This is a genomic window from Microbacterium phoenicis, assembly GCF_047302325.1.
Lineage (GTDB): Bacteria > Actinomycetota > Actinomycetes > Actinomycetales > Microbacteriaceae > Microbacterium.
In genome coordinates this window covers 2,371,478-2,429,148 of record NZ_CP154849.1, presented here as the reverse complement: position 1 = coordinate 2,429,148, position 57,671 = coordinate 2,371,478, and the positions used below count along the sequence as shown (strand labels likewise).

Here is a 57,671-nt window from a genome sequence, read left to right as displayed (position 1 = left end):
GCGACAGCCAGGTGCCGAGCGAAGGACCCCACGAGGGCGAGAGCAGGTGTTCGTGCGCGAGGTCGCTGATGAGGTCCTGCACCTCGTCGTCGCTGAGGGCGGTGAGGATGCCGGAGGCCATCGTCGAGGCCTCGGCCGCGACGGTCTTCGCGTGAGCGGGATCCTGCAGCCACGTGCCGGCGGTGCGGGCGATATTGGTGGACTCGAGCTTCTGGCGGACGACGCCGCCCTCGAGGAAGTTGGTCTCGACGAATTCGCCGAGCGTGCGTCCGATCTCGTCCTTGCGGCGCGGGATGATCGCGGTGTGGGGGATCGGGATGCCGAGGGGGTGCCGGAAGAGCGCCGTCACCGCGAACCAGTCCGCGAGGGCGCCGACCATGCCGCCCTCGGCCGCCGCGCGCACGTAGCCCCAGCCCGAGAGGTCCTTCTCGAGGATGAACGCGATGACGAAGACGATCGCCATGAACAGCAGGGCGCCGAGGGCGACCGCTTTCATGGTGCGGAGCCCGCGATACCGCTGCTGGTCAGCGGTGCTCAGCGAGTCGTACGGGATGCGGGCCATTCGGCCATCCTGCCACGGTGGCCCTCAGCGACCCGGGCGACTCACGGTTCGACCGGCCCCAGCCACGCGTTCGCGAGCGCACTGTGCACCGACTCCGGGTCGGAGGGGTGGAACACCCCGGCGAGCACGTCGCGGTAGAGCCTGCTCAGCTCGTTGCGGGTGAAGAAAGACGACCCGCCCGCGACGAGCATCGCCTCGTCGACGACCTGCTTCGCCGTCGTCGCGGCGCGGTGCTTGATGGCGGACAGCTTCGGGAACCACATCGCGCCGTGGTCGACGAGCCCGTCGACGTCGGCGGCGAGGGTCTCGACCTGCACCGGGAGGGCGTCGTACGCGAGCGCCATGTCGGCTACCCGCCAGCGGATGTCGGGATCCTGGCTGTAGGTGCGGCCCGTCTTCTTCGACGTGCGCGAGCGAGCGGTCTCCACGGCGAGGTCGAGCGCGCGGCGGGCGATCCCCGTGTACACGGAGGCCAGCAGGATCTCGAAGGCGCTGAAGATCCCGAAGACGAGCGGGTCGGGGCTCGGACCCACCGGCAGGCGGCGGACGATCCGGTCCGCCGGGGCGACGGCACCGTGCAGCTCGGTCGTCCGGGATTGCGTTCCGCGCATGCCGAGGGTGTCCCAGTCGTCGCGGGTGACGACGGCGTCGCTTCGGGGAACGAATGCGAACACGAGTCGTGGGTCCTCGGGGTCGGACGCGTCGAGTCCGTGGAGCCCCAGGTGCGTCCACACGGGCGCGAGCGACGTGAAGATCTTGGTGCCCGTGAAGGCGTACGAGCCGTCCGGCCGGGGCACGGCATCCGTATCACTGCCGAACAGCACGAGGTCGTTCCCCGCTTCGCTGATGCCGAAAGCGAAGACCTCGCCCGCCGCGGCACCTTCCTGCACGAAGCGGAGCGCGTCGTCGCCGCGGTCCGACATCACCTTTGCGACGCCCGTCCACACGAGGTGCATGTTGATCGCGAGGGCCGTCGCGGGAGCGGCGCCTGCGAGGCGCTGCTGCAGGACGGATGCCTCTCGGAGCCCCAGCCCCGCCCCGCCGAGCTCGGTCGGCACGAGGATCGCGAGGTAGCCGGCGTCGCGGAGCTCGCCGAGATCCTCGTCGGGGAACCGGTTCTCGGCGTCGACGGCGGCCGCACGGGAGCGGATGCGCTCCAGCAGATCGTCCGGGAGGTGCGCGGCAGCATCGAACGTCATGACGGCAATCCCCACGTCCGGATCGCGTCCAGGAGCGCCTGGGCCGCGGCATCCGGAGCGTCGCGGTGCGGTGAATGCCCCGTGCCCGGCACGACGGACATCGACACCCGGGGATTCTGCAGCACCTCGGCGGCGAGGTCGCCCGTGAAGATCGAGTAGACGGCCGGGTCGCCCGCGATGACATGGGTGGGGACGGTGAGACGGGATGCCGCCTCCCGCACGTCCCACGGCGTGTTCTGCAGTCCCGTCTGCTCGACGGCGAAGCGGCTCGCCTGCTGGGCGGCGATCGCCTTCAGCTCGACGTCGAGCTCGAGCCATTCGGGGTGCGCGGCTCGGACCGCGCCGACCGAGGTGTCGGCGAACGCCTGCTCCTGGCTGGCGCGGACGGCGTCGCGATCGGCGTCCGCGAGGTGGATCGCAGGATCGACGAGGACGAGATGGCGCGTCCAGGCGGGTGTCGACGATGCGGCGACGGTTGCCGCCGCGCCGCCGAGCGAGTGGCCGAGGACGAGGTCCCACGTCGCCTCGCCGGCGGGCAGCGTGTGGACGAGGTCGACCGCGTACGCGTCGATCGTGTAGTCCAGGCCCCGCGGAGCGGCGCCGTGGCCGCGCAGGTCGACGGCGTCGACACGCCAGCCGGCGTCGGCGAGGGCGACGGCGTAGCGCCACATGAGCGCTCCGCTCGACCCGACGCCGTGGACGAGGAGCGCCCGGCGGTCGCTGTGAGGATCTCCCCAGCTCAGGCGGGGGAGGGTGATGGGTGAGGGCATGCTCTCAGCCTAGGACGGGTCCCAGGCCCCCGAGCCGGGCCAGGATGGGGGGATGATCTCCACCGACCTGGCACGCGAGCTGCGCGCGAGCGGCTTGATCTGGCGTCCGCGCTCCGGCGATCGGTTCCAGCTCGACGAACCCGAGTTCGAGGCCGACGTCTACACCGTCAGCGACATGACTGTCGAGGCTCGCAGCTACCCGACCGGCGATCTGCTCGCCTTCAACGGGACGACCGAGTGGGCGCTCGATTCGGTCGCCCTCGAGGACGCGCTGTGGCTGCCCTCCGAGGCGCAGCTGCGTGAGATGCTCCGGGGCACGTTCCGGTCGCTCCGTCGCCTTCCCGACATCCACGAGGTGGAGATCGAAGTGGATGCCGCGCCCCACCTCTTCCGGCATCCGCAGCCTGCCGACGCGTACGCGCAGGCCGTTCTGTTCCTGCTGCGTCGCGCGGCGTGATGTGCTCGCTCAGGTGATGAGCGGGACGGGCTCCGTGTCGGGGATGGGGCTCGCGTCGCGGCCGCGCAGGTCGGGGAACCCGCGGACGAACACGGCGGCGACGAGCGCGCCGGCGACGGCGAACCCGGAGGCCGCGATGAACGCGCCGACCGAGCCCACGCCGTCGATGAGGAAGCCGGCGACCGCGGAACCGGCGGCGGCGCCGATGAGCTGGCCGGTGCCGATCCACCCGTAGGCCTCTGCCGTCTCGCTGAAGCGCACGCTCGCGCTCGTGATCGCGAACATGACGGCGAGGGCCGGAGCGATGCCGAGGCCGGCGACGAAGAGCGATGCGCCCATCCACCAGGCGTTGAGGCTGATCATGACGAGCGAGACGCCGACGGCGACGATCGTCAGGCGACGAGCCATCGCCCACCGGCCGATCGGGATGTGGCCGAAGCCCAGACCGCCGGCGAGGCTGCCGACCGCGAAGACGGCCAGGACGATCCCCGCCTCGAGCCCCTCGTGGCCGAACGACGCGACGACGCCGGCCTCGACGGCCGCGCACGCGCCGATCAGCAGGAAGCCGGTCACGGTGGACAGCAGCACGACCGGCTTGCCGAGGACCCGTCCGAATCCGCGACGGCTGCGGGGGATGCGGACGCGGCCCACCTCGGGCGAGGCGATGAACCAGGTGCACCCGCCGATGAGGATCACGGCGATGAGGAAGAGTGCCGGAACCGTGCCCACCTGTGTCGCGACGAGCGTGATGAGGACCGGGGCGAAGATCCAGATGATCTCCTGCAGGCTGGCATCGAGCGAGAAGAGCGGTGTCAGCTGACGCGACGTGACGATCTTGGGATAGATCGTCCGGACGGCGGGCTGGACCGGGGGATTGGCGATGCCGGCGATGAAGCCGAGGACGATGAACCCCGGCATCCCGAACGGATTCACCGCGAGGGCGAGGACGGCGGCCGCGCAGACGGCGGCGGTCAGGGTGAGGACGCGGCGCATGCCCCAGACGCCCATCCACCGGCTGGTGACGGGACCGGAGATGGCCTGGCCGATCGAGACGGCGGCGAGGACGATGCCCGCGTAGCCGTAGGACCCGGTCGACTGCTCGACGTGGAGGAGCACGGCGAGACTCGTCATCCCGCTCGGGAAACGCGCCGTCAGCTGTGCCGCGATGATGCGCGCGACACCCGGTGCGCGCAGGAGTTCCGAGTATCCCGCCACCCTGCCAATCTACCGTCGCCCACCGACATCCCAGATGTGGGGTGCGCTCCCGCGGCGACACGCCGACGACACGCCGGGGGGTCGGATTCGCTCCCGATCCGATGTCGGAGGTTCCTCGTATCGTCCGACCTGTGGACAACCAGCCGAGGGCTTCGCGGTTTCGGCCGGAATCCCGGCCTTTTCGAGTCCGTCCCGAACTTCGCGGATTGGGGATGAATCGGTGGACAACCTGTGTTGTATCTGTGGAGAGATGCGGAAAAACTACACAGATGTAACTACTACCCCTTGTGGTGCTTCCGGGTGTCCGTACCCATATGTAGTATTGAGCTCCCGGCGGCCTCACACCCCCGGGAACCAGGTCGACGGGCGGATCCCGCCCGCATCCTGCAGTCAGATTTCACGAACGAGAAGGACCCCGCACCGGCGGGGACCAGAGGCAGAGAGAAGGTCGACAGATGGCGATCACCGTGTACACGAAGCCGTCCTGCGTGCAGTGCAACGCGACGTACCGGGCGCTGGACTCCAAGGGCATCGACTACGAGGTCCTCGACCTCTCCGAGGACCCGGCGGCCCTCGAGCACGTCAAGTCGCTCGGGTACCTCCAGGCTCCGGTCGTCGTCACCGACGAGGACCACTGGTCGGGCTTCCGTCCCGACAAGATCGACGAGCTCGCGTCTCGCCTGGTCTGACCGATGAGCGCGGCCGTCATGACGAACGTGCCGCTGCTCGTCTACTTCTCGAGCGTGTCGGGTAACACGGCGCGATTCATCGAGAAGCTCGGGATGCCGGCCCGCCGCATCCCGCTTCACTCCTCCGAACCCGCTCTCCGCATCGAAGAGCCGTACGTCCTGGTCACCCCCACCTATGGGGGAGGCCAGGGCAGGGGAGAAGAGAAGGGCGCGGTCCCCAAGCAGGTCATCCGCTTCCTCAACGACGAGGGCAATCGGAGCCTGCTGCGCGGAGTCATCTCCGCGGGTAACAGCAATTTCGGCGAGGCGTTCTGCCTGGCCGGAGACATCATCAGCCGCAAGTGTCGTGTGCCGCACTTGTACCGGCTCGAAGTATTCGGCACGCCTGAGGACGTCGACCGCGTGAGCGGCGGATTGGAAGACTGGTGGAAGCTGCAGTGACCGACATGGCCTTCAAGACGGAGGTTCGTTTCGAGGGGATGGATTACCACGCCCTCAACGCGATGCTGAACCTGTACGGCGAGGACGGGAAGATCCAGTTCGACGCCGACAAGCGGGCCGCGCGGGAGTACTTCCTGCAGCACGTCAACCAGAACACCGTGTTCTTCCACTCCCTCAAGGAGAAGCTCGACTACCTCGTCGAGAAGGAGTACTACGAGGGTGCCGTCATCGAGGCGTACCCGTTCGAGTTCGTCCAGCAGATCCACGACCGTGCGTACGCGGCGAAGTTCCGCTTCGACACGTTCCTCGGCGCGTTCAAGTACTACACGAGCTACACGCTCAAGACCTTCGACGGCAAGCGCTACCTCGAGCGCTTCGAGGACCGCGTCGTCATGACCGCCCTGGCCCTCGCCGCCGGTGACCAGGACCTCGCGAACAAGCTCGTCGACGAGATCCTCTCGGGTCGCTTCCAGCCCGCCACCCCCACCTTCCTCAACGCCGGCAAGGCGCAGCGTGGCGAGCTCGTCTCGTGCTTCCTCCTGCGCATCGAGGACAACATGGAGTCGATCGCCCGCGGCATCAACTCCGCCCTCCAGCTCTCCAAGCGCGGCGGCGGCGTCGCCCTCCTCCTCTCGAACATCCGCGAGGCGGGCGCCCCGATCAAGCAGATCGAGAACCAGTCGTCGGGCATCATCCCCGTCATGAAGCTCCTCGAAGACAGCTTCAGCTACGCGAACCAGCTCGGTGCGCGTCAGGGCGCCGGTGCCGTGTACCTCTCGGCGCACCACCCCGACATCATGAAGTTCCTCGACACCAAGCGCGAGAACGCGGACGAGAAGATCCGCATCAAGACGCTCTCGCTGGGCGTCGTCGTCCCCGACATCACGTTCGAGCTCGCCAAGAACGACGAGGACATGTACCTGTTCTCGCCGTACGACGTCGAGAAGGTCTACGGCGTGCCCTTCGGTGACATCTCCGTCACCGAGAAGTACCGCGAGATGGTCGACGACGCGCGCATCAAGAAGACGAAGATCAAGGCGCGCGAGTTCTTCCAGACCCTCGCCGAGATCCAGTTCGAGTCGGGCTACCCGTACATCATGTTCGAGGACACGGTGAACAAGGCCAACCCGATCAAGGGCCGGATCAACATGTCCAACCTGTGCTCGGAGATCCTGCAGGTCAACACGCCGACGACGTTCAACGAGGACCTCTCGTACGACCAGATCGGCAAGGACATCTCCTGCAACCTGGGCTCGATGAACATCGCCCTGGCGATGGACGGCCGCAACCTCGCCGGCACGGTCGAGACCAGCATCCGTGCCCTCAGCGCGGTCAGCGACCAGAGCCACATCCGCTCGGTCCGCTCCATCGAGGACGGAAACGACAAGTCGCACGCCATCGGCCTCGGCCAGATGAACCTGCACGGCTACCTCGCCCGCGAGCACGTCCACTACGGCTCGGAGGAGGGTGTCGACTTCACGAACATCTACTTCTACACGGTGCTGTTCCACGCGCTGCAGGCTTCGAACCGCATCGCCATCGAGCGCGGTCAGGTCTTCGACGGCTTCTGGGACTCGAAGTATGCCTCCGGCGAGTTCTTCGACAAGTACACCGAGCAGGCCTGGAAGCCGGCGACGGCCCGCGTCGCGGAGCTCTTCGAGGGCATCCACATCCCGACGCAGGAGGACTGGCTCGAGCTGAAGGCATCCATCCAGAAGCACGGCATCTACAACCAGAACCTGCAGGCCGTCCCGCCGACCGGCTCGATCTCGTACATCAACAACTCGACGAGCTCGATTCACCCGATCGCGTCGAAGATCGAGATCCGCAAGGAAGGCAAGATCGGCCGCGTCTACTACCCGGCGCCGTTCATGACGAACGACAACCTCGAGTACTACGAAGACGCGTACGAGATCGGCTACGAGAAGGTCATCGACACCTACGCCGCTGCCACGCAGCACGTCGACCAGGGCCTGTCGCTGACGCTGTTCTTCAAGGACACCGCCACCACGCGCGACATCAACAAGGCGCAGATCTACGCCTGGCGCAAGGGCATCAAGACGATCTACTACATCCGCCTCCGTCAGATGGCGCTCGAGGGCACTGATATGACCGAGTGCGTCTCCTGCATGCTCTGACCGGCTGAGATTCGAGAGAGAAAAGATATGACCCCCGAACCCCTCAAGCTCCTCGGCTCGGTCCAGGCGATCAACTGGAACCGCATCCAGGACGACAAGGACCTCGAGGTGTGGAACCGCCTCGTCAACAACTTCTGGCTTCCCGAGAAGGTGCCGCTGTCCAACGACATCCAGTCGTGGGCGACGCTCACCCCCGAGGAGCAGCAGACGACGATGCGCGTGTTCACCGGCCTGACGCTGCTCGACACGATCCAGGGCACCGTCGGCGCCGTCTCGCTCATCCCCGATGCGATCACCCCGCACGAGGAGGCCGTCTACACGAACATCGCGTTCATGGAGTCGGTGCACGCGAAGAGCTACTCGTCGATCTTCTCGACGCTCGCCTCGACGCCCGAGATCGACGACGCGTTCCGCTGGTCGGTGGAGAACGAGAACCTTCAGAAGAAGGCCCGCATCGTCATGGACTACTACCGTGGCGACGAGCCGCTCAAGCGCAAGGTCGCCTCGACCCTGCTCGAGTCGTTCCTCTTCTACTCGGGGTTCTACCTGCCGCTGTACTGGTCGTCGAAGGCCAAGCTGACGAACACAGCCGACATCATCCGCCTCATCATCCGTGATGAGGCCGTGCACGGTTACTACATCGGCTACAAGTTCCAGCGCGGACTCGAGACGCTCGGTCAGGCCGAGCGCGACGAGCTCAAGGACTATACGTTCTCGCTGCTCTACGAGCTCTACGACAACGAGGTGCAGTACACGCAGGACCTCTACGACGGCATCGGTCAGACGGAGGACGTCAAGAAGTTCCTGCACTACAACGCCAACAAGGCGCTCATGAACCTCGGCTACGAGGCCATGTTCCCGGCGAGTGTCACCAACGTGAACCCGGCTATCCTGTCGGCGCTCTCGCCCAACGCGGATGAGAACCACGACTTCTTCAGCGGGTCGGGTTCGTCGTACGTCATCGGCAAGGCCGTCGCCACCGAGGACGACGACTGGGACTTCTGAGGCGCGGTATGGTCCGTCAAGCTAGCTGACCCTTTTCTCGTTCAACTTGAGCCGGCGTCAAGCTAGCTGATTCCATCCAGGTACTTGAGCCATGAAAATGACGGCATCACCCGCAGGGGAGCCTCCGGCCCGAGGCTTCCCTGCGGCGGATTCTTCGAAATGGCCCCACGAACGAGTCGCCTCGGAAGACGCAGAGGTGGCCCGATTGATTGTGGTCAATTTGCTCGCTGCCATGGGTGAGCGTGGAGTGAGGGGTGTTGCGCGGGATGCAGGGATCAACGAGAAGACTCTTCGCCGCTTGATCGCTGGGGCGAGCTATCCCGATGTTCGAACCGTCGCGCGGCTGGAAGATGCTCTTGGGGTTTCTCTGTACCCGCCATGGCCCCGCGCGGCAGCTGTGATCCGAGAGTAGAAGCCGACCAGGGTTCCTGCCGGGTGAGCTAGTTTGACGAAGCGATTCGAGTCCGTGTCGATCGGTGGCTGCAGAATCGGCACCAATGCCAGGGGCGCTAGGCGCCCGATCGGGGGAGATTCATGACTACTCAGGTGAGCGAGGGCGCTGGAACCGCCCGCGGAAACGCGGGAGACCCGCGCCTGATGGGGCAGGTTCGAGAGGCATTCGGGCGTGTGGTTTACAGCCACAAGACCCGCGAGAAGCAGTCGGATATCTGCTTCGCAAAGCACCGCTGGCAGCAGGGATCGCTAATCGCGCTCACCGCTATCGGTTCCGGCACCTTCCTAGTCTCGGTTATGGGAGTCCTGGGGGATCCGGCGGTGACAACCCTCGTCACCTCATCGATCGCTCTCCTGGTTACGTGGTTGAGTCTCGGCTCGAAGACGTTCCGGTTTGCAGAGGAAGCGAACGTCCATCGCGATGTCGCCTCGCAGCTGTGGGATGTGCGCGAGTCTTACATCTCACTAATCGCTGACTTGATGGCCGGAAGTATCTCTGATGAGCAGGGCCGCGCTCGTCGTGATGCGCTGCAGGAACTGACGAGGGCCGCTTACGCTGAAGCGCCGCGTACTAGTTCGAAGGCGTATCTCCGCGCTTCGGACGGGTTGAAAAAGAATGAAGAACTGACGTTCTCCGCGAGCGAGATCGACCTTCTCCTCCCCGAAGCGCTTCGTCTCGAACAGCCCGGTGCGCGTTCATGAAGACATCAGAAGTCTTCGACACGTTGCTCCAGAACCTGAAGGTTCGCGGCGCCAACGCTGCTGTCGCCGAGCGTCGGGATGAGATCGCAAAGTCGCTCAATAAGGACTTCTGGGGCAAAGAGGGCTCGATCGACCACCAGCTTATGGTCGGCTCCTACGGCCGTCACACCGCGATCAAGGGAGTCTCCGACCTCGACATGATCTTTGTGATACCCGCCACGATCAAGGCCAGCTACGACAACGAGACCGGGCCCAAGCGTATGCTCGAGCGCGTCCGAGACGACCTCCAGGCTCGCTACCCGAACACCGATATCCGTGTCGATCAGTGCGTTGTTCGCGTGCAGTTCAAGACGAACGCCTTCAAGTTCGAAGTGCAGCCGGCGTTTGAAACGGCCGAGGGGAGTTTCGAGTATCCCGACACCTCGGCGAAGAGCTGGAAGGTCACTAAGCCGCGCGATGAAATCCGGGCCACGAGAGAGCGCAACGACCGTACCTCGAAGAACATGCGACACCTTGCGCGCATGGCACGCGCTTGGAAAAACGCGAACGGGGTCAACATGGGCGGTCTGCTGATCGACACGCTCGTACACCGGTTCTTCGAACAAACCGATGAGTACGACTCGGCAGGTACCGGCTCCTTCGACATGATGGTGCGTGATTTTTTCGACTTCATGGCCAACGAGCCTGATAAGGACTTTTACCTTGCCCTCGGCAGTAATCAGCGGGTCAAAGTCAAAGCTCGGTTTCAGCCCAAGGCCAAGAAGGCGCACAAGCGGTGCCTCGACGCGATCGCTGATGAAGGGAAGGCTTCGGCGAACAAGACCTGGCGACAGGTCTTCGGCACTGCTGTGCCCCTGGAGGCGGCCGCGGCTACTACTTTCGCTCGCTCGTTCAATGACACCGAGGAGTATGTCGAAGACCAGTTTCCTGTCGACGTCCGCTATTCCGTCAGCATCGACTGCAAAGTCACCCAGCACGGCTGGCGTCCGGCGTGGCTCCGTGATTTGCTCGGATCCGGAACCTTCCTCCATGCGAATAAGGAGCTCGACTTTGCTGTGAGGGACTGCGATGTCCCCCACCCCTACGATGTTCGCTGGAAAGTGCTCAATCAGGGCGAGGAGGCTCAACGCCGGGACAAGATCCGAGGTCAGATCATCTCCTCAAACACTCCGACCGGCAGGCACGAGCGTACCGAGTTCCGCGGGGATCATCTCGTCGAGTGCTACGTCCTGAAAGACGGGATCGTTGTCGCGCGCGATCGGATCAAGGTTCCTATTCGGCTGGCATCAGCTAGCGCACCTCGATTCTAGAATCGGGCGAGAGGACGATGTGCCCAGATCTCCGACCAAGCGACTCATCGTGTCTCGGCGATCAGTCGGCACCTCCCAACGGGTCACCGTGGGGCGCCAGGGGGAGTTGCGCCCCGCCTACCATCGCCCTCAGGGAGGGGTAGCTCTCGACCGCTGGCAGAACAGCGGAGTCGAGATCGGGAGATTGTTGATCCCGTCGGGTTCCACCGTTACCTCGCGTCATGTTGATGGGGGGCTGCCATGAGCGTCTCGGTGATGTCTGCGCCCTTCCGTGTCGGATGAATACCGTCGCTGGCTAGCGCTCCCGGCACGTCGCTCAGAGCTGCATTCCAATCCGCCGCTACGACGCAAACGCCTCGATGTTGCCATTCACACCATCTATCCACTGCCTTGGGGCGTGGAGAGTCACGAGAACCAAGGTCCCCTCAGAGCCCACAGCATCCAGGATTCGTTCAAGGAGTGAGTGGCTTACAGCTCCATTCGTAGCGAGCCCGACGACCGCATATCTGCGCAGCTCGCCCCGTCGCGCCATCGAAAACAGAATCCGCGGCGCGCCGCCCACGTTGAGCGCGATACTTCTGCGTCGATCGAGATCCCCGGGAGGCTGGCGATCAGAGATGGCGAAGACGCGAGCATGACTGAGTCACCGAGCGCAGCCGGCCCGCGTGGTCTTGCGAAACCGACTATGTCGACGACGGGGCACCACGCAGATCGGTGAACCGGTGCGCCGCCCTTCGGTAGTTCACTCAAGACCCCGTACACTCTCCGCGGGAGGTTCCATTGGCTACCGCAAGCGATGTCGCGAAGCTGGCTGGCGTATCGCAGAGCACGGTGTCGTACGTCATGTCTGGCGCTCGGTCCATTTCTCCCGAGACTCGCGCGCGCGTGGAACAGGCCATGCGCGAGTTGGCTTATCACCCCAATGCCGGTGCTCGCGCCTTAGCGGGACGGCGAACGAACGTCATCGGCCTGGTTGCGCGGCTACCGTCGAACACCGACGTCGCGGCGCTGCTCCCGTTCATCGACACCATTTCGTCCTTCTGCCGTGAGCGTGACTTTGACCTAGTCCTCATCACTGAGGATGAGGGGCCCGCGGGCCTCGAGCGTCTAGCGGGAAGGTCTATCGTCGACGGAATCGTGTTGATGGACATCCGACGGAACGATGACCGGATCGCCACGGTGCGGAAGCTCGACGTACCTTGCGTGCTCATCGGTGTTCCCGACGACGCGGAAGGGATCGACTGCATCGACTTCGACGTCGAGAGCGCCGGCCGCATGGCGGTCGAACATCTGATCTCGACGGGTCACCGAAAGATTGTCCTCGTGGGGGAGCCCCCTACCGTTCGGGCAGAGGATTTCGGCTTCATATCCAAGTTCTACGACGGCGCGAGCATCGCCGCTCTCGACAATGCGGTGGACTTCGCCATTTTTACGCCCGACGCCGACGGCTGGGCAGGGTTCGCGTCGTTCGATGCGTACGCACGTGGTTTGTCGGAGCAGCGTGCAGGCATCATCGCCCGCACGCCACAGGCGGTTGACATCGTCATGCAGTCGCTGGCCTCGGCTGATCTGCAATTGGGTGTGGACGTCTCGCTGGTCGGTCTTTGCACGGATGCGACAGCGCAGGGATTTCGTACACACGTAACGAATGTGTCTCCGGAACCGAGGGACGTCTCACGGCTCGCCATGACGACGCTCTTCCGGCGACTCGGTGGGGGAGACTCCGACCATGCAACGCGGCTCGTCGCACCTCGACTGACGCGTCGTTACACGACTGCGACCTTCTGATTCCACACATCGCTTGTAGTTCTCCCGTTCCTTCTTCTAATCTTTCGATGCGCATCGAATCGATGCGCATCGAAATCCGAATCTCCAATCGCCGCCGCTGAGGTCGGCACGGAAGGAACTCCGATGACTCAACGTCGAGCCGGTTCGCGTGTGGCTGTGGCTGCGTCCACGCTCACCATTGCTGCACTCGCGCTGTCCGCATGCTCAACTTCACCCGCCGGCACGGAAGGCTCGGGATCGAGCTCGGGGACCGTCACGCTCGCGGGCTGGTACGAGGAGGGCCAGATCGGCACCACCCTCGAAGCCGCCAACAAGATTCTCGAGGCGGACGGCGTGACGCTCGAGTACACGCAGGTGCCGCTTGACCAGTACAACACCTGGCTGAGCACGCAGCTCGCGTCGGGCGAGGGGCCCGACATCATCATGGACGGCGCTAGTTTCCCAGCGCGCGTCGCCGCCGGGAACCTCGTCGACATCTCCGATGAGGAGATGGTCAGCAACTTCACGGACGAGGGTCTGGCTCTGGCCAGCGACGCAGACGGCAAGGTCTACGGGGTCCCGTCGTACGGCTGGTTCTCCGGCATCTTCTACAACAAGGACCTGTTCGAGAAGGCCGGCGTCAGCGTGCCGACAACCTTCGACGAGTTCCTCGACGTGTCCGATGAGCTCACTGCAGCCGGCATCCAGCCTCTCGCCGCCGGTCTCGCTGACAGCGATAAGGCGATTCACTCGCTCATGGGGTACCTCGAGAACGCCCACTACCACAACGGCGGGGGCAGCCCTGAGGTGGATACGGAATTCGCTTACGGGAAGACGACTCTCGAAGGCAAGTGGAACGAGGCGCTGGATTCCTGGAGCCAGCTGATCGACCACAAGGTACTGACTCCCGAGATGCTGGGAGTGCCCCTCACCCAAGCTGTCGCTGAATTCACTAACGGCGATGCAGCGATGTTCATCAGCGGTCCCTGGGACTACCAGACCTTCGCCGACGCCGGAATGAACTTCGGGATGTTCTCCCACGTGGGCGCCGACGCGTCGAACCAATGGCTGCTCGGCGGGCCGGCAGCCAGCATGGGCGTCAACGCTGACAGCAAGCATCCCGAGCAGGCGATGGCCGCGCTCAACGCACTCGCCTCGAAAGAAGCAATGCAGGCGACCGTGGATGCCAACCCTGGAGCATTCAGCTACTACAGCGGTGTTGAGGGATCGTTCCCCGCGGAGTACGACCTCGTCACTCCACTGCTCTCCGAAGGACACGTGGCTGTGGCATGGGACCGCTGGGGCGTCAACATGCCCGCCCAGACCATGCTCGACACGCTGACCAAGGGCCTGCAGAGCGTCATCAGTGGTCAGGAAACCACCGACGATCTCATCGCTCAGCTCGACAGCCAGGCTGACTCGATCCGCTACTGACGCTGCGGTGGGGTGTGCGAGCTGGACAGCTCGCACACCCCATCTTCGGAAGGAACACATGACCACCGAACAAGTACGGCCCCGCGCCGCTGGTGCACCCGCGCCAGTGCCAGCGAAACCGACCCGCAGGAAGGAGACCACCCTGCCTACCTCACGGCGGCTCCGGTGGCGCGCCAACGCACCGTTCGTGCTCATGGTGGCGCCGGCCATGCTTGTCTTCGCGGTTTTCTTCATCATCCCCGTGATCCGAACGGCGATCCTAAGCCTGACCGATCAAAGCAACTTCCGCCCAGACGTGAGCTTCGTCGGACTCGAGAACTACGCAGAGGCGCTCACGAATCCGCAGATCGTCGCCGGTATCCAGCACTCGCTGGTCTACGCCGTGGCTGTCGTGATTTTGCAGAATCTGATCGCACTGCCGATCGCCTTGCTGCTGCACTCGAAGATTCCGTTCCGCGGCGGGTTCCGAACCATCTTCTTCGGGCCAGCAGTCCTCAGCGTCCTCGTCGTTGGATACCTGTGGAGCTACATCTTCTCGTCCAACGACTATGGCCTGCTGAACCTCTTGCTTCGGAGTATCGGCCTCGAGAACGTCAACTGGCTGGGCGACCCAAGTCTCGCGCTCGGGAGCATCATCGCCACACAGGTCTGGCAGTGGTTCGGGTACCAGATGGTCATCTATCTCGCCGCCCTGCAGACCATCAACACCGATCTGTACGAGGCGGCCGCTCTAGATGGCGCCGGGCGATGGAAGTCGTTCCTCACGGTCACGTTGCCGGGGCTCATTCCCGCCTTCCAGATCACGATCGTGACTGGTCTGATCTCCGGGTTGAAAGTGTTCGACGTCGTCATCTCAATGACCAACGGCGGCCCAGGGTTCGCGACGGAAACCGTGCTGACCCTCATGTACCGCAAATTCTCGGAAGGCAACTACGGCCTGGCGGCATCCTTCGGCATCCTCTTCCTGATCGTCAGCCTCCTCATCGGCGGTTTGCTGCTACGGGTCTTCCGCAAGCTCGAAACGAGATACTCATGACCACGACCGCAACCCGACTTCCCTCCGTACGACGCACTCGACGACTCACGGCCGGGATCTCATTCGTCGTGCTCTCGGTGCTCGCGGTGATCGTGCTCATCCCGATCTACTACTTGCTCGTCACCACCTTCAAGTCGCCAGCAGAGGCCGCCGCAAACCCCATGGCGTTGCCCGCAACGTGGGACATCTCGGTCTACGTGGACGCCTTCGTGAAGATGGAGTACCCGCGGGCGTTCCTGAACACCTTCCTCATCACGGTGGGGTCGGTCGTCGGTGTCGTCGTTTTCGGCTCGATGGCTGGGTACGCCCTGAACCGGAAGAGCAACAGCCGAGTCGCATCGATCGCGTTCCTTGTGCTGCTCAGCGGTCTGATGTTCCCGTACCAGATGTCGATTTTGGGACTCTACGAAGTCGTCAAGGCGCTCGGCCTGATGAACAGCCTTCTCGCCGTCATCCTGATCAACATCGCGGTCAATCTGCCTTTCGCGACGCTCCTCTTCTACGCCTTCACGTCGACCATCCCGAAAGAACTTGAGGAGGCGGCCTCGATCGACGGCGCCGGAGTGTTCCGTAGTTTCGTGACCATCGTCTTTCCGCTGCTGCGACCAGCGGTGGTCACCGTCGCGATCCTCAACACGCTGAGTGCCTGGAATGACTTCATGGGACCGCTGTACTTCCTTCAGTCTCGGGATAAGCAGGTCATTCTCCAGGAGGTCTACAGAAACATCGGCCAGTTCTCGATCGACTGGACGTCGCTGTTCCCGATGATGGTCCTCGGCGTTCTGCCGCTCGTCGTCTTCTACCTCATCCTGCAACGCCAAGTGCTCGGTGGCGTGGCTGGCTCGATCAAAGGGTGACCACGTGACGAACATCGAAGCCTTGAGGGCACGCGAGCCCATGGAGTCTGAGTTGCAAGAGACGACTATCGCCACCACTACATCGCTTGACATTGAGCCGAGGCCGACCGCTCACTTCGCCTTTGGCGACGGCCGGGTGATCTTCGACAGTGAGACAGGCTCGCCGCTTCAGTTCGTGCACGCAGCACATCCCGAGCGTGTCTATCTGCTCGCCGATGACACGGCCTGGCACTCCATCGAACACGCGTGGGGGAGCGGCTACCTCGTCGCCGACGGGTTCGCGGCCAGATGGAATGCGCCATCCGCTCTCACTGTCGCGAACGACCGGACACATTCGGTTCATGAGCTGGGCGAGCGGGCACGTCTCGACGTCGAACGCGTCGCCGGTCCGACGTATCGCGAGAGCTATCGCTTCACGAACGTCGGCGATCGACCGATAGAAATCACGGGACTGGCGGTTCAGACGCCCTTCGCCGACCTCTATCCGGGCGCGCTCGATGCGCTCACTCGGCGGGTCCACGCGCACATCTTCACTGGCGGTGAATGGTCTTGGGTCGCGGCGCAACCGATGGACGGCAGTGGGCCCGTCCTTGGTTTGACGCTCACCGAGGGAGCCTTATGGGGCTATTCAGTCGAGACGCGTAACGCCGGCACCATCTCGAATGCCCGCGGCCACCTCGTTCTCCATGCCACCGACCGCGCGCGCGTCCCAGACGCCTTCGGAGGGCAACCAGTCATCAAACTGGCACCCGGGGCGACCTACTCGCTCGCATGGGAGCTCGCCTGGTACGAAGACATCTCCGCGTTCACCCGACAAGCGCCGACACCAGCGGAATTCAGTACGTACAGCGCGACGGTGGGAGAGATGATCACCGTCCGGACCTCCCAGGTTGTCACAGCCGATGTCGGCGTCACCGTCACGCCATCGGAGACGGACGTGCTCCTCACCGCCACGACACCCGGCATCTATGGAGTGCGCATCGGCGGGGGCAGCCGAACCGAAGTCCTTTTCCATGACACCGTGCGCGACACCGTGCGGAAGCGCGCGAGGTATGTCCTCGACTATCAGCGGAGCGCTGAACGCCCGGGTCTACTCGCTCACGCCATCCTCCCGGTCGACACGCGAACGCGTCTGACCCAGCCGACCAACGGGTGGAACGACTGGACCGACGGGTCGGAACGCATCGGCGTTGCACTCATGATCCAGCACGCCCTCATGCGGGGTTGGCTCGACGCGGACGCCGACGTTGCGCTCGATGGGTGGGCCGACTTCGCGCGGCGGTACCTCATCGACGACACCGCGGCACCGCGCCGTGGCTCCCAACAGCAGCACGCCGGGATCCGACTCTACGACTCGCCGTGGCTGTCACGATTCTTCCTACTGCGGCACCGGCAACACGGCCGACCCGCAGATCTCGAGCTCGCAGCAAGCCTCCTCGAACGCGGCTTCGAACTCGGGCTGAGTCGGATACTCACCATCGGATTCTCCGAGGTCGCGTGCGCCGTGTCCGACGCGCTCGAACACGACGGCCAACTAACGAGGGCCGCTGCAATCCGACAAGAGGTCGTTTCCAGCGCCCGACACTTCGCGGCGCGCGGATCCGATCTACCAGGGCATGAGGTCGCTTATGAGCAGGCGATCGTTGCACCCCTGCTCAACCTGCTCATCGACGCGCACCGACTCACAGGCGATGATGAATTCCAAGATGCCATCGGCGCTCGGCTCCCGTGGCTACTCGCCTTCGGCGGGCCGCAGCCGCACGCACGGCTGAACGGCGTCGCAATCCGACACTGGGACGGGTACTGGTTCGGTCAGCGGCGGCAATGGGGGGACGTCTTCCCGCACTACTGGAGCGCGCTGACCGCCTCAGTGCTACTGCGGCTTCCTCAGCCACTCCACACACCTCACACCGACGAACTCGCCGAGACGATCCTGCGCGCCAACATGGTCAACTACGGGGTCGACGGGTCGGCGACATGTGCGTTCGTGATGCCGACATCCGTTGACGGCGTTCCTGCTCATTTCGCGGACCCGCTCGCCAATGACCAGGACTTTCACCTCGCCCTATGGATGCAGCTCGAGGACGACGGGGTCGCGCGCCTGTTCTGACACACCCTCCCGGAGTGGGCCAGTTGGCAATTCCCCGCGTGCGGTTCGGGAGCAGTATCCCTTTGCCGCTTCGACTACCCGCGTGGCGCATCTGTGGCGCTTGATCAGTCCCGACGCCAAGCAGCGCCCAGCGATGACGTGCGCGGGATGAGACGCGGTTCGAGTGTCACGGTCCGGTTTGAGGTGGTCAGATTCTCGATCCGATCCAACAGGAGATCCGCGGCAGCCTGCCCCATCTCCTCGCCGGGCTGAGCCACGGTCGAGATCGGCACGGCACTCTCGGAAGCGAAATGGTTGTTGTCGTATCCGGTGACGGCGATGTCTGCCGGTACAGAGAAGCCAGGCACCTCACTGAGCACCTGCACCAGGCCGATCGCAAGCAGGTCAGAGGCGGAGATCACCGCATCGAAAGTGCTGGCGCCCAGGCCCACGAGCCGCTTTCCGACCTCGCGGCCATGGCGGATGTTCAGGCCTCGCGTTTCGATCACCTCAAGTGAGGCGCCGGGAACCTCCGCGACGGCCGCCCGGGCACCGTCCAGCCGCGCCTCAACTGCAGAGAGGAAGAGCGGACCCCCCGCGAAGACTAGCCGTCGTCGACCCAGCGCAAGAAGATGCTCGGCAGCTAGCCGGCCGCCGTGATGCTCGTCCACAATGACGCCGGAGTAGGCGAGCGATGGGGACTCGAAATTGACGAGCACGGTGGGGGTAGAACGAGTAGGCAGGACGCTCGAACGAGCGAGGGCTGTGTCGAGGGGAGCGATGATGATGCCTGCAACTCGGGAGCGATCGAGCAACTCCAGGTTGTGGACCTCGCGTGTGGGCTCGATGTCGGAGTTGACGATCAGGACGTCCATGCCGCGTCGTCGCATCACCGCTTCTACTCCGCGCGCGATGTCGACGAAGAATGAGTTCCCGAGGTCTGCGAGCACGAGGCCTACGGAGGTACTGACGCCGGCGGCGAGGGATCGCGCCGCGTCGTTCCGCACAAACCCAAGTTCCGCAATGGCCGACAAGACTCGCCGCCGCGTCGCCTCGCGCACCTTCTCGGGATTGTTGAGGGTGTTCGACACTGTGCCCAGAGCGACCCCGGCATGGGCAGCCACGTCGGCCATGCTGGGCTGCGGCTTAGGCGCCGGCGACCGCTCCATGACCATGGGATCCTTTCGCCGCTGTGCGTCGGGTGACATCCGCGGCTATTGAAATGATATCGGCCAATCCGCAACAAATGAAGCGTTTCACATTTGTTACCGGCAACGTGCTTGACAGGCCTTTCAGCCGGTGTCATCGTTCGTTGGAGCGCTTCAAAAACGAGGCGTCATGTTCAAGGAGGAATAGTGTCCACAGCATCGCGGCGCGCCCGTCGCCTCGTTCCTGCTCTCGCCGCTCTCGGCGTCGGCGCTCTCGCGCTTGCGGCCTGCGGTCCTGCGGGAGGTCCGTCGTCTTCTGGGGAGTCGACTGGCGAGTTCACCTACCTCGGTCAGACCGAGAACACCACGATCGTCGGGACCCTCGAGACGCTGGCGAAGGACCAGTGCGCGGCGGAGGAGAAGGCGGCCCCGTTGAAGGGCGACGACATCGCCGGTACCCAGTGGGACCAGCAGCTCCAACTGCTCGCCAGCCAGAACGGTCTGTCGAACATGTCGATGGCCGCCGGCACGCCGTCGCTGATGAGCCAGTTCATCGAGGCGGGGCAGGTTCTCAACCTGTCCGACACCCTCGATGAGCTCGGTGTGGCCGATCGCATCCAGCCCGCAGCCGAGTCGACGATCAAGGCTTTGTACGGTGACGGCAGCCTCTACGCTCTCCCGACCGAGTTCAACATCGAAGGCTTCTGGTACAACAAGGAGCTTCTCGCCGACAACGGCGTCGATGTTCCGGAGACGTGGGATGACCTTGTCTCTGCAGCAGAGACCCTCGATGCCGCCGGCGTGCAGCCTTTCAGCGCGGCGGGCAAGGACGGCTGGCCGGTCACCCGACTCGTCGGCGACTACATCTTCCGCGACCTCGGCGCCGACGCGCTCCAGAAGGTCGCGGATGGAGACGCGAAGCTGACTGATCCCGAGTATGTCGCCGCAGCCGACGCTGTGGCAGAGCTCGGGAAGGCCGGATACTTCGGCGACGCGGTTGGATCGGTCGATTACAACGCCGCGATGAACACTTTCCTGACGGGCAAGGCGGCCTTCTTCTACATGGGCAGCTGGGCTCTCGCGAACTTCGCCGACGAAGCCCAGAACCAGATCGGCGGTCCGGACAACATCGGCTTCGCCCGGTTCCCTGCCGTCGATGGTGGCGCCGGCAGCATCGACGAGATCCCCGCCAACGTCGGCATCCCCGTGATGTTCGCGCAGAAGAATTACGGTGACGACACCGGGGCGTGGATCAAGTGCATCGCCGAGAACTACGGCGACACGGTCCTGGCAGACAGTGGTGTCGTGTCCGGGTTCGTTGTGGACAACCCGCCAGCCGACCTCCCCTCAACCACTCAGGCAGTCCAGGCCGAGATCGAGGCGGCACCTTCGAGCGTCCTCTGGTTCGAGGCGCTGTTCAGCTCGGAAGGTACCAGCGTCAGCCAGACCAACGGCGGCGGCCTCGCGACCGGCTCGGTCTCCGGTCAGCAGTTCATGGAACTGGTCCAGGCGGCCAACGACAAGGGCTGAGCCCACCACGGTCGGGGCGGGCCTCGGCTCGCCCCGACCCCCGCTCATCCACACCCGAAAGACCCTCATGAACAAAGTTCTGGGCGACAAGCGCGCCATCTTCGTCCTCGTAGGCCCAGCGCTGCTGGTCTACTCCCTAATCATGCTCATCCCGATTGTGTGGTCGCTGTTCTACACGGTGCAGGACGGTAACCCGATCACGGGATTCGAGTTCAACGGCGCCGACAACTTTGTGACGTTCTTCCAGGACCCCGCCGCGTGGAACGCGATCGGGTTCACCCTCATGTACGCCGCGATCCTCACGGTCCTGCAAGTCGGCGTTGGGTACCTGCTCGCACTGATGTACGTCTTCTGGCTGAGGAAGGCGTCGGGCCTCATCCGGACGATCGTCTTCTTCCCGGTCGTGCTTCCCACCGTCGCTGTCGCTCTGCTGTTCCAGCGGCTCTTCGAGGCGGCACCCACCACGGGCCCTGTGAACTCCCTGCTCAACGCTTTCGGGCTGGAGTCGGTGGACTGGTTCGGAACGCCTGGGGCAGCCTTCTGGATCATCATCCTGATGGACCTGTGGCGGTCGATGGGCTTCTACGCGGTGCTCCTGTACGCAGGCCTCGTCGACATTCCGGACGAGCTGCTCGAATCTGCACGCATCGACGGCGCCGCCGGATGGAAGCTCGTCCGGACCATCGTCTTGCCGCTATCGCTTCCCGTGCTGCTCTCGTCGCTCATCTTCAGCATCAACGGCACTCTGAAAGTCTTCGACACCGTCGTCGCACTCACCAACGGCGGCCCGGGTAGCGCCACCACGCCGCTCACCCTCTACATGTTCCGCACGTCGTTCACCTACGGCCAGTACGGGTACGGCAGCACCATCGCGCTCATGCTCACGATCCTCTGCCTCTTGTTCACCGTGTTCATCTTCCGGTCAACGCGCCGCGACCTCACGAAGGAGAGCTGACCCATGACGACCACCAGCCTGCTCGTCTCCGGCAAGCGCCTCGAGACCGCTACGCGACCCCCCAATCGGCGCCGGAGGGGCCCGAAGGACTTCTTCGGACGGCTCCCGCTGCGACTCGGCATCGCCATCCTGCTGATCATCGAGATCTACCCGATGATCTGGATGCTGCTCGGTTCCTTCAAAACGCAGAACGAGTTCCTCAACGAACCGTTTTGGGCTCTCCCGAGCTCGTTCGGATTCGAGAACTACGTCGAGGTGTTCACCACCGGGGAGTTCGGCAAGTACGTCCTCAACAGCGTGATCGCCGTCTTCCCATCCCTCGCAATCATTCTCGTCTTCGGCGCGGCAGCCGGCTTCGCCCTCGAAGTGATGGTCTGGAAGGGCCGAGGCACAGTGCTCCTTCTCTTCCTCGCCGGGATCATGGTGCCGGCTCAGATGATCCTCCTGCCGCTGTTCACGATCTACTTCCGGACCGGCCTGAACGGCTCGTTGTGGCCGCTGATCCTGACCTACACGGCCATCGGCATGCCGCTGACCGTCTTCATGATGGCCACGTTCTTCCGTGCTGTGCCTCGCGAGATTTTCGAAGCGTCCACGCTCGACGGTGCCAACATCTTCCGGTCCTTCTGGTCCGTGGGTTTGCCGCTGGTGCGGAACGCGCTGTTCACCGTGGGTCTCGTTCAATTCTTCTTCCTCTGGAACGACCTGCTCATTGCGCTGACGTTCACCAACAGCAGCGACCTCCGCACGATCCAGGTCGGACTGCTCAACTTCACCGGCCAGTACGGAGCCGTCCAGTACGGGCCGACCTTCGCCGCGATCGCCGTGAACGTTTTCGGCACCCTCCTCATCTACCTCTTCCTCAACCAGCAGGTCATGAAGGGCCTCACCGCAGGATCAGTGAAAGGCTGACATGACCACCATCACCGAGCTCTGGCTCGAAAACAGGCGCGGCGGAAAGACGATCGGCATCGGAGAAGGAGCGCCCCGCATCTCCTTCACCGCCGCCGGCCCCGGGCCGTTCGACCTTCACTTCACGCACGACGACGGCCGAGAAGAGACGGCCACTGTCTTGGGCACGCAGCTCGTACCCTGGCCTTTCGCGCCGCTGAGTCCTCGTCAGGGAGGAGAGTTGCGCGCCGGCTCGAACGACGACGCCCTGAACGTCCGAATCGAGGCAGGGCTCGGGGACGACTGGAACGCTGACTTCGTCTCCCCCTCGATCGAAGCGGACCACCACGGACCTCGCCCCGCGTGGCTACTTCGTGCGAGCTTCGACCTCACGCACGTCCCTGGCGACATCGCTCGCGCCCGCGTTTACGCGACGGCCCACGGAGTCTACGAACTCGAACTCAACGGCGCCCGTATCGGGGACGACATCCTGGCGCCCGGCTGGACCAGCTACGGACATCGGATCCGGTATCAGACGCATGACGTCACCGACAGGCTCGTCCGCGGAACAAACGTCGTCGGAGCCTGGCTCGCGGACGGCTGGTACCGCGGCCACATCGGCTTCGACGGTGGACTCTGGGACATCTACGGCACCGATGTCGCCCTCCTCACCCAGCTCGAGATCACCACCACCGACGGTACTGTCCACCCCGTGCCTCTGACGTGGTCATGGTTCGCCTCACCGATCACCGCAGTGGGGCTCTACGAGGGTGAGACCTTCGACGCTCGCCGCTTTCCAGCGGGTTGGTCCACGGCGTCATTCGATGCGACCGGATGGACGCCCACGACGATCCTGCCGCGCGTCGACTTCCCCGCTCGAATCGAGCCGCCCACGGCACGGCCGGTTGAACAGATCGAGACGCTCGCACCGGTGTCAGTGGAGCGTCAGCCGGACGGCCGCATCCGTCTCAACTTCGGTCAGAACATCTCCGGTGTCCTTCGCGTCAGGGTACGAGCAGCCGCGGGCCACACGATCAGGCTGCACCACGCTGAAGTGATCGAGAACGGCAAGCTCGGAACGCGCCCGCTCCGAGCGGCCACATCCATCGACACGTACACCGCGCGGGGGAGCGGTGGCGAAGAGGTCTACACCCCCCGCTTCACCATCCATGGGTTCCAGTACGCGGAACTGGAGAACTGGCCGGACGACCTCCGCGATGGCGATGTCGAAGCAGTGGTCATCCACACTCGCATGCGGCAGACCGCCTGGTTCGAGTCCTCCCATCACGGGTTGAACAAGCTGCACTCGAACGTGCAGTGGAGCATGCGCGACAACTTCGTCGATCTCCCCACCGACTGCCCGCAGCGAGACGAGAGGGTCGGTTGGACCGGCGACATCCAGGTGTTCGCGCCCACCGCCCTCCGTCTGTTCGCGGCCCAAGGGACTCTCGCCGGCTGGCTTCGCGATCTCGCCTTCGAGCAAGCTGACCGGGGCCATGTACCCCAGTTCGTTCCCTGGGTCGAGTGCGGATTCCCGAACTTCCCGACCGCCGCCTGGGGGGACGCCGCGGTCATCGTGCCGTGGGAGATGTACCTCGCCGATGGCGACACCAGAATCCTCGCGGAACAGTACGCGAGCATGCGCGCGTGGGTTGACCTCGTCGACGGCCTCACCGGTAACACCGGACTGTGGAATGGCGGCTTCCAACTCGGCGACTGGCTCGATCCCACCGCGCCCCCGGAAGACCCCGGGAAGTCGCACACGGATAAGTACCTCGTTGCCACCGCGTATCACGTCCGCACGTCACGCATCCTCGCGGACACTGCGGCGCTGCTCGGCAACGAGGAGGACGCTCAGCGATACGCCGCGATCGCCGATCGTGCCACACGCGCATTCCGGGAGGAGTTCATCTCCCCGTCGGGCCGGGTCGTCAGCGACACGCCCACGTCCATCGCCGTCGCGCTCGTGTTCGACCTCTTTGAGAACCAGGCTCAGGCCGCGCGGGCCGGGAAGCGGCTCCTCGAACTGGTGGAGCAGGGCGGCTTCCACATCTCCACGGGATTCGTAGGCACGCCGATTATCTGCGACGCCCTCGTCCTCGCAGGGAGTGTCGACTACGCCTATCACTTGCTTCGGCAGGAGGAGCTGCCCTCCTGGCTCTACCCAGTCTCGATGGGGGCGACCACGATTTGGGAGCGGTGGGACTCGATGCTGCCCGACGGCAGCATCAATCCCGGCGACATGACGTCCTTCAATCATTACGCGTTGGGAGCCGTAGCGAGTTTCTTGCATCAGTCCGTCGCGGGCCTCGCCAGCGATGCCCCCGGTTGGGAGCGCGTCCGATACCAACCGCGACCCGGCGGTGGGCTGTCCCACGCATCCGCACGTTACGACAGCGTGCGCGGCACTGCCTCCATCCGGTGGGCACGGGAGGGTGAGACCTTGACCATCGACGTCGAGGTTCCCGCAGCTTCCACCGGTGTCGTTGTGCTGCCCGGCGCCGGCCAGGAGATCGAGGTCGGTCCCGGCCAACACACCTTCACCGAGTCGTTCCGACCCGCCAACGACGATCCGGCGGCACCGGTCGTCGGTTGGCGCAAACCCGAACCCGTTGACGCCTGAGCGCGTTACAGAAAGAAGTCCATGCAGACATCCATCAAGCCCGGCCAGGTATGGCTTGACACCAAGGGCGAACGCATCCACGCGCACGGCGGCTCGGTGATCACGGTCGACGGCATTCACTACTGGTACGGCGAGAACAAGGAGTTCTCCGAACCCGGGAGCGGCATCTGGCACTGGGGCGTCCGCTGCTACTCATCGACAGACCTCTACAACTGGGAAGACCGTGGGCTGATCATCCCGCCAGTCGAAGACGACGAAGAATCCCCCCTCCACCCGAAGCAGCTCGTCGACCGGCCGCACATCATCTACAACGCCGAGACGAAGAAGTTCGTCGCCTGGCTCAAGATCATGACCAAGGGCTCACTCCAGCGCTCGACGGTCCTGGTAGCGGACGACATCCTCGGTCCGTACGAGCTCGTGCGGACGTGGCTGAAACCGTTGGACATGAGCGCCGGCGACTTCGACCTCGTCGTCGACCCACACGACGGCAAGGGGTACTACTACTTCGAACGCGTGCACTCGGAGATGATCTGCGCCGATCTCACCACCGACTACACCGATGTCACCGGCTACTACTCCACCCACTTCCCGCAGCCCCAGCCGCCCTTCGTCCGTGAAGCCCCCGCGCACCTCTACCGGAACCGGCTGCACTACCTGCTGACCTCGGGGACGACCGGCTATTACCCGAATCCGTCAGAGGCGGCCGTATCGCGGTCCTATCACGGTCCGTTCGAGGTGCTGGGAGACCTCCACCCGACCGACGAGTCGCGCACGTCGTTCCATTCGCAGATCTCCTCCGTCTTCAAACACCCCGACAAGAAGGACCTGTACATCGCGATCGCCGACCGGTGGCTACCGAAGTACCTGGACCACGGCGCCCGTGCCCGCGACGCGTTTGTCGAGCACTTTGCCCCCGGCAAGGACGGCGATGAGCCGATGGAAGAGTTCGCCGAGGTCGATACCACCAGCGCGGATTACGTGTGGCTGCCCATCCGCTTCGAGGGTGACCGACCGGTCATCGAGTGGCGCGACGAATGGACCATCGACGAGTTCGACTGAACTATCGGTTACCTACTGGCCCCCACGCCTCGCCCACCAGGAGCTCCGAGCGAAGCCGCTCGGAGCCTCGTTCATGGAATCGGCGTGATGACCACGGTGGCTGACCGGGGTCCATCTCCGAGCATCGGAGGCAGGTAGGAACTGCCCGCGTACTTCTCGCGATACGCCTCATCGACGGCGTCCCGGGCTTGTTCATCGGCTGCCCTGAAACGCACGTCGAACTCGCTGCCGGCCGCGCGGATACGACCCGCGCCTTGTGTCATCGCGGCGATGTACCAACGCGATCGCTTTCCGTTCCATGGGCGGACATAGAGGCGTCCATCGACCTCAACGCACCAGATCCAGGTCGGGGTTCCCAAGGTAATGCCGTCGTCGCGGAACGGTGACACGTGAAGATCGTCTGCCGCCGTAATGCTGTGCAGAGTCTCCGCTTCCCATGCAGTCACGGTCTCATCCCTGTTTCAGTGATCACGGCTGCAGGAGCACCTTGATGGCGCGCCTTTGGTCCATAGCGCGGTAGCCCTCTGCTGCCTCCGAAAGTGGCAGGGTCAGATCGAAGACCTTGCCGGGGTCGATCACGCGATTCCAGATCAGATCGATAAGTTCTGGCAAGAATCGGCGCACCGGCGCGGGACCTCCGTGAAAGTGCACGCCTGAGAAGAAGAGCTCCTCGCCGGGAAGCTCAACCCCGTGTGAGACCCCCACGTAACCGACATGTCCGCCCGGTCGGGTCGCGCGAATTGCTTGCATCATCGACTCCTGCGTGCCGACGGCTTCGATGACCGAGTGTGCGCCGAACCCACCGGTGAGCGACTTGATGCGCGCAACACCGTCTTCGCCGCGCTCGCTGACGATATCTGTCGCTCCGAATTCACGGGCTAGCTCCTGCCGGGACTCGTGCCGCGACATCGCGATGATCCGTTCAGCGCCGAGATGCTTCGCGGCGAGGACGGCGAGTAGGCCGACCGCCCCATCGCCCACGACGGCTACCGTCTTACCCGGCCCGGTCTGGGCGGCGACCGCGCCGAACCATCCGGTGCCCAAGACGTCGGACGCCGCGAGGAGGGACGGCACGAGATCTGCGTCCGGCATGCCGGGTGTAGCGACGAGAGTCCCGTCGGCCAGTGGCACGCGAAGGAGCTCGGATTGTGCGCCCCCGGCTCCGGCGAACTCGCCGTGTACGCATCGGGACTGATATCCACCGAGGCAGACCTCGCACGTGTTGTCTGAGGCCATGAAGGAGCCGATGACGAAATCTCCGACACGAACGTTGCGAACGTCCGCGCCGATCTCCTCGACTACTCCGACGTACTCGTGGCCCATCGGCTGGTGGTCCACGGGTTCGATGCCGCGGTACGGCCACAAGTCGGATCCGCACACGCAGGTCGCAGTGAGACGTACGATGGCGTCAGTGTCGTGCACGATGACGGGGTCGGGCCGTTCTTCCACCCGGACGTCCCCGGGGGCATACATGATGGTGCCTTGCATCACATTTCTCCGTTCCAAGAGCGCTGGTCAGCGCCCGGGTGTGGGGGTCAGGCGGTTGTAGTAGGCGTCGTCCACGGGTTCGAGCCACTCGTTAGATGCGTTCTCGCCCGGGACTGCGATTGCTACGTGAGCGAACCAGGATTCGGCTTTGGCGCCGTGCCAATGCTTCAATCCGGCGGGGATCTCGACAACCGTCCCCGGTTCGAGGCTCACCGCCTCGCGACCCTCGGCTTGGAACCAGCCGCTGCCGGCGATCGCGAGGAGGATCTGGCCGCCGCCGGAGGTTGCGTTGTGGCGGTGCCAGTTGTTGCGGCATCCAGGCTCGAAGGTCACATTGGAGATGGTCATGCCGAGGGATGCGAGTGGGGCGAGGTAGCTCTGTCCGATGAAGTACTCGGCGAAGGAATCGTTTGGTTCGCCCAGCGGGAATATGCTGTCGAAGGCCATGTCAGTCGCCAGCCTCGGCCTCGACGGCGTCCTTCAGCACGGTCATTGCCGCCATCGCGTTGGGCCAGCCGGCGTAGAACGCCAGATGAAGGATGGCTTCCTTCAGTTCCTCCAACTCGACACCGTTCTGGAGAGCGAAGGGAAGATGGAACTTGAGCTGATCCGTTTTCCCCATCGTTGTCAGCGCAGCGACCGTGATGAGACTGCGGTCACGCTTATCCAGGCTCTCCCGTTCCCAGACCTCATCGAAGAGGACCTTATCGGTGTAGTGGGCAAGCCCCGAGGCGAAGTCCCCGAACGCCTTGGCTCCACCCGTCCAGCCTGTACTGGCTTCGTCAGTCATGATGTCCTCCTTCTTCCAGTGCCGACCACTCAACTCCGAGGTCGGCTTCCGAGGGAGTCACTCTTGAGACGTGTACTGACATGGCATCCCTCCGACCCCCGGGCGGGGCGTACCTTCGTGCCATGGACAACAAGGCCGAGGTGCGCGAGTTCCTTATCTCGCGTCGCGCGAAGCTCACCCCCGAGATGGTCGGCTTGCCGGCGGGGAGCAGACGACGCGTACCAGGACTGCGTCGCAGTGAAGTGGCCACCCTGGCCGGGGTAAGCAACGAGTACTACGCAAAGCTCGAGCGCGGCCATATCGGTGGTGCGTCCGAGTCGGTGCTGCACTCACTAGCGCAAGCGCTGCGCCTAGACGACGCGGAGCGCGCCCACCTCTTCGATCTTGCGAGAGCGGCAGCGCAGCCCCTGTCCCGCCCTCGACGGAAGCCCGTCGCCGTATCGACCGTCCGCCCAGGAGTGCAGCTCATGCTGGACGCGATAACGGGTGGCGCAGCCATGGTGCGCAACGGTCGAATGGACATCGTCGCAGTCAACGCGCTCGGCCGCGCCATACAGTCCCTGGCCCTCGAATCGCCCGGCGACGGAAATCTCGCACGATTCGCGTTCCTGGATCCCCGCGCTCGCACCTTCCACCCGAATTGGAACGTGGCGGCTGACATCACCGTGGGGATCCTGCGCACGGAGGCTGGACGCGACCCGTACGACCGCGGGCTACAGGACCTTGTCGGCGAGCTGTCCACCCGGAGCGATGAGTTCCGAACTCGATGGGGAGCCCACGACGTCCGGCAGCACGGTGCGGGAGTCAAACGATTCGTGCACCCGGCAGTCGGTGAGATCGAGTTGAGCTATGAGGACATGCAGTTCGTCCAGCATCCGGGTCTCACGTTCCTCGTTTACGTCGCGGAACCGGGGTCGGACAGCTTCGAGCGCATGCAACTGCTCGCAGCGTGGCAGGCCACACGAGATGCAGAGGCCCATGCTGGGTCACTGCGGAATGCCGCGGCAGCGGCGAAGGAGGAATGACGATGCACACTCGGCTACTGGGCCATGGCCTCGAGGTCTCGGCTATCGGACTCGGCTGCATGGGGATGTCGCAGTCATACGGCCCGAACCCGGGCGACCGCAGCGACATGATTCACGTGCTGCGCTCGGCTCGCGATGCCGGAGTCACCTTCTTCGACACGGCCGAGGTCTACGGACCGTATGACAATGAGGAGCTGGTCGGTGAGGCGCTGGAACCCATCCGGGACCAGGTCGTCATCGCGACGAAGTTTGGATGGAACATCCAGGACGGGACGATGGCCGGTCTGAACAGTCGACCGGACCAGATCCGGCGCGTCGCCGAGGCCTCCCTGCAGAGGCTCCGGACGGACGTGATCGACCTCTTCTACCAGCACCGTGTCGATCCCGAGGTGCCGATCGAGGACGTAGCCGGCACCGTGGGGGAGCTGGTGGCGGAAGGCAAGGTGCGACACTTCGGTTTGTCCGAGGCTTCGGTGGCCACCATCCGCGCGGCGCACGCCACCTTCCCGGTGACCGCTCTGCAGAGCGAGTACTCTCTGTGGACGCGCGATCCCGAGGCGGAGGTCCTCCCGACCCTCGCGGAGCTCGGGATCGGTTTCGTCCCCTTCAGTCCGCTGGGCAAAGGATTTCTCACCGGAACCGTCGATACATCCACGACCTTCAGCGACGGCGACATCCGCACCCGCGTTCCTCGGTTTGAAGCCGACAACCTCGCGGCTAACCAGGAGCTCGTCGCCTATGTCCGCGACCTCGCCGCGCAGAAGGGATGCACTCCCGGGCAGGTCGCGCTCGCCTGGCTTCTCGCTCAGAGCCCTCACATCGTCCCCATCCCCGGGACCCGACGTACCTCGCGTATCGAGGAGAACGCGGGCTCGGTCACGGTGGGGATATCTGCGGATGAAAAGGCTGGTCTGGACGGTTTGGCTCAGCGGATCGGCGTCCACGGCGACCGATACAACTCGCAGCACATGCGCTTTGTGAATCGCTGAGCGACGACGGGCGGCTGGGCCCGAGGCATCGGGGGCGTCTCGGGCCCTGGCGTCGCTCGGCCGACGCGGTTCGCGTGGGAGTCCCGTCCTCGTGCGGCACCTTCATCTCACGTTCGAAGAGGCGTCCGGATTGGTCGGAGCTCTTCACGAGCGCGGGCACCAAACTGCTCCGAGAAGTGGGAACGCGACCGCCAGAATGATCGGCCTGGGGGGACGCAGGGGCGAGCTCGACCGGACACCGAGGCTCAACTCAGTTCGATTCGGCGCGCGCGTCTTCTAGTCATTCGGGATAGTCTCGGGCGCGCGTAGAGCGCCGGATTCCTTTGGGCCCCGTAGCTGAGCGGCCCGTTGTCTCCTCCTCATTCAGGTCCTCGCAGTTGCCCTTGAGCGGCTTGTGCAGCCGACGTTGCTCACTCGCACTCTGGTCAGCGAACGGGCCTAAGCGCACGAAATTTTCCCTTTGGCGCAGAGCGCTCGCGCCCGGCCTGCCTGGCTCGACAGCTAGTAGTTCGATCGAGCTACCTCTGCATCGAGAACCAAACCCCCATCGACTGAATCACTGAAGGTCGGGGCCGAAGTACAGCTAGAGCGAGTTCGCGGTGCGGTTGGTTCTGACGATGAGGTAGAGAAGGTAGGGCGCTCCGAGGACTCCGGTCACGATTCCTACGGGGTAACGCGCGCCTAGCCAGTACTGGCCCGCGAGGTCTGCAATGAGAACGAGGATCGCTCCTACGAGCGCGCTGGGTAGGAGTAGTGACCCGTTGGGCCCGATGATGCGCGCAGCGATCGGGCCGGCCAGGAAGGCGACGAACGCGATCGGGCCGGTCGCGGCTGTGGCGAAGGCAATGAGCCCCACCGCGGCAACCACGACGACGAGTCGGGTCAGGTTGACTCGAGTTCCGATTGCGTTGGCGGTGTCGTCGCCGAGCTGAAGCGCGTTCAGGTTTCGCGACTGGAGGAGGAGCATTGGTCCTAGAACGAGAAGCGCGGCAGTAGCTGGCAGGGTCTGCGCCCATGTTGTTCCGTTCAGGCTGCCTGTCAGCCAGCGCATCGCCTCTTGCAGGTCCCACTGGCCGGCTTGGGAGAGGACGTACTGGGTGAGGGCATCCAGCATGGCGGCGAGCCCGATGCCGATCAGGATCAACCTGGTGCCGGCTGCGCCACCAGAGATGGACAAAAGGTAGATAAGCATCGCGACTACAAGACCGGCGAGGATGGCCAGCAGCGACACAAGCGGCCCGTCGAGTTTCAAGACCACGATCGCGAATGCAGCGGCCGCGCTGGACCCCGCGCTGATCCCGATGATGTCGGGACTGGCGAGCGGGTTGCGCAGCATCGTTTGGAACGCGACACCCGCGAGCCCGAAGCTGAGCCCGACAACCGTCGCAAGGACGGTGCGCGGTAGACGCAACCGGCCGACGGTGAAGGATGCGCCCGGCACATCGCGTCCAAGGATCACGTCCAACACCTCGGTCGGGGAGTAGACGACCTGCCCGACCATCACGCTGGCGGCGGCTAGGCCGATTCCCACGGCTGTCATCGCGGTGAGGATCCAACGTCGTCGTGTGGTGCGGCGGCGGCGAAGGAGTCTGACCTTTTGTACCGTCTCCGCCAGTGCCGGGTGGGTGGTGGTGCTCATAGTGACTTCACCTTCTGTCGGCGGACGATGGCGATGAACACGGGGGCTCCGATGACGGCGGTGACGATGCCTGCGTCGATTTCGGCGGGTCGGGCGATGACTCGGCCGATGATGTCCGCGCCGAGAAGAAGGCCTGCGCCGGCCACGCCCGAGAATGGGAGTAACCATCGGTGATCGACCCCAATGAGGAGGCGGCAGGCGTGGGGCACGACCAGGCCGACGAATGCGATCGGGCCGGCTACGGCCGTTGCTGCGCCGCACAGCAAGACGGCGCCGAGTGCAGCGACTCCTCGCGCGACGGCCACTCGTTCGCCGAGGCCAGCCGCGAGCTCATCGCCGAGGGCAAGGGAGTTCAGGCTGGATGCGGTGAGCAGGCTGACGACGAACCCGGCGAGGAGAAACGGTGCGACCAGGCTGACGGCGTTCCAGGTGGCGCCGCCGACGCCGCCGATCAGCCACGAACGTACGTTGCCGGAGATGTCGCCCCGCGGGAGGGAGATGGCCGTGACAAACGAGACGAGCGCGGCAGAGGTAGCAGCGCCCGCTAGCGCGAGTTTGAGGGGAGTAGCTCCACCACGGCCCATCGATCCCACCGCATAGACGAACACGGCAGCGACGGCGGACCCTGCGATCGCTACCCAGATGTAGCCCGTCGCGGAGGAGAGCCCGAACCACGCGATCCCCGCCACGATGGCGAGGGACGCCCCCATGTTGACGCCGAGGATGCCAGGGTCAGCCAGCGGGTTTCGTGTCACTCCCTGCATGACCGCGCCCGCCACGCCCAGCGCACCACCTACGACTAACCCGAGCACGGTGCGGGGGAATCGTTGACCGACCGCCGCGACGGCGAGCGTGTCCTGCGACCCCGTGAACGCCGCCACGATTTCATCCCACGAGACCGCGCGCGACCCAATGGTGATCGACGCGGCAACGAGAACCACGGTCACAGCGGTCAACGCCAGGAGCCACGCCAGACGAACGCGATTCGGGCGCCGCACCACGGCGACGCCCGAACTCGGTGATGCGTGAGCGGTCACTCCGACTTATCGGCTGCCTCAGCGAGCAGCGCCACGTAGTCATCCAGCACCCACGAGATCGACAGGGGCGTGGGGTTGGCTGCCGTGCCCAGAGGACCAGAACCATCCAGGGCCACGATCGCCCCGTTTGCCACTGCGGGCATTTTAGACAGCAGCGGGTCGGACTCCAGAGTGGAGATGAGGGAATTGTCTCCGTAGGTCACGATGATGTCGACATCGTCAAACACGTCCGCCTGCTCCGCACTGACGGACCCGGAGAACTTCTGCTTATCGGTCGATGCCTGCTGGATGCTGGACGGCTCGGTGAGCCCGAGGTCCTGGAAGAACGCGGCCCTCGTGTCGTTGGCGGTATAGAAGTTAACTGTCCCGAGGTCGGACGGGTCGACGTGCGTGAGGAACATCGTCGCCTTGCCGTCGAGCTGCGGGTAGGCCGCGGCCGCGTCGGAGATCTCCTGCTCAAGCGAGTCGATGAGATCCTCTCCCTCAGCAGCCATACCCATACCTGCCGCGTTGTACGAGATAACATCTCGCCACGACGTCGCCCACGGACCCTCGGGGTACGCAACGACCGGCGCGATCTCACTCAGGGTGTCGTACTCCTCCTGCGTGAGCCCCGAGTACGACGCAAGGATGACGTCAGGGTTCGTGTTCGCAACAGCCTCAAAGTCGATGCCGTCCGTCTCGTCGAACAGCACCGGAGCCTCGCCCCCAAGCTCCTCCAGCTTCTCTTCCACCCACGGCAGCATGCCGTTGCCGTCGTCGTCACCAAAGTTCGCCGCAGCCATACCGACCGGCACAACTCCCAGCGCGAGCGGGACCTCGTGGTTTGCCCACGCGACGGTAGCTACCCGCTCAGGCTTCTTCGTGAGCTCGGTTGTGCCCAGCGCGTGCTCGATCGTGACGGGGTAGGCAGCGTCGTCCGCAACGGTGGATGAGACAGAGGGTGAGCTAGGCGACGAGGCACAGGCTGACAGGGCGAGCGAAGCGCTCACAACGAGGACGGCGGCGCCAATCAGGCGGCGTGAAGACACGGATAACTCCCATGGTTGCTGTGTGAGGAGCCTCGAATGCGCGGGCGGTGTCGCACTCGAGCGACACTCGCCCGGCGCATTATTAGGTGAGGCTCGCCTAATCTACAGGAGGTATCGGCGCCCGTGCAGGCATCGCCTTCCCGGTCGTCGTGGTGGGGAGGGTCACCGTGACCGTGAGTCCGTCGCCGGGACGGTTGACGATGCTGACGTTCCCCCCGGAACGGGCGACGATGCTCGCAACGATGGGCAGGCCGAGCCCGGCGCCTGTCTCGGAGCGGCTTGCTGTGCGCCGTTCTCTGGAAAAGCGATCGAACGCGTGAGGCTCGTATGCTTCCGTCATGCCGCCACCGTCATCGGTGATGGAGACGGCGGCGCCCGCGGCGTCCGTCCTCAACGCCGCGGTGATGTGGCCTTTCTCGCCGATAGCGGTCAAAGCGTTGTTGATGAGGTTGTCGCAGATCCGGCCGAAGTCGGCCTCGCTGACCGCGATTGACTGCTCGGGGTTTGTCGTGTCGTCGATGGTGAAATCGAGCTGGATGCTGCGTCCGCCGACGCGTGCTCGCCCGCGGTCGGCGGCGTCGGCCAGCTCGTCGCCGAGCTCGCGCGCGGTGGCGTGCCCGGGTGTGGTCTCGGAGTCGAGGCGGGAGAGTTCGAGCATCGAGGTTGCGAGGGACGATAATTGGGCCACGGTTTTCTGGGCTGCGGCGACGTCTATCTTCATTTCTTGCAGCGTTGTGGCTTGTTGTTGTGCGAGCTCGAGTCGGGTTTGGATGATGGCGATCGGGGTGCGGAATTCGTGACTGGCATCCGAGACGATTTGCCGTTCTCGTTCGGCTGATGACCTGAGGTCCCTGATGAGCTCGTTGAGGGTCTGGGCGAGTTCGGATATCTCGTCTCGAACCGGTCCTACGGGGAGGAGTTGATCGTTGCCGGCCGACACGAGGCGTTTCGCGCTCTGACGGAGCCGCGTGACAGGGCTGAGAGCTGCGGATCCGATGAACCAGGCCGCCCCGCCAAATCCGATTGTGATCGCGGCGACGCTTGCGATCAGCAGGGCGGCGACCTGAGCCAACACCTCGGTGTCTTCGGCGCTGGCGGTGATCACTCGCCACTGCTTCCCCATGGTGGACACGGTGCTCGTCATGACGAGGTAACTGTCCTGTCCGTTCGTGACGGTGCGGACCTCGTCCGGCCCGCCGACCAGTCGGGTCAGCTGCTGGTTGAGAGGCACGGGGAGAGTGTTGATCAAAGGGGTGCCGGTGGGCGAGAGGACCGCGACGAGCTGACCAGGTCCCGGGGCGTCGAACTCCTCCGTATCCCCGGTGGAGATCGCCGTCACGTACTGTCCCTGCACGCCCTCCAGGAGGCGGACCTGCCCCTCATGGACGATGCGTTGAACCTGGCTGAAGATAATGATCCCCGCGGCGATGGAAATGAGGATCGCGATCAGCAGGCTCCCGGCGGTGATCCGGGCGCGGATAGTCAGCCGGGCGGGGTTCATATGCGTGGCGGAGCGATCAACTGAAACCCGACGCCGCGTGAGGTGACGATCCTCGCCGTCGTGGACGAGGCGTCTAGCTTCTTACGGAGATAGCTGACGTACTGGTCGACGGTGTTCGGGTCGACGTGCGCGGTGGAGCCCCAGATGCTGTCGAGAATCTCGGAACGCGGGACCACTCGCTCCGTGTTGATCGCGAGCAGGCGCAGCAGGTCGAACTCTGTCCGGCTGAGCCGTAGCTCGCGTCCGTCCGTCCGGACAGAGTGCTGGGCTACGTCGATCTGCAGCGTCCCGACATCCACCCGGGCGCCGCCGATCGCATCACGTCGCCGCAGCGCCCGCAGACGTGCGGCAAGTTCTACGAACTCGAATGGTTTGGTGAGGTAGTCGTCGGCGCCAGCGTCCAGCCCTTTCACCCGATCGTCGACGGCGTCTCGTGCGGTGAGGAGGAGGATCGCGAGCGCTTCGTCCTGACGGCGCAGCCACCGGCAGATCTCAAACCCGGACATCCCTGGCAGCATGACGTCCAGGACGGCGATGTCGTAGGGGCGATCGTTAGCGAGGGTCATTGCGTGCACCCCCTCGGGAGCCGTGTCCACGACGTAACCTTCGGCCTCTAACCCGCGGCGCAGAAGGGCCGCCATCTCCGGTTCGTCTTCCACGATGAGCACACGCAATGCCATGCGGGCCTACCTCCCTCGTGGTGCGATCCTACGACGCGGCTGCGAGGCGCCACCCCGGGTTCTCGGCGGCGGCGACATGGCGCTGGCGCCGGACATTCACATGCAGATGGGCCGCCACGGCCACGATGATGATCAGGAACACGATGCTGGTCAACGTCGCGCCGATCCCGAGGCCGCCGTCGGCGGGCGACTGGGAGAGCAGATCCCCGATCGACGCGCCCAACGGTCGCGTCAGGATGTACGCCGCCCAGAAGCAGAAGACAACGTTCGCGTTGAAGGCGAACCGAGCGATCGCGATGATGCCGATCAGCGCCGCGAACAGGATCGTCCCCACAAGGTAGCCGAGTCCCATCCCTTCTGAGATCAGGTCACCAGCCGCGGTGCCCAATGCGAAGGTCAGCAGGATGGCGATCCAGTAGAACGCCTCCCGGCGTCGCGTGAAGATCGTGTGGATGGAGAGCGTGTGTTCCCGAGCGAACCAGATCCCGAACGTCACGGCGAGCAGCGCGGCGAAGATCAGCGTGCTCACCCACAGCTCGACGCCCAGAACATCGGTGAGGTTATCGGTGATGAGGGTTCCCACGATGCTGATCAGCACCACCACGGTCCAGTACACCCCGGAGGTGTACCGCCGGGTCCGGAACTGCGCGATCAGCGCGATGATCAGTAGGCCGCCCATGATCCAGGTGGTGAGCGACAGGCCCAAGCCCAGGTCGGCGTTCAGGTAGTCCGCGAACGTCTCACCAGTTGTCGTGGATAGGACCTTGATCACCCAGAAGGCGACTGTCACCTCGGGGACTCGGTTGAACAAGATAGTGCGGACGTGTTCAGGGAGAGTGTTCGTCATCCCGCCACGTTTTCGACTCCACCTCGACGTACACCCGCAAAAACCGGCTTTGGAGATGAAGGATTTCTCAGAGAAGCAGGTCCAGCGCGCCGAGCCCTCGCCTGAGTGATCTCTCAGACAATAGCGCGCGCCGCGGGCCAACTTGATCAGATTCGGCTCCTAATGTCGCCGACATGCACCGCACGCTCGCCTCTCCACGCACCGCCATATGGGGCGGCGCGGCCGGTCTGATCTTCGTCGTTCTCCTCGGGTCAGTCATCCACCTGCTCGGTAACGGACCACTCCCCGTCGACAGCTGGTGGCTCGTACTCATGCGGAGTGTACGCAGCAGCGCTGGTCTCGTTGTCGCAGAGGCAATGGCCGTTGCCGGCGGAACGACCTGGATGATTATCGTCGGCGTCCTGATCGTCGTGACGCTCGTCCTCAAGCAACAATTCCGGAGCTCGATGATCGTCGTCGCGTCGATGGTCATATCCGAGGCCCTCACCACACTGATGAAGCTGGGATTCGCGAGAGAACGGCCAATCGAGTCACTGAGCGACACCGGTCCAATGTCGTTCCCATCTGGCCATACGACTCTCGCCGCCACCGTCGCAGTCGCTCTCGCTCTGCTGGTGGGTCGGGGGCTGATGTGGGGCACAGCGGCCGCGTGGACCGTCGCCATGGCATGGAGCAGGACATACCTCGCAGCACATTGGCTGACCGACACACTCGCCGGCGCCATCCTCGGGGCATCCATCTCGTTACTCATCTGGGCCGCGCTCCGCGAACGAGAAGCGAACACAACCCGTGCGCACCATCTGCACGACGAACACCGACATGTCCCGCGAGGTCCGATTCGCATCCACCTGTCGAGGGGGAAGTAGCCGCAAGGGTCGTTGTCGGCGCGGTGCAAGCACTTCGATGTTCCCTGACGCGCGAACTCAGCCAAGTGGGTGCGCCCACCTGCACACTGGGAGAACGCCGCGCCCGGAGCTGGTCGCCTGGGGCGTACCCACAGTCGGCCCTCAATCAATCACGAACAACGCGGCGCCGGTAGTGGTGGAGGATCGGTGCGCTTCTTGGCCACTCCCTACCTCTGCACCAGTGATCGGCCAGGTATCCAGGCGAATAGTCCACTCGGCGCAGGCGCAAGCCATCAAGCCCTTTGGTGCGCCACTTTGCAGTGCCGGCTTCTCCGGGGTGTTCCTCGAGGCGCATGGACGCCCAGTGCGTTGCGGTGAATGAGTGCGAGTCGGGGAACGGCGCGCTGCTGCTCACCATGCGCGATCCGCCGCAGGGGGAGTATGGGAGTGGTCTGTCCTGATTCCGTTCTTCCTTGTGGTCAGTCTGCGCGCATCACGTGCGCGCCCCTGTGTTCCAGGGCACGTAGCGTCGTTGACGCATCTGCTGCGGCGCCATCCGCGACTATGCCGGTGACCGCTTCGATGGGCAGCACCCGATAGCGCGATGCGGCGCCAAGTTTCTCAGCGCTTCCAAGCACCCAGGTCTCGCTGGCGCGGCCAGCAAGCGCACGCTTCATGGCGGCCTCGTCGGCGTCGCCGGTGGTTAGTCCCGCCTCTTCGTGAACGCCGGTGACGCCAAGAATGAACCGGTCGGCGCTGATTCCCATCGCTGCCTCCACCGCTGCGGCCCCACTGGCGACGGCGGAGTGTTTGAAAAGACGCCCACCCAGAATTGTTACCTCAGCGGCGTGCTCGAGCAGTGACGCGGCGATGGTCGGGCTGTGGGTGATGATCGTGCACTCGATCGAGCGATCAAGCGCCTGCATCGTGGCGTGCGCTGTCGTGCCGCCATCGACGATGACGGTACTGCCGGGCTCGATGAGCTCGGCAGCTCGACGAGCCACACGCAGCTTGCTCATAGTGGCGACGGTCTGGCGTACGCCGTAGTTGGCAACGGCCGGGGACGCTGGCAGTGCTCCACCGTAGACACGTACCGCCAGCCCTGCGGCATCAAGCTCGCGGAGGTCGCGCCGGATACTGTCTTCCGACACGCCCAGTTCGGCGGCGAGGTCTTTGGCGACGATGCGGCCCTCCGCACGTAAACGGGTAAGCAGATGATCCTTACGTGATGCAGCAAGCATCCGTACTCCTTCACGTTGTTGCGCGTTTTCACTTAGTGTAGGCCCGTGACCAGACAGAACGACACCAAGCCAATGCTCATCCTTATCGCCGGGCCGTATGCGTCGGGCACGGGCGGCGACCCGGCACGGATGCGACGCAACCTCGACCGCCTCGAAGAGGCAGCCTGGCCGATCTTTCAGGCCGGGCACATTCCGATGATCGGCGAGTGGGTGGCGCTTCCAGTCCTCAGCAGTGCCGGGGCTTCAGGGTCGTCCGATCCACTCGCCGCCGATGTCATGTACCCCACGGCGCAGCGTCTACTGCAGCACTGCGACGCTGTGTTGCGTCTGCCTGGTGAGTCACGTGGCGCCGACCAGGACGTCGCCATAGCCGAGCAGCTCGGTCTGCCGGTGTACGCCTCCGTTAGCGAGATACCGCTTCGGCGAGGCGAACCTTGAACCAAAAAAGCTGGCGATTCAGGCTTCGCCGCTACCGGATGCGCCGCCTGGATCAATAGGGAGCAGGCGCCGCGCGCCCTCACCTTCTGCTGCCAACTTGTCACCGGGGTTCACCACCAGGCAGGCGCTGAGTGAGACGCAGCCGCAACCGATGCACTGATCCATCTCGCGCTGCAGCCTCTCGAACTCCAACTGGCGAGCACGCAGGCTCGCCCGCCAGGAGGCGTTCAGCCGCGTCCAGTCGCGTAGCGAGGGCATGCTGTCTGCCGGAAGAGTCGCGAACTGTTCGGCAACCTCAGTAAGAGGGATGCCGAGGCGTCGCGCGACCTGGATCGCAATGCGCCGCTCCGTGTGGCGCGGGTACAAGGAGCTGGACCTGGGGCTTCGTCTCACCTCCGCCCTTGGGTCGCTTTCCCCAGCAGCTGTACTGGCACGGCGATTCCACAGTCAGCACCCTTCCGCAGGTCGCCGATGCGGCGGAGACCGCCCTTTTCGTCACGCTCATGTCCGGCGGAGGAGCGACTGCCTCGGCAGCCGGAGCCGACGGCGTCGGCCCGGTCGCGTCCGGCGATCACACCGGATCAACCTCGAGTCGATCATCGCGACGATGGCCGGTCGTCATCGCTGCCATCGCACGGAGCCCGCCGCCAGCTAGCGCCGCGGCCTAGAGGGCTCGCGTTGTCGAATAGTTGTCAACGCGTGGGGGCAGGTGTGCACCGAGCGCCTCGCATAACTCGAAATTATGTTCTATCAGACGTATCCTCGCCGTGGGAGGTCGAATGGGAACGTCGCGGCGCTACGCGGCCTCTGTCGACCGACAGATGGATGAACGCATTCTTCGGCGACTCGCCGAGGGTGGGCCGCTCCAGTCGCTCTCGCCGGAAGAGGTTGGGCTCGGCAGGGAGCCGGTTACCGTCGACCCGAACCCTCGCCGTGCATCGGTGTGGGTGCGATTCGGGAGCACGCCTGCCCTTGTGGATGCCGAGGTCTGCCGATGGACCGAAAGGGCCTGTGGTGTCCAATTCCGAGTCGGGGAGAAGGAGCTTCGCGCATGGGTCTGGGCGTCCGCTGTCACTCCGGTGAGCCATCCCTAACACGGGGCGGCCGACGCGGTTGCGAGGACTCACGAGGTGGGCGGCACGCTGAGCGAGCGAGCGAGCGAGCAAGCGAGACGCGCGACGTGGCGTGGGGATCCAGTCAAGAATCGGCCGTTGGGTACCTACGCTATTCGGATCCTCGATCTACGCGATTCGGCCTCCGATCTACGCACTTCTTGAGGTTTCCTACGCCATTTCAGCCTCTCATCTACTCGACTTTTCCGACTCGTACGCAATGTGCGTAGTCGGGCGGATAGGTTCTCTGAGACCCCCAGCCGAAGCGATAGCTGCGCCGATAAGTGTGTGCGGGCTCTCCGGCCCGCCCGCGTCGCGATTGCCCGGGGGCGCCCCTCAGACTGAGATGAAAGACATCATCATCATGACCCGACGAAAGACCGCGGGACGCCCGAAGCAGGACGTCGCCGCTCGCCTCTTCCACTACACCCACGAGCACCACCTGGAGAGCATCTTCAGGACAGGGGAGTTGCGGACAACCGAGTCGAACATCAGCCTCGCGCGGGAGCATGCGGGCCCCCGCGTCGTCTGGCTGACCACCAACCCCGACCTGATCGGCACCACCGCCAACGGATTGCAGCTCGCTGACGGGCGCTCCAAGGCCCAGGTTCGTATCGAGGTACACGTCCCGGCGGACGAGGTGCACGAGTGGAAAGATTGGTCAGTGAGACACGGCAGCTCGGGGGCGGATCGAGCGCGCCTCGCTGCAGCTGGCGGGTTTCGAGAATGGCGCGTCGTCGAGCGGCCGATTCCCCGCTCGGAGTGGGTCGACTTCGGCTTTCGATCGGACAGTCCGTTGCTCGGGCAGCCCGCCGCGTCGCGCCTGGACGGCTTTGGCCTGGTGTGAAGGTGATCAAGTCGAAGTGTGTCTTCAAAGAGACGTGGCGATCACCGAGGCGGCCGTCGCTACCTGCTCCGTTTGCGGGCGAGGAGGCTCAGGATCATGAATCAAGTCGTCCACGCACTGGTGACGGCACGTTTGCATGGTTGGCGCGCCCCGCTCATGTTGGACGGCTCGTGGTCGGTTCGAGCGACCTGGTCCTGGACGCTGAGGACTTCTGGGATGTGCTCCCGCTCGGGGCGATTGAGTGGATCACGAAGCCACTGGTGCATGGTTTCCTGCTGGAGCAAGCGGTACTACTCCGTTGGTTGGAGCAAGAGGGCATTACGCCTACCAATTCCCGATCGTGGATGCCACCGTGAGCGTGATCGTGGAGTTCCTGGTCCCAACGTTCCCGTTCGCGGGGTACGTAGACGGTCCTCCTCATGCGAACCATACGGTCCGGCTGGATGGCGAGCTGCTCCGGCGGTTCCTTCTAACCGACTACTCGGACTCCCTCTCCGCTCCATCGACGCGGATGGGGGTCAGTGGACGAGGAAGCTTCGGGCATCTGTGACGTCCAGGTCGGCGTGCGGCGCGGCCGGCCTGAAACGAGCTCACGTAAGGGCATGCGCGGGGCCGGGGTCTGGGAACGCGATCGGCTACGCGCCTCACCTTGTCACCGTCAGGAGATCCGATTGGGGGAAACGAACGCGCTCTCGGCGATGCGATCTAGCGCTTCACCGTTACTTTGTCGGGTCTTGACGGCCGTACGAACGGTCTGCGGTCGAGAGTTGGCCGCCTCGCTCCCCGGCTGATCCGCGAAGTCCGTCACGTAGCGCTCAAGCCGCCGGCGAGGGAGTAAACGGAGATCATGGAGCCTCTTCGCGAACTCGATCACCGGCACCCCCCAGTAGTCGGCTTGCTTAGGGATACCGTCGGGGTCCACGTACATCGCAGCACGGATCGGCGATGCCGGGAGCACGAACTCCTCGGCGAAGGCTTGCGCTGCCCGCTCAGCCGCACCGGACGCTTCCCTCTGCAGGAGCCGGTGACCGATCTCGTGCGCGATGGCTCGTCGCTGTGCGGACGGTGAAGTTTCGGGGTCGATGATCATCAGCGGCCGATGCCCGTCTGGCCAGCTTCCGAGGGCGGCCACCCCAAGATGCTGAAGGTCTCCTCGCACGCAGATGATCCCGTGAGTTTCGGCCAGAGCGACTCCATCGATGAACGGTTCTCGGAAGAGGCCCCAGTTCTGCCGCAGGAGGGTCGCGAGGTTTTCCGGGTCGACTTCGGATAGGTCCGACAGCCCGTAGGCCTTGTCGTCGGCTTGGGGGAGGCCGTCAACTCCGGAAAGAAGGCTCGCAACCTGAGCGTGAACGATCATGACGGACGCCTCGTGCGAACGGATAGATCGCAGGGGAACCTGCCGCCCAAAGCTGTGGAGCAATCTGGGCCTGATCGACGGGGCGAGCAGGGCTGCCCGAGCGCGATTCAGGGCCTTTGCCAACCCGTCCAGGCGAGGATCGTCCGGATCGAGGCCCCGGCTCTCGAGCTTTGAGATCTCACTCTGCGCCGTCCCTGTTGCCCGAGCGAGGTCCAACTGCGTTAACCCGGCGGCAATCCGGAGCGCTTCGAGCATGGATCGAACGGGTTTGGAGTGGGGCACCGGAATATTCTAGGGCTTTGGTACTCCAATTAGCCTAAAATATTCTTGGCACCCTTCTGTACGCATTCAGCCGATTCAGCTCCCCAGGGGGCCTCGATGCCTAGATATGACCGCTCCAACCAAGTGCTGCCAACCTCCAGTTGGCAGGTTCGACCCCAGTAATCCACTGGGATCGGAGGCTGCTGCCAAGGTTGCCAAGTAGTAGATGTATTCCATAAGAAGAAAAAGTAAGTAGTAAGAGTAGAGGGCCCAGAAGATACTTCCCTTCTCTCTCTATGGATAGCTGCCCCGCACTTGGTTTGCTTGGCAGCGGTACAAAAAAGTCGGCTGATCTGGACTTTACGGTCGATTCCGCTTGGTTTTGAGCTTGGTGGGTGCTTGGCCGCAGCGGTTTTGCCCTCAATCGGCCTTCGCGGCTATCGGCGCCGCTTTGAGCCGCTATCCCCGGGAGAACAACGGCGCCGGGGACGAGGTCGGGCGGCCTGGTGATGCCGGCGCGATCTCCGAGGCACGTTCGCACGTTGGGGTGCAGGACGCCCGTCCGCTCGGAGTCGCCGCAGGGTGTTAGGCGTGGCCGAGAATCTGTCGAACTCCATTCCCAGCCGAGCGAGCCGGCGAGCGCGCTTCCGCCTGGTGCGGTCGGGTGACCGCGGCTCTCGCGGCGCTCTCGCAGATCACGCGCATAGGTCCGCCATGGCGATGTATCAGCACCCCTCTCAACTCCCCGGCGGAACGGCTGAACCCCTGAGCGCCACTACGGCGCGCGAGGCCGCCGTGATTAGGTTTGGTTTGCCGCGCAGGCATCAGCGCGACCGCGGAGCGCGAGTGGAGGCCGCCAGCCTCGCAGCACGCGTCCTCACCGCGGAGGAGCGCCGACAGTCCCCACCGATCGACGATCATCGTCGTCCGTGTATGGGCTCGTCGCGTCTCGCGCTTCCTCACGCGAAGAGGATCACCGTCGCCACTCGTGTAGGCGTCGGACTACGCGCCTCGATCGAACAACCTCAGATATGGCGCCAAGTGGCGAGAAGCCGGGAGCAGACCTCCTCGTCGGACCGGGAGAACCCGACGGCGCGCTCCCGAGTTCTATGAAAGTGGGTGCGGGCGGATCGCTCCTGGCTCCGGCGCGAGACTACCCAGTCGACATCGCCTCGTGGGATGTTGTCGTCGATCCACAGCAGTGGCTGACCGGGAGCGAGCTCCACGACCTGCCGCGCCTTCCAAGCGGCCTGGCGTTCGTCGCGGTACCCGTCGTCGATGAGGGCGAGGGGCAGGTCAGGCAGCCCCAGGATCGGGGAGAAGTACATGTTCGCGTACTCCCTCCAGGTCGAGGCCCAGTAGACCTCGATACCCCTGTCGAGGAGGTGGTGGATCCAATCGACGGCGATGCCCGAGAAGGAATGCGTTGCCCTCCAGAGCCCCTCAGAGTCCCACGGGGGCTGACTGTGGTGGAGAGTCGGAACGGCCCCGGCTCGCATGACTATCTCCGCTGTACGCACGTTCTCGCGGAACTCTAGGCCGGGCTTGGAGTTGGGGATTCGGACGACGTAGTCGATGTCGATGACAACGACGGGTCTGAGCAGCTCGGTCATCTTCGCGTCAATCGCCCTGATCATGGTTGCGGCGGTAGACCTCTTTCATCGCGTCGACGATCTGATCGGCAGCCTGGGTCGGGGTGCCCAGGTCGCTGAGCTCGAGGCCGCGGTCGAAGAGTGCCTTCCGGAGGTTGTCGACGACCTCCTCGACCCACGCGTTGATGGCCTGGTCTCGCGCGATGATCCGTTCGACCGCTTCCCATTGGGGTAGTCGTTGCTGAATCTCGTCCGGAGGAGATGCCCGGCGGCGGGAGCGAGCGAGGTCGCGTCGACGCTGGTCGCGTAGCGCTTCCTGCCCCGCGGGATCGCTGGCGAGTGTGAGCCATTGATCGATCTCCGCCAGGGCTTCGGGGGTAGGTCCCATCTCCCAGCTGACAGTTCGCAGGGCGGTGATTGCTCTGTCGCGGGGGCGCCGCAGCTGCATCAGGCTCTGCCCTCCGTCTGCGGGCGCTACCCGGGTGACCAGGAGCAGCGGGCGCGCATCACTTCGCGCTCGAAGCGGGGAGGTCTCGAACTCGGCCACAGAGAACGGGCCTCGCCGCGACTTCTCTCTCACCGAGTCGAGCTCTGGCAACCCAGCCGGCGCACCGAAGCAGGTGTTCGCGGCGCCGTGCCACTGCGAAATCCATACGACGTCAATGCCGTCGCCGAGGAGGCTCTGGACCCAATCGACCCCGGTCCTCGAGATCCAGTACCAGCGAACCCAGTGGTCGTCCTCATCCCAGCGCGGCACCTCCCAGGCTTCCTCCGGGATCATGTCGCGGTAAACATCTACTCTCAGAGGCCAGCGGTCCGAGCTGGGGAGGCGCCCCAGCTCGTGGTGCACCGCGATGAGCCCTCCGACCTCGATTGCAACGACTGGTCGAAGACGATCTCCGCTGAGCCGGTCACGATCGCTCATGGTCTTCCCGATGTCGAAGGTGTCGGGTCGTCTCCGCGAAGTTCTCGCAGCGATGGCACCTCGACGGTCAGATCCTCAAGGCTCAGGATCGCGATGTTGCCTTGCTGGCCGTTACAGCCGAGAGAGATGACTCGACGCCCGTCCTCGGCGGTCCCAGCTCCCGGGGCGTGCATGTGCCCGTGAAGCAGAACGCGGGGGTTCACGGCGTCCCACACCTGCCGGACACGGACTCTCGAGGCCGCCGATTCGATAAGCGACTCTCGCGGAAAACCGAGGGGGTTGGTCTGAAGAATGCGGCGGACTGCGGACACGGGAGTGTCAGCCGGGCTTTCATGCGTGAGCATGAGGTCCGCGAGGCCGCCGGCGATCGCCGCAGCCACGTTTTCATCGTTGATGGTCTCGTCAGGAGACCAGTCACCCGGCCGTCGCCAGTAGCGGTCAACAGACGTAGCGCCAGACAGCACGAGCAGCGTGCGCCCGCCCACCGTCAGCCGAAAGGGGCGGGGCATGATCCAGGTCGACTCGCTTACCCGGAGTGCCTCGCCAAGGTGGGCATCAAGCAGAGGAGTTATCGTGCGCCAGTCATCGTGATTGCCCAAGCAGACGAGGAGCCTTTCGATACCGAAGGCGCGGCAGATCTGATCACTCTTGCCGAGGTCCATCGACCAATCACCAGCATGGAAGATCGTCGTCACGTCCGGCGCGAGCCGGGACAGACCTCGCACGGCCATCTTCGCGAAACCGGCATCGCCGTGCCAGTCGCCGGCGAAGGCGACCCGGCGGTCTGGCAGGTTGATCGTTGTCGAAGTCTCATGAACTCTCATGGAACCCTTTCTGCTTGAGGGAGGTCCTGTTGCAAGGAGCTGATACCGCAGAGCGGGCACCGGATGCCTCAAGCAAGGGATCGTGGTGGAGAACCCTTCGACATCTGCAACGCCGGCTCATCTTGCGGATAATAATCCGCGGCGCAGCAAAATGTGTCAAGGGGGCCCCGCCCTTCGTGGCGCGACCTCGACCCCTTGCGCGACGATCAGACGCGGATAATAATCCGCACATGTTGGAGATTCGCGATCGACACGCCGGCCCTCATTGCCGCTGCTGGCGAGGTGGCTGAGGAACCCCGCGCTGGGTAGCTTGCGCTCTCTGGTGCGCTCGAACGCGTCTCAGCGCCAGGGCGATCTCCGCGTTGCGGGGTTCAAGCAGCCAGATGTCAACCGTGGGGCCGATCAGGTCGTAGAGACGACCGAGATCCTCCAGCTGCATCACGCTGAATCCCGACATCCATCGCTGGAGTCGAGCGTAGGGAACGTCTAGGCGAGCGGCGAGGGTGGTGATCTTCTTCGTTTGCGACAAGGCGAAGTATTCGCTTGTGATCCCGCAGGCGACGCGATGCTGCATCTGTGATGCCCGAAGTCGCGCTCGTTCCTCACTCCCTGCTTCGGGTCTGGGCTGGCGCCATTCGGCGTCTGGATCCCGTCCAAACAGTTCCTCCGTGATCAGAAACGATCGGGGCTGGTAGCGGGGGCTCGACACTCACAAAGCGTACTGAAGCGCCCCATATTCGCCAAAGGATGCAAGAACTGGCGAAAATCGGCATCCGCCGCGACCGCGCCCCGCACAGGACAGTCATGAAGAAGTTTTCAGCCATCAAGCAGACATCCGGTGACGGTTACGACCGCCTCGAATGGCTCGACGCGCGTGGAAGCACTCGTCGGGTTCGCGCTGTCGACGCGGCGTCTGTGCGCGGCCTTCACCCGAAGCGGCTCGCACGCACTCCGGGCAAGTGGTCCGGCCAGGAGGCCTTCCAGGGCCATTACTGGGTCGCGGGCACGCAGACGATGGTATGGCACGAGTCAATGGCGGAGTATTCCGGCGTCATGCTCTTGGACCACCTCTACGACGTTGTCGACATCGTTGCGCAGCCGATGTTGATGGTCTTCGGTGACGGTGACACCCACTACCCCGACTACCTTCTGACCACTCGCGGCGGTGGGCGCCTCCTTCTCGACGTTCATGCCGCCCACCGGACGTCGGTCGAGCAGTGGGTCAAGTTTGACCACTCGCAACGGGTCTGTCGCAACGTCGGATGGGAATACCTGCTGGTCGGGCTCCTGCCTCAGGTCTTCCGCTGGAACCTCGAGCTGATGGCGGCTTATCGCCACCCGCGTTACGAACCCGACGAGAACGTCGCGGCAGCAATTCTGAGCCCTCTACGAAAGCCCAAAAGCTTCGGGCAGCTACGAACCGCTATCAGGACTGACAAGCCCGGCGAGCTGATGCCGGCGCTCTACCACCTGATGTGGAACCGGCACATCGCATTCGACCTGCATAAGCCCTTCAACGACGACACGACCCTCACCGCCGCGTGAAGACCGAGAAGACTTCGCATGACCAACACAAACCCCAAACCGACACTGCTGGAACCAGAACGCCCCAAGCGCCCACAGCCCGCGGAATGCGAGCGACTCCGTCAGCATCGTGCGCCGCACATCATCTCGATTGGCGAGCGCCGCTCCCGATTGTCAAGAGACGTCATCACCCCCAACAGCGGACTCGCGGACGTCGGCATCGACCTCCTGAATTGCACACCCTCCCGCACGAATTGAAAGCAAGAACTATGACAACCCCCCGAACCGTCACCATCGGACAGACCGTCGAACTGAAGGACGGCATCTACACACTCGTCGCGCATCAGGACGACGTCTTCCGGCTCCGCAATGAGCTCACCGGCAAGTACTCCCTCGTCCACCTCACTGAGTTGGGAAGGCTACTCGCCCCCGGAAAGCCGCTCTCCACCGAAAATGCGCCTAAGCGAACGGTGGCCGATGCGCTTAGCCGCCTGAGCGAGGACTCGAGGAAGCTGATTCCGCACCTCGAGGAGCTCATCAACGGGACCCCCGCCGTGGGAAACGAACCTCGGGCCCAGTACAGCCTCGACAAGCCCGTCAAGTGGCGCCAGGAGGCGAAGCTTCTGGAACTCGACCGCCTGGGCATCGACATGTCGCTCTCAAGCCTCAAGCGTCGCATCGCAGAGTACAAGTCACACGGACCCGCCGGGCTCATGGACAAGCGCCAGAACCGCACCGCAAACCCCAAGTCTCGGATTGACGACAAGGTGAAGAACGCCCTCGCCGAGCTCCTCGCCACTTACGAGAACCGCTCCAGCCCCACCTACAGCGCTGTCCGGGCCGAGCTTCACACCAAGCTCTACGAGATGTACCCCGACGCCGGCGACCGGCCTTCGACCCCTTCAATCTCAACGGTCGAACGCTACGTCCAGGCCATCACCGGGGCAAGTAATCCAACCAAGTCAGCAAAGCGCCGGCGCACAGATGCGCTCGTTCCGAACAAGCCCTTCAACTCGCGTCTCGTCGCGGCACCGGGCGATGAGGTGCAGGTGGACTCGACCTGGTTCGATGCCTTCGTTCGGATGCCGGACAAGACCGTCATCCGTCCATGGCTCAGCATCCTCATCGACAAGCAGACGCGGTCGATTCTGTCGTTCAACTTCACCGCGGGCGCCCCCACCGGCGACGACCATGCGATTACGCTTGCGCGCGCGCTGGTCCCGCGGAAGCTCAAGCCGTGGAAGAAGCACTACGAAGCGCTCGACCTGCCCAAGATGCCTTGGGCCCCGTACGTCGATGAGAAGGACGGCATCGACACGTACCGTCCATACATCGTCCCGCGACGAATCCTCACTGACAACGGCCCCGACTATCTCGGCGCCACCTTCCTCTCCGCGTGCGCGCGCTACGGCATCGACCGCACGGAGGCCCCGCCCTTCTCGCCGACGAGCAAGGCGAAGGTTGAACGCAACTTTCGCACCATCAAGACGAAGTTCACCCAATTCCTCCCCGGATACGTGAGCGGGGACATCAATGGCCGGGGGGAGGCGCCTGAAAAGGAGGGTGTGCTCGACCTCGACACGGTTGTCGAGCTGTTCGACCGGTGGGTGAACCTGGTCTGGCAGAACCGGCAGCACAAAGGTCTTCGAGACCCGTATGACCGTGCCATCAAGCACACTCCAAACAGCCTGTACGCAGCATCGGTCGAGGTGACCGGCGTCTTCCTCATCCCTCTCGACGCGGATGACTACATCGCCCTCATGCCAAGAGAGTCCCGAACGGTCCAGCTCGACGGCATCAAGCTCCTCAATCGCAAGTACGACAGCCCGCACCTCGCTCCGATGCGCAGGGAGAAGGACTCAGACGGTAACTCGGTGGAGTACGACGTGCACTACGACCCGAACGACCTCTCGCAGGTGTGGGTGCGCTCGACCATCGACTCGCAATGGATTTCGTGCGGATGGGTCGAGGAAGCTGGGCTGCGTCGCCCCAACCACCGAACCATCATGGAGGCCGCGGCCTCGGCCACCCGGAATCGCAAAGGATTCACGGACAGCCGAGCCGACGAGCTCATGGTGATGCTTCGCGGAGAAGCCATCGCGGAGGAGAAGGAAGCCCGTCTCGCGGCAGCCGCGGAAGAACGCCGGCGAGCGAAGGACGCCGTCGCGAGTGAGAGAAGGCGAGTCGCGCCCATGGTCACCGACAGCTTCACCGACTTCCTGGACCTGGAGACATTGTGAGCACCCCTATTCACATCAGCCCCCTGACCGGCGGCGCAGATGAAGAGGCGACCGGACACTTCGACCGGGTTTCCACGTTGACCCACCTCCTCGAAAACTACGAAGCGCCCGCCGCGCCCGTCATCGCCCGACCTGATTACCGAGAGCTGAACACGGTAGCCCGGGCCCAGTTCGATGAGCGGCGCCGCGCACATCTCATCGACGGCATCGTCGTGAAGACTCCACAGTTGGCGACACTGCTGAAGGAGGTGAAGCGGGCTTCCTTACGGGCGGACAAGCCTGTGGGACGGACCGGCGTAGTGCTAAGCGGTCCCCCCACAGCTGGAAAGACCACGGGAGCCTTCCACGTGATGGTCGAGGGCATGAGGCGACACGCACTCCGCTACCCAGACTGGAAGCAGCTCGGACACACCCCCGTGGTGTACGCCGAGGTTCCGCCGAACTGCACCGCCAAAAGCATGATGGGGCGCTTCCTGGAAGCCCTCGAACTGCCCTTCGTCCACCGCATGACGCTCGAAGAGAGGACGCAGCTCGCGGTCCAGCACCTCGTGCGTGCTCGAACGACCCTCATTGTGGTCGATGAGATGCAGAACCTGGCGCGCGACAGCAAAGGCCACTCCGAGGCATTGCAGGCGCTGAAAGGAATGTTCAACGCCGTCCGTGCCACCCCGCTCTATGTTGGCATCAACCTCGAGTCCCGGCTGCTGACAGGCGACGGCCTCGGTGCTCAGTTCGCTTCTCGCTCCGCCGTGGTCACGCTGGGCAAGCTCGGTATCGACGATGACGCAGAACAGCGCGTCTGGCGGAGCGTCATCTTGGCCTTCGAAAAGCAACTCGGGCTGTTGAACCAACCGCTTGAGTCTCTGCCCCAGCTCGCCGACTACTTGTGGACTCGAACCCGTGGGTCCATCAGCGCGCTATCCCGGCTCCTGACAGATGCCGCACTCGACCTCGTCGAGGCCGGCGAGCCGGACAACGAAGTGATCACCAAAGAATTGCTGGAATCCATCAGGCTCGATCTGACAAGTGAGCTCGAACTCGAACGAGCCAACGAAATCGGCCTCCACACGCAGAAGGGTCGTCGTCGTGCAGCTTGACCTGGCGCCGCTGCCCGTCCGGGTCCGACCCGTTCCCTTCGAGACGCTCGAGAGCTATGAAGAACGCCTTCGGCTCGCGAACGGCATCGAGAGTCGGCCATGGAAGCGGGGGATGAACGCCGCCATCCGAGCGCGTGACGAGGAACCGCGTGAAGCGCGAAGCCTCCTACTCGAACGGTTCGGCAAGCTCAGAGAAGGACACTTCCTCGACCAGGAGAAACGACTACGCCGCCACGCGAACGGTGAGGAATGTGCAAGGTGCACCACTCGGCTCGCCGAGCGCTTCGGATGTCGTCGGTGCACCCAGGGCGCGATCGCCCCGCAGCTTCCCCATGATGGTCCGCGCGTATGCCGGCGTCATGGACTCTGGATTGGCCCTGGTGTTCGACCGGAAGAACAGTTAGTTGTCGCCGCCGATGTCAGAGCAGCCGACGCCGCCTACGCTCGGCTGCGTGCCGCGGGCGTGCTCGATGCTCACCGGCTCGCCGAGTTGCTGGACTGCGTCGCATCGTGGACTCCGATGGACGGGCAGAAGACGGCTCCGTCGACGGTGTTCATGCTCGCAATTCGGCTGGCCCAGGCGATCCTCGTGCCGTCCCTGCTGCCCGCGTTCCAGTCGCGAGCGCTTCCGGTAGCACAGCGCTACGAGAACCTGACCTCGGCGGTTAAACGGACCGTGGGGGAGTCGTCTACGACCGTGGCGCTGGTGGACGGGCTCTGGATGCTCCTGCGCGTGATGAGGCACAACACGTCGCAGCCGCATGCGTTCATCAGCGAGGCATCTGAGGAAGACGTAGATGACACAGCGGAGCTGAGCGTCCTCCGTTCAAGTGCGTACCCTCGGGGACGCCACCACAATCTCTTGCAGCTGACCTGGACCGCTCGAGCTGCCACCCGCTACGACGTTGCTCGTTTGAGGAACGTTCCCCTCTCGCTGTATACGTGCAGCCGGGGCCACCACTTCCCGTCGGAAGGCCGCACCGTTCCTGAAGCGAAGGACAGCGGCGGATGCGGCTTCTGTGCCGGGAAACGGCTCAAACCTGGTTTCAACACACTCGCCGACACCCATCCGGAGTTATCGCCGGAGTGGGGTCCTGATAACGGAGAGCTGACGCCCGAAGGTGTCATGGCTGGTTCGGGCACGCCAGTCAACTGGGTCTGCGCTGACGGACATGTCTACCCTGCATCACCGAACACGCGCACAAGTGGTCACGGCTGCGGCTTCTGTACCAACACTCGGGTCGCCCCAACGATCAACGCGCTTTCCGTTCTCCGCCCAGACCTGGCGGCGGAGTGGCACCCGGCGAAGAACGTGTCCGACACCCCGGAGACGGTATCGCCCTACACCGATCGGAAAGTCTGGTGGTTGTGCCCGGATGGTCACGACTACGACATGAGCCCCAGCTATCGAGCTAAGGAGGGCGGTAGCTGCACGGTGTGCAGTCATAGGACCGTACATTCAACTACATGCCTCGCAGCAACTCATCCGGACGTCGCGCGGCTCTGGCACCCGACACTGAACGGAAACCTCACACCTGAGATGGTGATGGCCGGCACGTCGGGCGCGTTCTGGTGGCTATGTCCGGCTGGGCACGTGAGAGTAACCACCATCTCGGCCCGGGTGAACAGCTCCGCGTGTGCGGAATGCTCAGGACGAGCCGTCGGTCCCACCACGTCGCTCGCTGCAGTCCGCCCCGAATTGGCGGCTGAGTTCCACCCGACCAAGAACGGATCGACCACGGCCTCGGATATTCATTCACGCGCCGCGCGGGAATACTGGTGGCAGTGCGCAGAGGGTCATGAATGGCCGGCGTCGCCCGAACAAAGATCGCGTGCGAAAGACCCCACCTGTCCGGTCTGCACCGGGCGGCTGCTTGTTCCAGGGGTGAATGATCTTGCGACGACACACCCGCCGTTGGCCCGCCAGTGGCACCCAACGAGGAACGGTGGCTTCCCGTCTGAATTGACCAGGCGGTCAGCGACGCGAGCGTGGTGGTTGTGCCAGTGTGGCCGCGAGTGGCCAGCGAAGGTCAACGCACGTGTTGATTCTCGCAGTGGATGTCCGGGCCGTACCTGTGGCGGGGGCCGGGTGATGCGAGCAACCTATCGCCTGTCATGACGTCGTCCGACGCCGTTGTGGGCCTACACTGAGCGGCGACTGTGGCTGCCATTTCGGTGAATGAGTGACTTGAAGGTGGGGTGGGGCCGCGTCAGGTCACCCGCAACTTCAATGTCCGTTGCGAGATGCCCAGATCCAGGGGCGAGCGGTGGGACAGCCGCAGATGTGACCGCACGCGTCAGCTTTTCTTGCGGCGAGAAATGATCCGGAGGGTCGAAGAGACATGCCCAACGTCGGCGACCTTCTCCTCCGTGGCGTCGGGCCGCTAGCCTTCGCTGACGGCCTGCACCGCGTGGCTCAGGGCCCCGGCTGGTTCGAGGTCTGGTCGGTCCTCATCGCCGGGGTCGCTGCGGCGCTTGCCCTCGCCTCGTTGCTTACGCAACTACGAGAGATCTACTGGTCGAGGCCTGTAATCGTCTTGGAGTGCTCTCTTCGATCGACGCTGAAAGGCTGGGACGCGGAGATCCTTGTGACAAACGTCGGCGAACGCGCGGTCACGATCACGAGGAGCGGCTGGTGGTACAGCTACGGCACCCATTCCGAGGATATTCACGACGCCAACTCGTCGACGAAACTCCCGCATCGTCTCGAGCCACACGACGCAGTTGCTATTCGCGGTCGTGTCCGACTCAAGGACGCGCACTGGGACTGGGCTAATGGTGGGTTGTTCAGGAGACCCGCGTCAAGCTACGACCCTCCGATCGGCGAGTGGCGAGACGACGGGCTGCCGCATCACGACCAGTACGCAGCTCCTTTCGTTGAGATCGTGCGAAGGCCACGAAATCTTTTGCTTACGCTTCCACTGGCGCTCGCACGGGGGTTCAGTACGAAAGTCTTCCGCAGCGCGTGGAACCCGCACACGAGGCTCAATGCCCCGAAGGGGCATTGCCGTATTTGGGCCAAGCCAGTAGTTATCGGTTCTCCGTTCGAAGGAATCTAGGCCTGCAGACGCCGAGCCCGGCGTCGCGCCTGCGCGCACCGTGCGACGTATTCATAACAAAGCCGGCCTCGAAGTTGCGGTCGCCTCAGACCGTCTTCGCAAAATGTCCCTCCTCCACGCTGTCCTTGCGAATCAGAGATCATTCCTGGTGCAGAGGCGGTCCGCGGTGAAAGGCTGAGATGGTGTCGACCACGCTGACCTTCTCTGTCGTTCGGATACCCGAGCTTGGAGGGGAAGTGCTCGGTGAGGTGCGACTCCAGGCAACGCCGACAGACATGCCAGCTTCGGTCTTCCGTCAGTTCGCAACAGTGACCGAATTGCCGTTCCTCAACGAGGCTCAACGCAGTGTCGTGCTCCAAGGACTCGCCGACTTCCGTCTTGCTGGTCCGCGAGAGCGCCCTGTCGTACTGGTCGAGGACAGCGGCCGTGTCAGGTTTGTTCCGTTCATACCCTTGAGTGACGCAACGCTCGGAGAAGTCGAACGGACCGTCGAGGCGGGCTACATGACTGGCGACCCCCACGAATGGGTCGTGGAGGTCGAAGTCGGTTGGGGCGGTGAGGGTGGAGATGTCGAGTCGCTGATCACCTTCCTTAGCGATCGAGGAGTGAACCTCGCGCTAGATGCAGTGGTTGTAGCAGCTGTCTCAGCGTTCAGGAAGAAAATTGGTCGGACAGTTTCTGATCGCAGGGCTGCTCCCGCGGCTAGACGCTGGGCGGATCAACGAGGACTCGGATCTCCCCACGAACTGCGAGAGTGGCTCGACCGGAAGACCGGTTGGCCATGGTCGGAAGTATCTGAGCGCCTTGGGATTGAACCCGACACTGCGAAAGCGCTCCTCAGAGCTCTCGGATACGAGGCGGACGCATCGGGAACATGGCGCCTTGGCTTTTCGGATGAGGCGAAGAGCGCTCGCGCGTCATGGCTACGAGACGAATATCGGGGGCTGTAGGTGCCGAGGCGGATCGCTCCCTATGCAACCCTCGAACGCCTGGGGTGCTCAGCGGATCGACCCGCCATTATACGAGCGAATTCGTTTTCACCGCTGACCTGGGATTTCTGCGGCAGGTCAACTTCACTGCGGCCCTGACCGATGACGATGAGTGGGCGCGCCAGGTATTACATGGTTCAAGTGTTCCGGAACTGGGTCAGGTAGACAGCGGTCCCATACGCGGAGCCTCTGAAGAGGGCCCCCGGCACTGCTCGAGAGAGCGGATGCCGGGGGCCTTCCTCGTCCTCGCGGTTCAACCGGTGGCGGATGCAATAGATCGGGCGTGACGCGCCGCCGCGCGGGCGCTGGGAACGGCGTGTCGCGTCGGATCCATTGCATCGGCGCACGTGCAGCGAGGGCGAGTGCCTCGCCTCAGGCGGACTCTTCGGCCCGCCGCCGCAAGAACCGGCCCTCGGCCTCGGTGGGGGCCAGGTCGGCCGCGCGCTCGTAGCGCGCCAGCGCCTCGTCGCTCCGACCCGCCCGACGCAGGAGGTCCGCGACGGTCGCGTGGAGCAGGTGGTACCCGTCGAGCGTGCCTTCCGGCAGCGCGGCGAGGAGTTCGAGACCCGCCTCCGGCCCCTCGGCGAAGCTCACGGCGACGGCGCGGTTGAGTTCCACGATCGGTGACGGCGCCACTCGCGAGAGTCGACCGTAGAGCTCGGCGATGCGCGCCACGTCCGTGTGGCCGGGCGACGGCGCGGTCGCGTGCAGAGCCGCGATCTCCGCCTGCAGCAGGTAGGGGCCTTCGGCACCGTCGACGAGGCGCCGCGCAGACTGAGCCGCCGCGAGCGCCGCGACACCGTCGGCGATCATCCGCGCGTCCCATCGCGTGCGGTCCTGGTCGGCGAGGAGAACCAGCTCGCCCTCGACGTCGAGTCTGGCCGCGGTGCGCGAGTGCTGGAAGAGCATGAGGGCGAGCAGCCCTCGCACCTCGGGAAGGTGCGGTGAGCCCTCCAACAGGACGTCGAGGAGCCGCACGAGGCGGATCGCCTCGTGCGCCAGTGCAGGCCGCACGAGGTCTCCGCCGCCGGAGTACCCCTCCGTGAACAGCGTGTAGAGCACGGCGAGCACGGCGTCGGTGCGTGCCGGCAGCTGTTCCCGCGCCGGAACCCGGTACGGGATGCCCGCGTCGCGGATCTTCGCCCGAGCGCGGACGAGCCGCTTCTGCATCGTGGCGGGGGCGACGAGGAAGGCCCGTGCCACCTCCTCCACATCGAAGCCGACGACAGTGCGGAGCGTGAGAGCCACTCGCGCTTCCATCGAGAGCGCCGGATGGCAGCAGGTGAAGATCAGACGGAGCCGATCATCGCCGACCTCGGTGTGCTCCTCAGGGTCTCCCCACACGGCGGTGCGTGCCTGATCGAAGTCCACCGCGGCCTCGACGGCGGCTCGGCCTGCGGTGGTCCGCCGCGTCGACGCCCGGCGGAGACCGTCGACGGCGGCGTTCTGCGCGGCCCTCGTGAGCCACGCCGCCGGATTGCGAGGGATGCCGGTGCGCACCCACGTCGTGAGCGCCGCTGCCGCGGCATCCTGCATCGCGTCCTCTGCGAGCTCCCAGTCGCCGGTACGACCGATCAGGCCGGCAACGATCCGCAGGCGCTCGGCGGCGACCGTCTCGGCGAGCACCCTGCCCACCGCGACGGCCGCCGGATCGCCGGTCACGGGGTCATCCCAACGGCCACACGGGGCGCACCTCGACGCGTCCGAAACGGGCCATCGGATGCCGCGACGCGACCTCGATCGCTTCGTCGAGGTCGGCGACGTCGATCAGATCGAAACCCGCGATCCACTCCTTCGTCTCGGTGAAGGGGCCGTCGGTGAGGATGGTGCGACCGTCGCGGACGGTGACGGTCGTCGCATCGGACGGCGGGCGCAGGCGATTGCCGACGCGGGCCGCGCCGCGCCGGTCCAGATCGGCGGCCCAGTTCTCGATGTCGTCCTCCTCCGGCACGTAGGTCGG

Annotated in this window: 53 protein-coding genes (2 of these 53 running past the window's edge); 29 read left to right on the top strand and 24 right to left on the bottom strand. The window is 64.4% G+C overall.

Features of this window, described 5'->3' with window-relative positions; all coding sequences use genetic code 11:
- The 3 genes in view from ABCU91_RS11850 to ABCU91_RS11840 are tightly spaced (at most 41 nt apart) and all read right to left on the bottom strand, a layout consistent with a single transcriptional unit that may run on beyond the window.
- Positions 1–562, bottom strand: the beginning of a protein-coding gene (locus ABCU91_RS11850) for a DUF445 domain-containing protein (protein ID WP_413353823.1). The gene continues 710 nt to the left of window position 1, outside the view; 562 of the gene's 1,272 nt are visible here — the first part of the coding sequence; it begins with the start codon at positions 560–562; its stop codon lies beyond the left edge, outside the window.
- A gap of 41 nt (positions 563–603) precedes the next feature.
- Positions 604–1,761 carry an acyl-CoA dehydrogenase family protein gene (locus ABCU91_RS11845; protein ID WP_413353822.1) on the bottom strand — a complete coding sequence of 386 codons (1,158 nt, stop codon included), beginning with the start codon at positions 1,759–1,761 and terminating at the stop codon, positions 604–606.
- A complete protein-coding gene (locus ABCU91_RS11840; RefSeq protein ID WP_413353821.1) occupies positions 1,758–2,531 on the bottom strand; it encodes an alpha/beta fold hydrolase in 774 nt (257 codons plus the stop codon). The genes ABCU91_RS11845 and ABCU91_RS11840 overlap by 4 nt, the downstream gene beginning before the upstream one ends.
- Before the next feature lie 52 nt (positions 2,532–2,583).
- On the opposite strand from ABCU91_RS11840, the gene ABCU91_RS11835 reads away from it, so the two are divergent.
- Positions 2,584–2,988, top strand: a complete 405-nt coding sequence (locus ABCU91_RS11835) for a hypothetical protein (RefSeq protein ID WP_018188441.1) — start codon at positions 2,584–2,586, stop codon at positions 2,986–2,988.
- A 9-nt stretch (positions 2,989–2,997) separates the two neighbouring features.
- Here ABCU91_RS11835 and ABCU91_RS11830 read toward each other — a convergent pair whose 3' ends face one another.
- Positions 2,998–4,203 carry an MFS transporter gene (locus tag ABCU91_RS11830; protein ID WP_413353820.1) on the bottom strand — a complete coding sequence of 402 codons (1,206 nt, stop codon included), beginning with the start codon at positions 4,201–4,203 and terminating at the stop codon, positions 2,998–3,000.
- Positions 4,204–4,658: 455 nt separating this feature from the next.
- Between ABCU91_RS11830 and nrdH the strand changes: the two genes are divergently transcribed.
- From nrdH to ABCU91_RS11770, 12 genes are all read left to right on the top strand, one after another.
- A complete protein-coding gene (gene nrdH, locus ABCU91_RS11825) occupies positions 4,659–4,892 on the top strand; it encodes a glutaredoxin-like protein NrdH (RefSeq protein ID WP_018188439.1) in 234 nt (77 codons plus the stop codon).
- A 3-nt stretch (positions 4,893–4,895) separates the two neighbouring features.
- A complete protein-coding gene (gene nrdI / locus ABCU91_RS11820) occupies positions 4,896–5,333 on the top strand; it encodes a class Ib ribonucleoside-diphosphate reductase assembly flavoprotein NrdI (RefSeq protein ID WP_091354941.1) in 438 nt (145 codons plus the stop codon).
- Positions 5,334–5,338: 5 nt separating this feature from the next.
- Positions 5,339–7,471, top strand: a complete 2,133-nt coding sequence (gene nrdE / locus ABCU91_RS11815) for a class 1b ribonucleoside-diphosphate reductase subunit alpha (protein ID WP_413355405.1) — start codon at positions 5,339–5,341, stop codon at positions 7,469–7,471.
- Positions 7,472–7,498: 27 nt separating this feature from the next.
- The gene (gene nrdF / locus ABCU91_RS11810; protein WP_091354938.1) at positions 7,499–8,476 is read left to right on the top strand and encodes a class 1b ribonucleoside-diphosphate reductase subunit beta; all 978 of its coding nucleotides are present in this window, start codon (positions 7,499–7,501) and stop codon (positions 8,474–8,476) included.
- 91 nt (positions 8,477–8,567) lie between these two features.
- Entirely contained in the window at positions 8,568–8,888 is a 321-nt protein-coding gene (locus ABCU91_RS11805; protein ID WP_413353819.1) for a helix-turn-helix domain-containing protein, read from the top strand.
- 122 nt (positions 8,889–9,010) lie between these two features.
- Positions 9,011–9,631: an SLATT domain-containing protein gene (locus ABCU91_RS11800; protein WP_413353818.1), complete on the top strand. Its 621-nt coding sequence runs from the start codon at positions 9,011–9,013 to the stop codon at positions 9,629–9,631.
- Positions 9,628–10,941, top strand: a complete 1,314-nt coding sequence (locus ABCU91_RS11795; protein ID WP_413353817.1) for a nucleotide-binding domain-containing protein — start codon at positions 9,628–9,630, stop codon at positions 10,939–10,941. The genes ABCU91_RS11800 and ABCU91_RS11795 overlap by 4 nt, the downstream gene beginning before the upstream one ends.
- A 780-nt stretch (positions 10,942–11,721) precedes the next feature.
- Positions 11,722–12,729 (top strand): LacI family DNA-binding transcriptional regulator, encoded by a 1,008-nt coding sequence (locus ABCU91_RS11790; RefSeq protein ID WP_413353816.1) that lies wholly within the window; start codon positions 11,722–11,724, stop codon positions 12,727–12,729.
- A gap of 156 nt (positions 12,730–12,885) precedes the next feature.
- Positions 12,886–14,142, top strand: a complete 1,257-nt coding sequence (locus ABCU91_RS11785) for an ABC transporter substrate-binding protein (RefSeq protein WP_413353814.1) — start codon at positions 12,886–12,888, stop codon at positions 14,140–14,142.
- 58 nt (positions 14,143–14,200) lie between these two features.
- Positions 14,201–15,178 carry a carbohydrate ABC transporter permease gene (locus ABCU91_RS11780; RefSeq protein WP_413353813.1) on the top strand — a complete coding sequence of 326 codons (978 nt, stop codon included), beginning with the start codon at positions 14,201–14,203 and terminating at the stop codon, positions 15,176–15,178.
- Positions 15,175–16,035, top strand: coding sequence for a carbohydrate ABC transporter permease (locus ABCU91_RS11775; RefSeq protein ID WP_413353812.1), 861 nt, complete (start codon positions 15,175–15,177; stop codon positions 16,033–16,035). The genes ABCU91_RS11780 and ABCU91_RS11775 overlap by 4 nt, the downstream gene beginning before the upstream one ends.
- Before the next feature lie 4 nt (positions 16,036–16,039).
- Positions 16,040–18,145, top strand: a complete 2,106-nt coding sequence (locus ABCU91_RS11770) for a hypothetical protein (protein WP_413353811.1) — start codon at positions 16,040–16,042, stop codon at positions 18,143–18,145.
- 104 nt (positions 18,146–18,249) lie between these two features.
- Here the strand turns inward: ABCU91_RS11770 and ABCU91_RS11765 are convergent, their stop codons facing one another.
- Positions 18,250–19,257, bottom strand: coding sequence for a LacI family DNA-binding transcriptional regulator (locus ABCU91_RS11765; RefSeq protein ID WP_413353810.1), 1,008 nt, complete (start codon positions 19,255–19,257; stop codon positions 18,250–18,252).
- Between the two features lie 222 nt (positions 19,258–19,479).
- On the opposite strand from ABCU91_RS11765, the gene ABCU91_RS11760 reads away from it, so the two are divergent.
- The 5 genes from ABCU91_RS11760 (at position 19,480) to ABCU91_RS11740 (ending at position 26,330) form a co-directional block, all read left to right on the top strand.
- Entirely contained in the window at positions 19,480–20,802 is a 1,323-nt protein-coding gene (locus ABCU91_RS11760) for an ABC transporter substrate-binding protein (RefSeq protein ID WP_413353809.1), read from the top strand.
- A gap of 67 nt (positions 20,803–20,869) precedes the next feature.
- The gene (locus tag ABCU91_RS11755) at positions 20,870–21,757 is read left to right on the top strand and encodes a carbohydrate ABC transporter permease (RefSeq protein ID WP_413353808.1); all 888 of its coding nucleotides are present in this window, start codon (positions 20,870–20,872) and stop codon (positions 21,755–21,757) included.
- Positions 21,758–21,760: 3 nt separating this feature from the next.
- On the top strand, positions 21,761–22,669 hold the full coding sequence (locus ABCU91_RS11750) for a carbohydrate ABC transporter permease (RefSeq protein WP_413353807.1): 909 nt from the start codon (positions 21,761–21,763) through the stop codon (positions 22,667–22,669).
- A 1-nt stretch (position 22,670) separates the two neighbouring features.
- Positions 22,671–25,271, top strand: a complete 2,601-nt coding sequence (locus ABCU91_RS11745) for a family 78 glycoside hydrolase catalytic domain (RefSeq protein WP_413353806.1) — start codon at positions 22,671–22,673, stop codon at positions 25,269–25,271.
- Between the two features lie 21 nt (positions 25,272–25,292).
- Positions 25,293–26,330: a family 43 glycosylhydrolase gene (locus tag ABCU91_RS11740; RefSeq protein ID WP_413353805.1), complete on the top strand. Its 1,038-nt coding sequence runs from the start codon at positions 25,293–25,295 to the stop codon at positions 26,328–26,330.
- A gap of 71 nt (positions 26,331–26,401) precedes the next feature.
- On the opposite strand, the gene ABCU91_RS11735 is transcribed toward ABCU91_RS11740, so the two are convergent.
- The 4 genes from ABCU91_RS11735 to ABCU91_RS11720 are packed head-to-tail and all read right to left on the bottom strand — an operon-like array spanning position 26,402 to position 28,608.
- Complete coding sequence (locus ABCU91_RS11735; RefSeq protein WP_413353804.1) at positions 26,402–26,776, bottom strand: DUF2255 family protein; 375 nt, start codon at positions 26,774–26,776, stop codon at positions 26,402–26,404.
- 22 nt (positions 26,777–26,798) lie between these two features.
- Positions 26,799–27,818, bottom strand: coding sequence for a zinc-dependent alcohol dehydrogenase family protein (locus ABCU91_RS11730; protein ID WP_413353803.1), 1,020 nt, complete (start codon positions 27,816–27,818; stop codon positions 26,799–26,801).
- Between the two features lie 27 nt (positions 27,819–27,845).
- Positions 27,846–28,265, bottom strand: coding sequence for a cupin domain-containing protein (locus ABCU91_RS11725; RefSeq protein WP_413353802.1), 420 nt, complete (start codon positions 28,263–28,265; stop codon positions 27,846–27,848).
- Position 28,266: 1 nt separating this feature from the next.
- Positions 28,267–28,608 carry a carboxymuconolactone decarboxylase family protein gene (locus ABCU91_RS11720; protein ID WP_413353801.1) on the bottom strand — a complete coding sequence of 114 codons (342 nt, stop codon included), beginning with the start codon at positions 28,606–28,608 and terminating at the stop codon, positions 28,267–28,269.
- A gap of 122 nt (positions 28,609–28,730) precedes the next feature.
- On the opposite strand from ABCU91_RS11720, the gene ABCU91_RS11715 reads away from it, so the two are divergent.
- Together ABCU91_RS11715 and ABCU91_RS11710 are read left to right on the top strand one after the other, a co-directional pair.
- Positions 28,731–29,633 (top strand): helix-turn-helix transcriptional regulator, encoded by a 903-nt coding sequence (locus ABCU91_RS11715; protein ID WP_413353800.1) that lies wholly within the window; start codon positions 28,731–28,733, stop codon positions 29,631–29,633.
- 2 nt (positions 29,634–29,635) lie between these two features.
- On the top strand, positions 29,636–30,622 hold the full coding sequence (locus tag ABCU91_RS11710; RefSeq protein WP_413355403.1) for an aldo/keto reductase: 987 nt from the start codon (positions 29,636–29,638) through the stop codon (positions 30,620–30,622).
- Positions 30,623–31,205: 583 nt separating this feature from the next.
- Here the strand turns inward: ABCU91_RS11710 and ABCU91_RS11705 are convergent.
- The 6 genes from ABCU91_RS11705 to ABCU91_RS11680 form a co-directional block, all read right to left on the bottom strand.
- The gene (locus ABCU91_RS11705) at positions 31,206–32,261 is read right to left on the bottom strand and encodes a FecCD family ABC transporter permease (RefSeq protein ID WP_413353799.1); all 1,056 of its coding nucleotides are present in this window, start codon (positions 32,259–32,261) and stop codon (positions 31,206–31,208) included.
- Entirely contained in the window at positions 32,258–33,298 is a 1,041-nt protein-coding gene (locus tag ABCU91_RS11700) for a FecCD family ABC transporter permease (RefSeq protein ID WP_413353798.1), read from the bottom strand. The genes ABCU91_RS11705 and ABCU91_RS11700 overlap by 4 nt, the downstream gene beginning before the upstream one ends.
- Positions 33,295–34,329 carry an iron-siderophore ABC transporter substrate-binding protein gene (locus ABCU91_RS11695; protein ID WP_413353797.1) on the bottom strand — a complete coding sequence of 345 codons (1,035 nt, stop codon included), beginning with the start codon at positions 34,327–34,329 and terminating at the stop codon, positions 33,295–33,297. The genes ABCU91_RS11700 and ABCU91_RS11695 overlap by 4 nt, the downstream gene beginning before the upstream one ends.
- Positions 34,330–34,426: 97 nt before the next feature.
- Entirely contained in the window at positions 34,427–35,830 is a 1,404-nt protein-coding gene (locus tag ABCU91_RS11690; RefSeq protein ID WP_413353795.1) for a sensor histidine kinase, read from the bottom strand.
- Positions 35,827–36,510 (bottom strand): response regulator transcription factor, encoded by a 684-nt coding sequence (locus tag ABCU91_RS11685; RefSeq protein ID WP_413353794.1) that lies wholly within the window; start codon positions 36,508–36,510, stop codon positions 35,827–35,829. The genes ABCU91_RS11690 and ABCU91_RS11685 overlap by 4 nt, the downstream gene beginning before the upstream one ends.
- 28 nt (positions 36,511–36,538) lie before the next feature.
- A complete protein-coding gene (locus tag ABCU91_RS11680; RefSeq protein WP_413353793.1) occupies positions 36,539–37,498 on the bottom strand; it encodes a hypothetical protein in 960 nt (319 codons plus the stop codon).
- A gap of 32 nt (positions 37,499–37,530) precedes the next feature.
- Between ABCU91_RS11680 and ABCU91_RS11675 the strand changes: the two genes are divergently transcribed.
- A complete protein-coding gene (locus ABCU91_RS11675) occupies positions 37,531–38,223 on the top strand; it encodes a phosphatase PAP2 family protein (protein WP_413353792.1) in 693 nt (230 codons plus the stop codon).
- 458 nt (positions 38,224–38,681) lie between these two features.
- On the opposite strand, the gene ABCU91_RS11670 is transcribed toward ABCU91_RS11675, so the two are convergent.
- Positions 38,682–39,443, bottom strand: a complete 762-nt coding sequence (locus ABCU91_RS11670) for a DeoR/GlpR family DNA-binding transcription regulator (RefSeq protein ID WP_413353791.1) — start codon at positions 39,441–39,443, stop codon at positions 38,682–38,684.
- Between the two features lie 45 nt (positions 39,444–39,488).
- Here ABCU91_RS11670 and ABCU91_RS11665 point away from each other — a divergent pair, with 45 nt between their 5' ends.
- Positions 39,489–39,881, top strand: coding sequence for a DUF4406 domain-containing protein (locus ABCU91_RS11665; protein ID WP_413353790.1), 393 nt, complete (start codon positions 39,489–39,491; stop codon positions 39,879–39,881).
- Positions 39,882–39,899: 18 nt separating this feature from the next.
- Here the strand turns inward: ABCU91_RS11665 and ABCU91_RS11660 are convergent, their stop codons facing one another.
- Entirely contained in the window at positions 39,900–40,274 is a 375-nt protein-coding gene (locus ABCU91_RS11660) for a MerR family DNA-binding protein (RefSeq protein WP_413353789.1), read from the bottom strand.
- A gap of 1,065 nt (positions 40,275–41,339) precedes the next feature.
- Between ABCU91_RS11660 and ABCU91_RS11655 the strand changes: the two genes are divergently transcribed.
- On the top strand, positions 41,340–41,840 hold the full coding sequence (locus ABCU91_RS11655; RefSeq protein WP_413353788.1) for a hypothetical protein: 501 nt from the start codon (positions 41,340–41,342) through the stop codon (positions 41,838–41,840).
- Positions 41,841–42,498: 658 nt separating this feature from the next.
- On the opposite strand, the gene ABCU91_RS11650 is transcribed toward ABCU91_RS11655, so the two are convergent.
- The 5 genes from ABCU91_RS11650 to ABCU91_RS11630 all read right to left on the bottom strand — a co-directional run bounded on the left by ABCU91_RS11650 (position 42,499) and on the right by ABCU91_RS11630 (position 47,376).
- Positions 42,499–43,482 (bottom strand): XRE family transcriptional regulator, encoded by a 984-nt coding sequence (locus ABCU91_RS11650; RefSeq protein WP_413353787.1) that lies wholly within the window; start codon positions 43,480–43,482, stop codon positions 42,499–42,501.
- A gap of 1,004 nt (positions 43,483–44,486) precedes the next feature.
- Positions 44,487–45,074 carry a hypothetical protein gene (locus tag ABCU91_RS11645; RefSeq protein WP_413353786.1) on the bottom strand — a complete coding sequence of 196 codons (588 nt, stop codon included), beginning with the start codon at positions 45,072–45,074 and terminating at the stop codon, positions 44,487–44,489.
- A 7-nt stretch (positions 45,075–45,081) separates the two neighbouring features.
- The gene (locus tag ABCU91_RS11640; protein ID WP_413353785.1) at positions 45,082–45,834 is read right to left on the bottom strand and encodes a hypothetical protein; all 753 of its coding nucleotides are present in this window, start codon (positions 45,832–45,834) and stop codon (positions 45,082–45,084) included.
- Between the two features lie 140 nt (positions 45,835–45,974).
- A complete protein-coding gene (locus ABCU91_RS11635) occupies positions 45,975–46,802 on the bottom strand; it encodes a metallophosphoesterase family protein (protein WP_413353784.1) in 828 nt (275 codons plus the stop codon).
- A gap of 262 nt (positions 46,803–47,064) precedes the next feature.
- Positions 47,065–47,376, bottom strand: a complete 312-nt coding sequence (locus ABCU91_RS11630) for a hypothetical protein (protein ID WP_413353783.1) — start codon at positions 47,374–47,376, stop codon at positions 47,065–47,067.
- A 173-nt stretch (positions 47,377–47,549) separates the two neighbouring features.
- Here ABCU91_RS11630 and ABCU91_RS11625 point away from each other — a divergent pair, with 173 nt between their 5' ends.
- The 6 genes from ABCU91_RS11625 (at position 47,550) to ABCU91_RS11600 (ending at position 55,672) form a co-directional block, all read left to right on the top strand.
- A complete protein-coding gene (locus tag ABCU91_RS11625; protein WP_413353782.1) occupies positions 47,550–48,347 on the top strand; it encodes a TnsA-like heteromeric transposase endonuclease subunit in 798 nt (265 codons plus the stop codon).
- Between the two features lie 248 nt (positions 48,348–48,595).
- Entirely contained in the window at positions 48,596–50,566 is a 1,971-nt protein-coding gene (locus tag ABCU91_RS11620; protein WP_413353781.1) for a Mu transposase C-terminal domain-containing protein, read from the top strand.
- The gene (locus ABCU91_RS11615) at positions 50,563–51,663 is read left to right on the top strand and encodes a TniB family NTP-binding protein (protein ID WP_413353780.1); all 1,101 of its coding nucleotides are present in this window, start codon (positions 50,563–50,565) and stop codon (positions 51,661–51,663) included. The genes ABCU91_RS11620 and ABCU91_RS11615 overlap by 4 nt, the downstream gene beginning before the upstream one ends.
- Positions 51,664–51,775: 112 nt before the next feature.
- Positions 51,776–53,782, top strand: coding sequence for a zinc-ribbon domain-containing protein (locus ABCU91_RS11610; RefSeq protein WP_413355402.1), 2,007 nt, complete (start codon positions 51,776–51,778; stop codon positions 53,780–53,782).
- Positions 53,783–54,005: 223 nt separating this feature from the next.
- Entirely contained in the window at positions 54,006–54,722 is a 717-nt protein-coding gene (locus ABCU91_RS11605) for a hypothetical protein (protein WP_413353779.1), read from the top strand.
- Positions 54,723–54,904: 182 nt separating this feature from the next.
- Positions 54,905–55,672 (top strand): hypothetical protein, encoded by a 768-nt coding sequence (locus tag ABCU91_RS11600; RefSeq protein WP_413353778.1) that lies wholly within the window; start codon positions 54,905–54,907, stop codon positions 55,670–55,672.
- A gap of 411 nt (positions 55,673–56,083) precedes the next feature.
- Here the strand turns inward: ABCU91_RS11600 and ABCU91_RS11595 are convergent, their stop codons facing one another.
- Positions 56,084–57,373: an RNA polymerase sigma factor gene (locus tag ABCU91_RS11595; protein WP_413353777.1), complete on the bottom strand. Its 1,290-nt coding sequence runs from the start codon at positions 57,371–57,373 to the stop codon at positions 56,084–56,086.
- A 4-nt stretch (positions 57,374–57,377) separates the two neighbouring features.
- Positions 57,378–57,671, bottom strand: the 3' portion of a protein-coding gene (locus tag ABCU91_RS11590; RefSeq protein WP_413353776.1) for a YciI family protein. 39 nt of this gene lie beyond the right edge of the window; only the last 294 of its 333 coding nucleotides appear in the window; its start codon lies beyond the right edge, outside the window — the gene reads right to left on this strand; its stop codon occupies positions 57,378–57,380.

Excerpts from the sequence above, each read along its gene's own strand:
- ABCU91_RS11800 (WP_413353818.1), top strand. The coding sequence starts at position 9,011 with ATGACTACTCAGGTGAGCGAGGGCGCTGGAACCGCCCGCGGAAACGCG.
- ABCU91_RS11725 (WP_413353802.1), bottom strand. The coding sequence starts at position 28,265 with ATGGCCTTCGACAGCATATTCCCGCTGGGCGAACCAAACGATTCCTTC.
- ABCU91_RS11685 (WP_413353794.1), bottom strand. The coding sequence starts at position 36,510 with ATGGCATTGCGTGTGCTCATCGTGGAAGACGAACCGGAGATGGCGGCC.
- ABCU91_RS11740 (WP_413353805.1), top strand. The coding sequence starts at position 25,293 with ATGCAGACATCCATCAAGCCCGGCCAGGTATGGCTTGACACCAAGGGC.
- ABCU91_RS11605 (WP_413353779.1), top strand. The coding sequence starts at position 54,006 with ATGCCCAACGTCGGCGACCTTCTCCTCCGTGGCGTCGGGCCGCTAGCC.
- ABCU91_RS11745 (WP_413353806.1), top strand. The coding sequence starts at position 22,671 with ATGACCACCATCACCGAGCTCTGGCTCGAAAACAGGCGCGGCGGAAAG.
- nrdE (WP_413355405.1), top strand. The coding sequence starts at position 5,339 with ATGGCCTTCAAGACGGAGGTTCGTTTCGAGGGGATGGATTACCACGCC.
- ABCU91_RS11630 (WP_413353783.1), bottom strand. The coding sequence starts at position 47,376 with ATGCAGCATCGCGTCGCCTGCGGGATCACAAGCGAATACTTCGCCTTG.
- ABCU91_RS11805 (WP_413353819.1), top strand. The coding sequence starts at position 8,568 with ATGAAAATGACGGCATCACCCGCAGGGGAGCCTCCGGCCCGAGGCTTC.
- ABCU91_RS11765 (WP_413353810.1), bottom strand. The coding sequence starts at position 19,257 with ATGGCCGACGTGGCTGCCCATGCCGGGGTCGCTCTGGGCACAGTGTCG.
- ABCU91_RS11635 (WP_413353784.1), bottom strand. The coding sequence starts at position 46,802 with ATGAGAGTTCATGAGACTTCGACAACGATCAACCTGCCAGACCGCCGG.
- ABCU91_RS11715 (WP_413353800.1), top strand. The coding sequence starts at position 28,731 with ATGGACAACAAGGCCGAGGTGCGCGAGTTCCTTATCTCGCGTCGCGCG.
- ABCU91_RS11675 (WP_413353792.1), top strand. The coding sequence starts at position 37,531 with ATGCACCGCACGCTCGCCTCTCCACGCACCGCCATATGGGGCGGCGCG.
- ABCU91_RS11835 (WP_018188441.1), top strand. The coding sequence starts at position 2,584 with ATGATCTCCACCGACCTGGCACGCGAGCTGCGCGCGAGCGGCTTGATC.
- nrdH (WP_018188439.1), top strand. The coding sequence starts at position 4,659 with ATGGCGATCACCGTGTACACGAAGCCGTCCTGCGTGCAGTGCAACGCG.
- ABCU91_RS11795 (WP_413353817.1), top strand. The coding sequence starts at position 9,628 with ATGAAGACATCAGAAGTCTTCGACACGTTGCTCCAGAACCTGAAGGTT.
- ABCU91_RS11840 (WP_413353821.1), bottom strand. The coding sequence starts at position 2,531 with ATGCCCTCACCCATCACCCTCCCCCGCCTGAGCTGGGGAGATCCTCAC.
- ABCU91_RS11610 (WP_413355402.1), top strand. The coding sequence starts at position 51,776 with ATGAACGCCGCCATCCGAGCGCGTGACGAGGAACCGCGTGAAGCGCGA.
- ABCU91_RS11845 (WP_413353822.1), bottom strand. The coding sequence starts at position 1,761 with ATGACGTTCGATGCTGCCGCGCACCTCCCGGACGATCTGCTGGAGCGC.
- ABCU91_RS11655 (WP_413353788.1), top strand. The coding sequence starts at position 41,340 with ATGAAAGACATCATCATCATGACCCGACGAAAGACCGCGGGACGCCCG.
- nrdF (WP_091354938.1), top strand. The coding sequence starts at position 7,499 with ATGACCCCCGAACCCCTCAAGCTCCTCGGCTCGGTCCAGGCGATCAAC.
- ABCU91_RS11720 (WP_413353801.1), bottom strand. The coding sequence starts at position 28,608 with ATGACTGACGAAGCCAGTACAGGCTGGACGGGTGGAGCCAAGGCGTTC.
- nrdI (WP_091354941.1), top strand. The coding sequence starts at position 4,896 with ATGAGCGCGGCCGTCATGACGAACGTGCCGCTGCTCGTCTACTTCTCG.
- ABCU91_RS11755 (WP_413353808.1), top strand. The coding sequence starts at position 20,870 with ATGAACAAAGTTCTGGGCGACAAGCGCGCCATCTTCGTCCTCGTAGGC.
- ABCU91_RS11625 (WP_413353782.1), top strand. The coding sequence starts at position 47,550 with ATGCAAGAACTGGCGAAAATCGGCATCCGCCGCGACCGCGCCCCGCAC.
- ABCU91_RS11690 (WP_413353795.1), bottom strand. The coding sequence starts at position 35,830 with ATGAACCCCGCCCGGCTGACTATCCGCGCCCGGATCACCGCCGGGAGC.
- ABCU91_RS11710 (WP_413355403.1), top strand. The coding sequence starts at position 29,636 with ATGCACACTCGGCTACTGGGCCATGGCCTCGAGGTCTCGGCTATCGGA.
- ABCU91_RS11730 (WP_413353803.1), bottom strand. The coding sequence starts at position 27,818 with ATGCAAGGCACCATCATGTATGCCCCCGGGGACGTCCGGGTGGAAGAA.
- ABCU91_RS11780 (WP_413353813.1), top strand. The coding sequence starts at position 14,201 with ATGACCACCGAACAAGTACGGCCCCGCGCCGCTGGTGCACCCGCGCCA.
- ABCU91_RS11670 (WP_413353791.1), bottom strand. The coding sequence starts at position 39,443 with ATGCTTGCTGCATCACGTAAGGATCATCTGCTTACCCGTTTACGTGCG.
- ABCU91_RS11645 (WP_413353786.1), bottom strand. The coding sequence starts at position 45,074 with ATGACCGAGCTGCTCAGACCCGTCGTTGTCATCGACATCGACTACGTC.
- ABCU91_RS11750 (WP_413353807.1), top strand. The coding sequence starts at position 21,761 with ATGACGACCACCAGCCTGCTCGTCTCCGGCAAGCGCCTCGAGACCGCT.
- ABCU91_RS11640 (WP_413353785.1), bottom strand. The coding sequence starts at position 45,834 with ATGATCCCGGAGGAAGCCTGGGAGGTGCCGCGCTGGGATGAGGACGAC.
- ABCU91_RS11705 (WP_413353799.1), bottom strand. The coding sequence starts at position 32,261 with ATGAGCACCACCACCCACCCGGCACTGGCGGAGACGGTACAAAAGGTC.
- ABCU91_RS11775 (WP_413353812.1), top strand. The coding sequence starts at position 15,175 with ATGACCACGACCGCAACCCGACTTCCCTCCGTACGACGCACTCGACGA.
- ABCU91_RS11620 (WP_413353781.1), top strand. The coding sequence starts at position 48,596 with ATGACAACCCCCCGAACCGTCACCATCGGACAGACCGTCGAACTGAAG.